We start from the raw sequence: 57,357 nt of genomic DNA on the forward strand, positions 1-57,357 counted from the left end.
GAATGAACTCGACGACGATCCTGCCTATGAGTAGAAGCCAGAAGATGAACAGCAACAGGTAGATCACCGAGAACAAGGCCACACCCACACTCTGCCCGACATCTCCGTCGCTATCAAAGGAAGGGACGGCGCCACGTCGAGCATGGCGCTACCACCTGAGCTAACGCTCACCCTGCTCCTCTGTTCGTCATTTGACCGATCGCACCGTACCCAGCACTACTTCTGGCTGTAGAAACCGGTCTCCGCGATGCGGCGACGCTCTTCCGCCGACACGTCGATATCGGCAGGAGACAGCAGGAACACCTTGGTGGCCACCTTGTCGAAAGATCCACGAAGCGCAAAGGCAAGGCCGGCGGCGAAATCGACGAGACGCTTCGCGTCCGCGTTGCTCATCTCCACAAGATCCATGATCACCGGCGTGCCGTCACGGAATCGCTCACCGATCGTTCGGGCCTCACCGTAATCGCGCGGACGCAAAGTGGTGATCTTCGACAAGGGTCCGCCCTCGTCGAACAGCGGACCGCGCCGAGATTCGACACGCTCGGGGCGAGAGTCCACCGCGAGCGCACCACGAGTACCGCCGGCGCGCACCGCAGACCCCGGACCCGGCCGAACCGAGCGAACCGCCTCGGCGCGTGCGGCGTGACGGGGAACCGTTTCGTACCGGTCGAACTCGTCGTCGAGGTCGTCGTGCCGCGACGGCGCGTATCCACCCTTCGCGAATCCGGGCTCCGCGAAGTCACGATCGTCACGATCGAGGTACGGGTCGCGGCCACCACGGGAGGGGCGGCGAGTGTCGGGCTCGTCGAGGTAGTCGTCCTCGTAGTCGTCGAGGGGGACCATGCCGAAGTAAGCCTTGAACTTGTGCAGGTTGCTCATTGATCGACCTTCCTTGGCGCGACGGACTTCTTCCGACTACGACCGGTCGCAGTGTGGACGGGTTGGGCGATCACCTCGGCGATCACCTCGAGGTTATAGGGCGGGCTCCCAACAGCGCGGTTCCGACACGCACGCAGGTCGATCCATGTCGCACAGCATGTTCGAGATCATTCGTCATACCGGATGAGAGATTCGTCGCATGCGGGTGATCCACGAGGAAGTCCCGGCGAACGGATGCGAGACGTTCGAACTCCTGCTCGGCGTCCGATCCGAGTGGCGGAACCGCCATCAGTCCGGACAGTCTCAACGCCGGACGCGACTCCACCTGCGCGGCAAGTTCTTCCAACTCCGCGACCGGCACTCCCCCGCGATGCGGGTCCCCATCGAGACTCACCTGTACCAGAACTTCGAGTGGTGCGGTTCGCTGACCTTCGTCGAGGGCGATCGACACCGCCTTGTCGAGCGAAGTCACCAGACGCGGGCTGTCGACGGAATGAATCGCGTACGCCCACCGAGCAATCGCCTTGGCCTTGTTTCGCTGGAGGTGGCCGATCATGTGCCAACGAACGTCCGAATCGGCACGGAACTTTGCGAACTCGTCGACTTTCGCGGTCGCCTCCTGCTCACGCGACTCACCGAACTCACGGCATCCGAGGTCGTAGAGGATCCGAACATCCGACTCGGGGAAGAACTTGGTGACCGGAAGGAGTTGCACCTCTGCGGGGTCACGACCTGCCGAAGTACATGCGGCGGTGAGGCGTTCGCGGACCGACGTGAGTGCTGCCGCGATCTCCTCCGACCGATCCGCATCCTGTGCCGTGTTCACGACACGGACCCGCGATCCATCCAGATCACGGCCGCCAAGCGCCCGGTCAGGGCTTCGCGACGGTGACTGAACAGTGTTTCGTCCTCGATGGTGCATCGCGGATCTTCCGCGACACCGGAGATCCCCGCGTCGAGAAGTTGCTGGCGTAGGCCCGCACGCAGATCGAGTCCGGGAGTGCCCTTGGCGGTGCGCGTTGCACTGCCCGGCAGATGACGTTCGACGTCCGCCTGCATGTCTGCCGGCACTTCGTACTGGCGCCCACTGGCCGCCGGGCCGATGAAGGCGCCGATACGTTCGCGACGTGCGCCCTGCTCCACCATCACGTCGAGCACCCGCGGAACAATTCCGATTCGAGCGCCGATTCGCCCCGCGTGCACCGCGGCGATCACGCCCGCTTCGTCGTCCGACAGCAGGACCGGCACACAGTCCGCACTCAACGTCGCGAGCGCCAGACCGGGGACCGTCGTCACCAGTGCATCGGTTGCTTCGATCGGACTATCGGACGGACCGGACACAACCGTGACGTTTCGGCTGTGAATCTGCTCCATCCAGATCAGATGGTCGAACGGGACGCCGATCTCCCGCGCGAGCCGACGACGGTTGGCCTCCACTGCCACTGGGTCGTCACCTACGTGGTCCCCCAGGTTGAACGAGCCGTACGGCTCCGCCGAGACGCCACCCGAACGAGAGGTGACGACTCGACGAACCCGAAAATTCGGCGTGTCGGTCGGTACGGGCTTCACAGACGATTCGCTCACGTCCACCGAGCCTACCGATTCGACACTCAACGACGCATGAAGGAAGGTACGTCTACCTCGTCCTCGCCGTCTTCTTCCACAACGGGAGCGGCGCGCTGCTCGCCGCGGCCGGTTACCGGAGGCAGGTTGCTCGAACCGTGGTTCGAACCATGACTCGGGCCTGCGTGTGAACCGGAGGGCGATGCGATCGTCTCCCGAGTGACCGAGACCGGCTCTGCCGGACGTTCACGCTCGCGGTCCGCCGTCTGGCCGACCTCGCCTGCACGGCCTGCACCGATTGCGTTGCGCCCCACGGCACCGGCCTCGACCGGGTTGCGAGTCGGGGTACCACCGTCGAAGCCGGCGGCGATAACCGTGACGCGAACTTCGTCGCCCAGCGAATCGTCGATGACGGTTCCGAAGATGATGTTCGCGTCGATGTGAGCAGCTTCCTGCACCAACGAAGCGGCCTCGTTGATCTCGAACAGTCCGAGGTCGCTACCGCCGGCGATGGACAGGAGGCAACCACGTGCACCTTCCATCGATGCCTCGAGCAGCGGCGAGTTGATCGCTGCTTCAGCCGCCTTGATGGCCCTGCCCTCGCCTCGCGAGGAACCGATGCCCATGAGGGCACTGCCGGCGCCGGACATGACGCCCTTGACGTCGGCGAAGTCGACGTTGATCAAGCCGGGGGTGGTGATGAGATCGGTGATGCCCTGGACACCGTTGAGGAGGACCTCGTCGGCGCTACGGAACGCATCCATCAAGCTCACCGCGGCATCACCGAGCTGCAGCAAACGGTCGTTGGGGATGACGATCAAGGTGTCGCACGACTCGCGGAGGGACTGAATTCCCGTGTCGGCCTGGCCACCACGTCGCTTGCCCTCGAAAGAGAACGGGCGCGTGACCACACCGACGGTGAGTGCGCCGAGTTTGCGGGCAATGCTGGCGACCACGGGGGCACCACCGGTTCCGGTGCCACCACCTTCACCGGCAGTGACGAAGACCATGTCGGCGCCCTTGAGCACCTCTTCGATCTCGTCCTTGTGGTCTTCGGCTGCCTTACGTCCCACTTCGGGATCCGCGCCGGCACCGAGTCCGCGAGTGAGCTCACGTCCGACGTCCAGTTTGACGTCGGCATCGCTCATCAGCAGCGCTTGGGCATCTGTGTTGACGGCAATGAACTCGACTCCCTTGAGTCCCTGCTCGATCATTCGGTTGACTGCGTTCACGCCGCCGCCGCCGATGCCGACGACCTTTATTACGGCGAGGTAGTTGTGCGGGGGCGTCATCGGCTCTCGCCTTCCGTGAGTGTGTATCGCGCTCTCGTACAAAATAGTTCGTGTCCGATTCGACAAACCCTAAACCTCAACCACAGGGTTAGCATTATGTCAAGTAGGCCACTGGAGCGAAACGCTATGGGTACTCATCCGCTTGCGCCACTAGGCGCGCCGATGACACGTCGGTTATTTGACGAATTCGCACCCGGTTTCGCGGATCAGGTGGTCAGCGAACCGTGGGCAGATCGGGACTCGACACGTCGTAGGTCTGCCCCGGCTGGGTCAACAACGGCAAGGTAACCGCGCCTTTGCGCTCGGACTTCTCGGTCCCTCCCCAGACGACGACGCGTCCGTCGTGCAGGGTGGCCGAGATGTGCGAGATCGAATCCGCGGAAACCTCACCGACCTGCTCCCGAAGTTGCGCGGGCATCGACGACAACACTTCGAGAGCGGCTTCGGTGTTCGGATCGCCGAATCCCGGCGACTGCGTGACCAATCTCGGGACCCCCGGTGGCGGCGGCGCGACCTCGTAGTCGACCGCGTCCTTGTCAAGCAGGTGCGTACCGTCCGGGGCATCCACGAACACCACCGGCTTTCGCTCGGTGACCGTGACCCGAATCGTCGACGGATACATCCTCTGGACGCGAACCGACTCCACCTTCGGAATCTGGGCGACGCGGGCCGCCGCACCACCGGTGTCGACACGGAGCAACGGTTGCCCCCGCGGGACGTCGAGTACCGCGAGAACCTCGTCGGAAGAAACGGTTTCGACTCCGTCGACCTCCACGTCGCGGACCGACATCACCGGCGTGAACCAGGCGACCGCGGCAAGCGCAACGACACACACGAGCACGAGCGGAACCATCAACCTCGGACGGCGATACCACGGTGCGCGAGGCCCCTGCGATTCCCCCTCCTCGTTCTTGGCGCTGTTCCCGCGGCGGCCACTGGGGCGAACTTTCGCCTCCGCTTCCAGCGCCGCCCGGCGGACCGCGTCCCTGCGCTGGTTCTGTGCGCGCGTGCGCGAGCGTGCGCTGTCGGGCCGACGCCCGCGACTCGACCTCTCCGGCCGCTGACGGGCGCTCACGTGGACGAGGATTGCGGGACTGCCCGCAGCGCATCGAGAATCTGGCCACCCAACATCGTCACGTCACCCGCTCCCATCGTGATCACCACGTCGCCCGCGCTCGCAAGCCCCGCAACCTGCCTCGGGGCCAGGGACAGATCCGGTTGATAGTGAACGGGTTTCGACACGGACCGAGCCACGAGTGCACCACTGACTCCGGGCAACGGCTCCTCACGTGCGCCGTACACGTCGAGGACGACCACCTCGTCGGCCAAGGACAAGGCCTCACCGAACTCTTCGGCGAACGTGGCGGTCCGCGAATACAGGTGCGGCTGGAACACGACGACCACTCGGCCCGTCGTATCGCCCTGACGGACCAGATCCGCCGCCGCGCTCAGCACGGCACGCACCTCCGTCGGATGGTGCGCATAGTCGTCGAACACTCGCACCCCGCGCTCACGACCGGTGAACTGAAATCGGCGATGCACTCCCCCGAATCCGCCGATACCCTCGACTATTTCGTCGACGTCCACGCCGATGTCACGGGCGCACAGCAGCGCAGCCAATGCGTTGAGCGCCATGTGCCGGCCCGGCACGCCCATGCGGACGGTTCGCGGCGAACCCTCGTCCGCCAGCTGGAACTGCATGACGCCACCGACGTCTCGGGCCTCGAATCCGAGCAGACGCACGCCGACCTCCACGCCCTCGACCGGTTCGAATGCCCGATCGCGGTCCGCGTCCTCTGCGGATCCGTAGCCGAGCACCCGAATGCCGGAATCGGTGCGAGCCGCCACCCGTTTCGCCAATGCGGCCGCGCCCGGATCGTCGAGACACGCGACCAGCAACCCACCTGCGGGCAGTCGCGACCCGAAATCGTCGAACACCTGCACGTAGGCCTCGGGTGTACCGAAGAAGTCGAGATGATCGGCCTCGATGTTGGTGACCACGACGACGTTCGGGTTGTACTGCAGCAACGAACCGTCGCTCTCGTCCGCCTCTGCGACGAATACGTCCCCGGTCCCGTGGTGCGCGTTGGTGCCGGCCTCGTTCAATTCGCCGCCGACCGCGAACGAAGGATCGACCCCACAATGCTGCAGCGCGACGACGAGCATCGACGTCGTGGACGTCTTGCCGTGGGTGCCCGAAACCAGAAGAGTTCTGTTGCCCTCCATGAGAGCCGTGAGAACCGCCGGTCGCAGAATGATCGGGATCCCACGCCGTTCTGCTTCGACGAGTTCCGGATTGTTCTTCGGGATCGCAGCGTGGGTGGTCACAACGGCCGTCGGACCGCCAGGCAGCAGATCGAGTGCGCTCGCATCGTGTCCGATACGCACCTCGGCGCCACGGGCGCGCAGCGCGAGAACCCCTCGGCTCTCCTTGGCGTCCGAACCCGACACCTGTCCGCCCCGCGCGAGCAGGATGCGGGCGATCCCGGACATCCCGGCTCCCCCGATACCCACCATGTGGACTCGTTCCAGATGTGCGGGCAAGTCGATCATCGGGTTCCCCTGTTCGGATCGTGCGTGTTCGAATCACGCGCGGCCACTTCGAGTGCGATGCGCGCGACGTCGTCGGCCGCACTCTTGTGTCCCACGCTCGACGCGGCGCGGCCCATCTCCTCGAGACGGGTCTCGTCCTGCATCAACGGAACGATGTTCGCGATGACGTACTCCGAGGTCAGTTCCGCATCTGCCACGATCATCCCACCCCCTGCCACTGCAACCGGTCGCGCATTGAGTTCCTGTTCACCGTTACCGTGCGGCAACGGCACGTACACCGCCGGAAGTCCGACTGCCGACACCTCGGCCACCGTCATGGCGCCCGAACGGCACACCACGGCATCCGCGGCCGAATATGCGAGATCCATGCGCGACAAGTAGGGAACTGCAACGTAGGGCGCCGACCCACCACCGGTGTCGACGTCGACCGAGTTCTTCGGTCCGTGGGCGTGCAGAACAGCGATTCCGGCACGTGAGAATGCCTCCGCGGCGCCCGACACCGCGACATTGAGCGAACGGGCGCCCTGGGACCCACCGAAGACGAGCAGAACCGGGCCATCGGCGGGCAATCCGAAGTATTCGCGAGCTTGCGCGCGTAGGGCTCCCCGATCCAGGTCGGTGATCGACGAACGTACCGGGATCCCGAGGATCTCCGCATCGGAGGACCCGCGCGCCGCCACCCCGGAACCTGAGACAGCCGCCAATACCCGCGCAGCGCGCCGCGCGCCGATCTTGTTCGCGATGCCGGCACTCGCGTTCGCCTCGTGAACGACTATCGGGATCTTCCTGCGACGCCGGAGCGGTCCGCGGCCCGCTGCCAGATACGCAGGCAGTGCCACGTATCCGCCGAACCCGATCACGACATCGGCATTCGTCTCGTCCATCACAGCACGGGTTCGCCGTACCGACTTCACGATTCGCGCGGGTAGTTTCAGCAGATCCATCGTCGGCTTCCGCGGAAGCGGAACCGGCGGGACGAGCTCCAACGGATACCCACGCGCCGGTACGAGAGTCGTCTCGAGGCCACGCTCGGTACCGAGAGCCGTCACGACCACGTTCGGATCGATTGCCTTGATCGCGTCCGCTACCGCGAGCGCCGGTTCGATGTGGCCGGCGGTACCGCCGCCGGCCACGATCACCGACAAAGCCGACTTGTCGCCGCTCACCTACGAAATCCTCGCTCTCCTGCTCGGCCGTCCGAGCTCCACTGCCCGCGGCCACCCTCATGCGGGCGCCGCGGCCTTCCTCTCTCCCCGCGGTCGGCGCGCCTGGGGTCGACTACGCCCGCCGTCCTCCGGCCCGATCCTCGTACCCGCGGGTCCGAACCTCGGGTTCCGCTGCCGGCACCTCGGGGATCTGCCGACGATCTTCCTTTCGGGAGCGAGCGTCCACGATTCGGGTTGCGGCCGGGTGCACCCCGCCCACCGGCACGGCCCCGGTCCGCATTCCGCCGATCCTCGGCTCTTCGCACGGCGGCGGCGCGCACCGCGGCAGGCCTGACCGGCGAATATGCCTCGGGTACGGGCAAGCGCAACAGTCGACCGAAACGACCGTCCTGACCGGATTTCAGTGCGGCCGCGGCTTCCGGTTCGTGCCGCGCAGCGTTCGCGATGATGCCGAACATGAACAGAGTCGTTGCGGTCGAGGTGCCACCCGCCGACACGAGCGGCAACTGCAGACCGGTGACCGGGAGCAGTCCCACGACATAGCCGATGTTGATGAGCGCCTGGCTGGTCACCCACACCGTCGCGGTGGCCACGAGAAGTTGGAGAAACGGGTCGATCGATCGTGCCGCGATCCGCAAACCGGTGTACACGAACAGCGCGAACAGACCGATCACCGCCGCGCCGCCGAGAAAGCCGAGTTCCTCGCCGATGATCGCGAAGATGAAGTCGTTGTGCGCGTTGGGCAGATAACTCCACTTCGCACGACTCTGACCGAGCCCGCGCCCGAAGATCCCGCCGTCCGCAAGCGAGAACATCGCCTGCCGGGACTGGTAGCCGATACCCTGCGGATCATTGCCCGGGTTGAAGAAGGCCTGCACACGCGCCGAGCGATATCCCGCAGTCAGCGCCAGAATCAACGCGCCGACAGCGGCGGTGCCGACCACACCGAAGAACATCTTCAGCGGGAGGCCCCCGAACCACAGAAGTGCCAACAGAATGACGCCGAGCGAGACGGTCGTGCCGAAGTCGGGCTGCAGAATGATGAGGAAGAAGGCGAGCAGTGCCGCCGGCACCAAGGGCACGAGAAGCTCTTTGATCCCGGTTCGCTCGCGTCGCAACGACGCCAGCAGGTGCGCACCCCACAGTGCCAACGCGATCTTGGTCAACTCGGCGGGTTGCAGTGACACCGGCCCCAGCACGAACCAACCTCGGGTGCCCTGCTGAATGGTGCCGATACCCGGAATCAGAACGAGAACCAGCAGCACGATAGTGGCCGCGAACGCAGGAAACGACAGCGCTCGCATCCGGCGAACCGGTATTCGGAGGGCTACGTAGAAGAGGACCAGCCCGAGCGCTGCGAACAACGACTGGCGCACGAACGGCGAGTACGCGGAGCCCTCACGCGCATAAGCCTCGACACTCGAGGACGACAACACCATGACGAGCCCGAGCACCGTCAGAAGAAAAGCGATCGTGACGACGAGGTGAAACGACGCGAGCGGGCGCGCAAGCCATGCACTGATCCGCGTCCGGGGCGCACTCTGCGCACTCGCCCTCTTCTTTCGGGGCGTCTGTTGACGTGTCGTCCGCGTACTCATGGTCACGCCCCACCGACGTCGGATTCGTCCGGAATCTCGGTCGCAAGGGTTTCGGCCGCGAGGGCGGCAGCAGCGGCCGCAAAGCTGTCGCCTCGATGCCCGTAACTGGTGAACATGTCGAGCGAGGCCGCTGCGGGTGCGAGAACCACCGCATCGCCCGCCGAAGCCATCGTGGCGGCTTCACGCACCACGGTATTCATAACCGAATCGCTTGGCGTGTCGGCGGGCAGCCGGACTCGGCGCACTCCGCTCAGCCCTGCCTCTCCGTTTCCGATCACACCTGCATCGTCTCCCGAGTCGACGTGGACAACGGGCACATCCGGCGCGTGTCGTGCCAGGGCATCTGCGATCTGCGTCGCATCGCGCCCCAACAGCACGACACCGACCAGACGGTTTGCCACTTCCCGTACCAACTCGTCGACGCTTGCCCCCTTGAGGAGCCCACCCGCAACCCAGACGACCCGGTCGTGCGCGAGAACCGACGGTTTCGCCGCGTGCGGATTGGTGGCCTTCGAGTCGTCTACGTAGGTGACCCCTTCGAACACCCCGACCGTGGCACCTCGATGCGGGCCCACCACGTGATCGGCCAGTCCTCGAGCTACGGCCTCGGGCTCGACTCCCACCGCCCGGGCAAGTGCTGCCGCCGCCAACGCGTCCGCCACACCTGCCGGGCCGGGCGGCCGAATCCCGTTCTCCGGCGCGAGCTGCACCGAGTCCGCGAAGGCGCGATCGACCAGGTGTTCGTTCTCCACACCGAGTTCACCGGGCCCCGGCCGGCCGGTCCGGAATCCCACGGTGCGCTCCGCGGGCGAAGTGCTCAGCAAGGACGACGCAACCGCATCGTCGAGCCCCACGACCCCGACAGCTCCGGTGAGGGCACGGGCTTTGGCCGCCACGTAACCGGCCATTCCCCCGTGCCAGTCGAGGTGATCTTCCGCGATGTTGAGGACCACGCCGGCCTCGGGCCGCACGGACGGCGCCCAGTAGAGCTGAAAAGACGAGAGCTCCACAGCGAGAATCTCGGCGCGCGGAGACTCGGCCCGCAGGGCGTCCAGTACCGGCAATCCGATGTTGCCGCAGGCTGCGCTGGATACTCCGGCGGCACCGAGGATCGAGTTCAGCATCGACGTGGTTGTCGTCTTACCGTTCGTTCCGGTGACCACCAGCCACCGCCGTGGCGGTCCGTACAGTGCCGCTCGATCGACGTGCCAGGAGAACTCGATGTCGCCCCACACCGGAACTCCTGCACCTGCCGCGGCGGCGAGGAGCGGAGAGTCCGGCCGGAATCCGGGACTGGTGACGACGAGAGCGAACTCGCCGACGCGTTCCACGTCACCGATCAGGTGATCGAGCGGAACCGTCTCTGCTCCGAGTTCGGCACTTCGGGCCAACGCGTCGGCCGACGTGTCCGTGACGGTGACCTGGGCTCCCAGGTCACCGAGGGGCGTGATGACCGCTCGTCCGGAAATCCCGGCACCCGCAACCAGAACGGGTCGTCCCCGAAGAAAACCCAGGCCCGCCACGGTCGACTTGTGGACCACGCGCTCAGCCTCCGATCGCGGCCAGGTACTCGCTGTAGAACAGCGCGAGGCCGATCGCCGATGCGATGGCCGCGAGCAGCCAGAACCTGATGATCACCGTGGTTTCTGCCCACCCGGCCAGTTCGAAGTGGTGATGGAAGGGCGCCATTCGGAACACACGACGGCGGCTCGACCGGAAAACAGCGACCTGAATGACGACGGATGCCGCCTCGGCGACGAACAGAGCGCCGATCACGACCATCAGCAGTTCGGTGCGAGTCGTGATGGACAGACCGGCGAGCATGCCGCCGAGGGCCAACGAACCGGTGTCACCCATGAAGATCTTCGCGGGTGCCGCGTTCCACCAGAGAAAGCCGATACACGCGCCGGCACCGGCGCCGCAGATCAGGGCCAGATCCAACGGGTCCCGGACGTCGTAACAACCGATGGCCTGCGTGGTTTCACACGAATTTCGGTACTGCCAGAAGGTGATGATGACGTACGCGCCGAGCACCAGACTCATGGAGCCCGCCGCCAGACCATCCAGACCGTCGGTCAGATTCACTGCGTTGGACCATGCACTGACCAGCAGATAACAGAAGGCGACGAACACGAGCGAACCGAGAGTCACGGTGGTGATGTCGCGGACGTACGACAGGTTCGTGCTACCCGGGGTGAGGGAATTCGCGCCGCCACCACGGAACTGAAGAGCCAGGATGCCGAAGATCACCGCTGCGACGAGCTGACCCACGAGCTTGGCAGTCTTGTTCAGCCCCAAGTTTCGCTGCTTGCGAATCTTGATGAAGTCGTCGAGGAATCCCACGCCGCCGAGCGCCGTGGTCAATCCGAGCACGAGAAGCCCCGACGCGGAGGGGCCGTCCGCGTCGTACCCGATACCGATCAGGTGTGATCCCCAATAGCCCGCCCACAGGCCGGCAAGGATGGCGACGCCACCCATCGTCGGCGTACCGCGCTTGGACTGGTGGGTCTTGGGCCCCTCGACCCGGATCTCCTGACCGAATCCCTGCCGCGAGAACGCTTTGATCAACACTGGCGTCAGCAGAATCGACACGGCAAGCGCAATACCTGCCGCAAAGAGGATCTGTCTCACCGTGCTTCCTCCGAACCGGTTTCCGTCTGTTTCGTGCGCTGATCGTCGTCGGCCAGCACTGCCTCTGCAACTTCCCACAGTCCAATCGACTGTGACGCCTTCACCAACACCAGATCACCGGGTGCCAACTCGGCCTCGAGCGCGGCGATCGCAGCGGGGATGTCCGGCACGATCATCGATTCGTCACCCCAGGAGCCTTCCATGATGGCTCCCTGGTGCAGCGCTCGCGCCGGGCGATCGGTTCCCACGACGATCAGCCGACTGACGTCGAGCCGAACGGCCAAACGCCCGATCGCATCGTGCTCGACCACCGATTCCGGGCCCAACTCCGCCATTTCACCGAGCACCGCCCAACTTCGGCGTTTTCCATGCCGACTCGACCGAGCCATCGACACGAGCGCCTTGAGAGCCGCGCGCATCGAGTCCGGGTTGGCGTTGTAGGAATCGTTGACGACGGTGACCCCGTCTGCGCGATCTCGCACATCCATCCGTCGTTCCGACGCCGCGGAGGCACCGGACAGCGCGGCGGCCACCTGCTCCACGGTCGCGCCGCATTCGAGGGCGACCGCAGCCGCCGACAACGCGTTGCCGATCTGATGTTCACCGTGCACCGACAAGTCCACCGGCGAGCTACCCGACGGTGCCACGAGGGTGAAACTCGCCCGTGCCTGCTCGTCGAGGCGGACGTTCGTCGCCCTGATCTGTGCGGCGTCCGAACGGCCTACGAGTACCACTCGTGCGGAGGTTCGCTCGGCCATCTCCGCCACGAGCGGGTCGTCTGCATTGAGGACTGCCACTCCACCGTGCTCGGCGGACGGCAAGGATTCCGGAAGCTCCCCCTTCGCGGACGCGATCGCCTCACGAGACCCGAACTCACCCAGATGCGCGGTGCCCACATTGAGGACGACACCCAGCTTGAGTGGGGCGGTCCGGGCCAACGCGGCGATGTGCCCGGTTCCACGAGCCGACAGCTCGAGTACGAGGAACTTCGTGTCTGCATCCGCACGCAGCGCTGTCCACGGGTGCCCCAGTTCGTTGTTGAAGGACCCGGGCGGAGCCACCACCGAGCCCAGCGGACTCAGCACCGACGCCATCAGATCCTTCGTCGAAGTCTTACCTGCCGACCCTGTGACACCCACCACGGTCAGCCCGCGAGAGGTCAATTCCTCGACCACGGTGTGCGCCAACGCAGCAAGTGCTTCGAGGACAGCAGCGCCGGATCCGTCGCTGTCGTGCTCGAGCGCCATCGCGCGGCTGGCATCGGCCGATCGAAGCGGCGGCACCACGATTGCGGGCACCCCGACATCGCGCGCGGCCAGCACCGCCACGGCGCCCGCCGCCACTGCCGCAGCAGCGTGATCGTGGCCGTCGACGCGAGCCCCCGGAAGAGCAAGGAACAGTCCACCGGGGCCGATCTTCCTCGAATCGAACTCGACGCTCCCAGTCACCACCTGCGACGGATCGACGACGTTCGACAGACGCCCGCCGACCGTCTCGGCAATGCGTGCGAGGGTCATCGGGATCATTTCCCGCCTCCGATTCTTCGGTCGATAGCGTCGGCGAGAACCTCACGATCGTCGAACGGGTGCTTCACGCCGTCCACCTCCTGCCCCGTTTCGTGGCCCTTGCCGGCCACGAGGACGACGTCACCAGGGTGTGCCCACTCGACGGCGGCCGCGATTGCGGCCGCACGGTCCGCCACCTCACGAATCTCACCGCGTTCCTCCACCGGAACGTCTTCCGCTCCACCACGGACGGCATCGCGAATCGTGACCGGGTCCTCGGTCCTCGGGTTGTCGTCGGTGACGATCAACAACTCGCTGCCGCGAGCGGATACTGCCCCCATCAGCTCGCGTTTGGCCTTGTCCCGGTCGCCGCCTGCACCGACGACCACCGCCAGTCGGCCGGAAGACTGTCCACGAAGGGTTCCGATGACGGCACCGAGCGCCGCGGGCTTGTGGGCGTAGTCGACGACCGCCAGAAAGTCCTGACCGCGGTCCACCCGTTGGACGCGGCCGGGCACGTCGACGGAAGCCAACGCGCCGATGGCGTCTGCCTCCGGAACCCCGGCCGCCTCCGCCACCGCGACCGCAAGGCTGGCGTTGGCCACGTTGTAGTCACCTGGCAGACGCAACTTCACGACGCTCGAGCAGCCGGCCGGATCCACGAGGTCGAAGCTCTGCATACCAGTCGTGTCGAGGCTGCCGCCCTTCGCGCGCCAGTCCGCCGGCTGCGCTGGCTGCGACGGTTCGACCGGGGTCGTGGCGACGGTGACGACCTCGGCGCCCGCGTCCCGTGCGATGCCGGCCATGCGGCGACCCCATTCGTCGTCGACGCATACGACGGCCTTGCGCGCTCGAACGGGAGAATCTCCGTCGAACAGACGCGCCTTCGCGGCGAAGTAGTCCTCGAAGTCGCGGTGAAAGTCCAGGTGATCCTGCGACAGGTTGGTGAAGGCGCCGATGGCGAACCGGACCCCGTCCACGCGCCCCAGAGCCAGAGCATGACTCGACACCTCCATGACGGCCGTGTCGATGCCCTGTTCGAGCATCACCGCGAACAGGGCATGCAGTTGGGGTGCTTCGGGCGTGGTCAGGGCACTCGGCACCCGGTTTCCCTTGATGCGTGTCTCGATCGTTCCGACCAGCCCCGGCGTGTGTCCACCCGCAGCGATCGCCGCCTCCACCAGATAGGAAGTGGTCGTCTTCCCCGATGTCCCGGTGATCCCGATGACCGTCATCTTCTCGGTCGGATGTCCATAAATGGTGGCGGAAACCGCTCCCAGGAGCGCACGCGGATTTTCGTGCAGAAGGAACGGAACCTCGACGTCCACGCCGGTCTGCTTCACCAATTCGAATCCAGCGTCGTCCGTCAGTACTGCCCGCGCGCCCTGCGAAACGGCCTCTGACACGAACCGTGCGCCATGGACACGCGCTCCCGGCAGGGCTGCGAAGAGGTCACCAGCGAGAATCGCCTGCGCCCGCAAATCGATTCCGGTGACCGTGACGGAGCCCTCGCCGGTTTCCGGCTTCGCTCCGACCCACTCGATCCGCGTACCGGTCAGGGCAGCGAGATCGACGATGGCGGTGTTCACCGGGCGTTCGGGGCGAAGATTCGTGACGGCACCTACCGAACTCGGCGACGACTGAGAACGGGTCGGCTCGGGCACCTGGCTCCTCTCGGACATCCGAGGTCTCGGACGTCGTTCATCGGTCGGTCGGCGAACAAATGCAGGTCGACCCACTCGGTGGGCACCCGACGCTATGTCGACGTGTCAGATTACCGCGCCTGCCGAAGAACCTGGAGTCGGCAAGCGGTACCTGCACGCCGACTACCGTCAGTCGGCCTGCAACACGAGCTCACGGCCCGGATCGGGTGACATCGGCACACTGTCGCGCTGAAGCATCCACGAGGCAATGTTGTGGAACAGCGGCGCCGCCGACGCTCCACCCGAGCCGTCGGTGCCACGCTGCGGCGCATCGAGCATGATCCCGACCACGTACCGGGGATCGTCTGCCGGTGCGATGCCGGCGAAGGTGATCCAGTAATCGGAGTTCGAGTAACAGCCGCAGGCGGGATCGACCTGTTGCGCGGTGCCCGTCTTGCCGGTTATCTGATATCCGTCGACCGCCGCACCGGCACCCGTCCCCTGCTGCACACCGGTGGGGTCCTGCTGCGTGACCGAGCGGAACATGTCGCGCACCGTGCGCGCCGTTTCCGGACTCACGACCTCGACGCCTTCGGGGCGCTCCGTCTCGGTGCGGTCACCGTCGGCGTCCGTCGTGGCCTTGACGATTCGTGGGGGCACCCGCACACCGTCGTTGGCGATGGCCTGGTACATCCCCGTCATCTGCAGCAATGTCATCGAGAGGCCCTGCCCGATCGGCAGATTGGCGAACGTACCGCCGGACCACTGGTCTCGAGGTGGGACGCTGCCACCGCTCTCGCCGGGCAGGCCGACGTCGGTGCGCTGACCGAGTCCGAACTTCTTCAACATGTCGGCGAAGCGGTCCTCACCGACTCGCTGGGCGAGCATGAGCGTTCCGACGTTCGACGATTTACCGAAGATTCCCGTCGTGGTGTAGGGCACCACACCGTGCTCCCACGCATCCTTCACCGTCACACCCGACATCTGAATACTGCCGGGAACCTGCAAGACCTCGTCCGGCTTGGTGAGGCCGTACTCGATCGCGGCGGCTCCGGTGATGATCTTGTTCACCGATCCGGGCTCGAACGGTGTGCTCACAGGCAGATTGCCCATCTCGGCGGTGCGCGGGTTGTTGCCCACCCCGATCGCGGGGTTGAATGTACCGTCGTTCGACATCGACAGCACCTCGCCCGTCTTGGCATCCAGCACTACCGCCGAAGCGTTCTTGGCCCCGGATTTGTCCTTGGCCAACTGCACCTGTTGCTGAACGTAGTACTGCAGGTCGGAGTCGATGGTCAGCTCGACGCTCGAACCGTCGACTGCCGGTTGCTTGTCTCGCCAGCTTCCGGGAATGACCGCGTTGTCCGATCCTCGGTCGTAGGTTTCCGAACCATCGGTGCCTGCCAGGGTCGAGTCCATCGCGTCCTCGAGGCCGAGAAGGCCGTGACCGTCCCACCCGGTGGCGCCCACCAGGTTCGCGGCGAGCGAGCCGCCGGGGTACTCACGGATGTCCTGCCGTTCGAGACCCACCTCGCTGTACTTGTCGCTGATCTCGGCGGCAATTGCCGGATCGACGCTGCGAGCCAGATACACGAAGGTCTCGTCGCTGTGCAGCTTCTCGAGGACGTCCTTCTCCGGTGCGGCGTCGCCGAGCTTGTCGTGGATCTCCTTGGCGATCGCTTCGAGTCGCTCGTCGACCTCCGGTGCTTCCGGACTCTTCTTGCGAGCCTCGTCCAGTTCCTTCTCGACACGCTTCGGCTGAAACGTCAGCGCCTTCGCTTCCATGGTGAAAGCAATTGGATTGCCGTTGCGATCGTCGATGGAGCCACGCAATGCCGGGTCGACCTTCGTCGTGGTGCGCTGGTTCGCCGCTTCCGCGGACAGTCGGGGTGCGTCGACACCCTGAACCCAGAGCAGCTGCGCGGCCGCGAGGCCGAGCGCACCGAACATGGCAAGACGCCCCATCCGCCGGCGGAATCGAAAGGAATTCGTTCCTCCGGCGTTGGGGCGCCTTGGCCTACCTCGTGGAGCGCTTCGGGTCACCCGCGACCACCAGCGGATGGAGAAGTAGAAGGAATCACGGGAACCAATTGTTCACCCTCGGCCTGGATCCCCGTGTCATTGCGGGGAGTCGGCGTGGCGGAGCGGCCCGGTGTGGCCGGCCGCTGACGCTGCGATCCGTCGTCGGTCCGGGTGGTGACCGTGTTCCGCGTCTGATTCGTCGGTGCCGGAGCGTTGAGGGGAGCAACCGGCGCACCGGATGCGGGTGCAGGCTCACCGACGACCTCGACCGCTCCGTCGGGGTGCACGACCAGACGTGCCGGGTCCACGGCGGGGACCATTCCCAGCTTGGCAGCTTCCTCGGCCAGCTTCGGTGCCGAGTTGGCGGTCTCGACGTCACGCTCGAGAGCCGCCTTCTGCTCGACGAGGCTTTGGTTGTAGTCACGCGCCTCGCTGAGCCCGTACGAATCCTCCGCCGCACGAGTCGTGAGAAGCAGGGTCAAGGCCAGACCGAGGGCCAGCATTCCGATGATGGTGGCCACGAACGGAATGCGTGCGGCCATCGATCCGGCGCGAATCCGCCCCGCCTGCATGGAAACTCCGGAATCACTGTGCACACCGGCCCGCTGTGTCCGTCGCTCGTACGCTCGCTGTGCTGCGCTCGAACGGCGACCGCCACGCGTACGTGGGGAACTCACCTGAACAGTCATGCCGCCGCCCTCCTGGCAATTCTCTCCGCGGCACGCAAACGCACCGGGGCTGATCGTGGGTTCTCTTCTATTTCCTGTTCCGAGGCGCGCTCCGCACCTCGGGTGACGATTCGAAACTCCGGCCCCATTCCTGGGAGCTCGACCGGAAGCCCTTCCGGGCTCTTCGATTTCGCTCGCGGCGTGATCTCCTGCTTGACCACACGATCCTCGAGCGACTGGTACGACATGAATACGGCACGACCGCCGACGGCGAGAGCATCGAGTGCGGCCGGCACCGCGGCCCGCAGCGAGTCCAGTTCGCTGTTCACCTCGATCCGGAGCGCCTGAAAGGTGCGCTTGGCCGGATGCCCGCCCGTACGACGCGTGGCCGCAGGAATGGTTCGGTACAACAATTCCACGAGTGCCGCGCTCGTCGTGAACGGCTCCTTCTCGCGCTGCCGCAGTACTTCGGACGCGATCTTCCCGGCGAAGCGCTCCTCCCCGTAGGTGCTGAGGATGCGGGCCAGATCGCCGTGCGAGTACGTGTTGAGAACCTCGGCCGCCGTGATTCCGATGGTCGGGTCCATGCGCATGTCGAGCGGTGCATCGATCGAATACGCGAAACCGCGATCGGCCTCGTCGAGTTGCATCGACGACACGCCGAGGTCGAAGAGAATCGCGTGCACCGACTCGTACGGAGCCAGGCCGGCCTCTTCCAGCGCGGCGACGATCCCGTCGTATCGGGTGTGAACGAACGTCACGCGAGCGGCGTGATCGGACAGCCTCTCGGCGGCTATACGCAGTGCATTCGGATCGCGATCGAGCGCCACCAGCCGCATCTTCGGGTATGTCCTGAGGAAATGCTCCGAATGACCGCCGAGACCCAACGTCGCATCGATCATCACCGAGCCGGTTCCGTCTGCGTCGACACCGGTTAGTGCCGGAGAGAGGAGCTCGTCCGCTCGGTTCAGGAGAACCGGGATGTGCCCGAAGGCACCGGCCGACGAGGAGTCGGTTGCTGCCTCGTCATCCACCATGCTGTCCTCCGGCCTGCTTCCTCGCTGCTGCTCTCTGTTACCTGCTCTGCCCGTCGACTCGAAGGCCGTCGGTGGGATGAATGCTTCGGGGTCCCTGTCCGAAGTGGGAACCTGGCGCTGGGGAAGTGCGTCAGGGTCCCGTCGGACAGAGGCCTCGCGGCACTCACCGCGAGACTGCGGTCAAACGATCCCGCCGAGGGATACGCCCGTCGCTTGCGAGTAGTTTTCCTCGTTCGCGTCCACGTAGTTCTGCCATGCCTGCGCATCCCAGATCTCGAGGAAGTCGACCGAGCCGATGACCACGCATTCCTTGGAAAGTCCTGCGTATCGCCGGTGATCTGCCGAGAGGGTGATGCGCCCCTGAGCATCTGCATACTGCTCGTCGGTTCCGGCAGCCAGGCCACGAACGAAGGCCCGAGCCTCGGGATCGTTTCTCGAAGCCGCTGCCGCACGTCGCGCGAGTGCCGTGAACTCTTCCCGGGGGTACACGGCGAGGCTGTGATCTTGACCTTTGGTGATCATCAACCCTCCTGCCAGCGCTTCCCGGAACTTGGCGGGCAACGTCAGTCGCCCTTTGTCGTCGAGCTTGGGCGTGTAGGTACCGAGAAACACTCGACACCTCCCACTGCGTTCACAGTCGAACGTCCTGCACTCGAGCGGATCACCTCTGCTCTCCGCTGTTCACCACAGTACCCCACTTTCCCCCACACTCAAGGCAGATTCTCGTGCGTTTTCTGAGAATTTGCCAAGTACATACTGGTCACACCCCATTAATGGCAGTGGGGGAAATTTCGGTCGTGATGATCGTCGCATCGACAAGCAACCGTAACTACCGCCCGACAGAACCCCCGCAGGCAATAAGTGCAGGTGGGATGTCCACTACACACCCAAGTTCACGCTGAAGTTCCCAAGGGTCTGCCGAATGTGGGCGAAAGTGGGGGCTCCGGGGTGGGACGTGGTGGGGCCACTACGCGAAACGATTCGCTGACAGTCCGATGGTCGAGGCGGCGGTCGCCCCTCAGCACTGGCCGATCACACGACTGCGGCGTCACACCAGAAGGTGTGACGCCGCAGTCGTGCAGAGAAAGGGTGTCTACTCTTGTTCGAACCGCTTACGGAATCGGTCTTCCATTCGAGACGAGAAACCGCCGCCGGCGTTCTTGTTCGGACCACGCGACTTCGGATGCCCACGTCCTGCACCCTTGGGTGTCGCGGTCTGATCCGAGTCCTCGCTGTGTCCCTGCTCGGCCTTCTTGCCGCCGCCCCACAACATGAGGACGCCGGCACCGAACATGACAATGAATCCGATCAGGCTGATGACCGGGAATCCGCCCGGCTTGATCGGAAGCGCAACGCCCGCGACGAGCAGAACGAGACCCAGGACGAACAATGCAATCGCCTGGATTCTTCGTCGACTCGAAGCCGCACGCATGCGACCGCCTCGCACTGTGGAGGCAAATTTGGGGTCCTCGGCATAGAGAGCGCTCTCGATCTGATCGAGCATGCGCTGCTCGTGCTCGGAGAGTGGCACGGTACCTCCCCCGGCACTGGATGGTGGCAACCTTCACGCGGTGCGAGAAGGTGGGTAACCGACTTTCCCGGCTACCTGCTATCAATAATACGAGTACATCGTGCCACGTACCACCTACTCCGAGAACCAGTTCGATTCAGGTGATTCGGACACCCGGGTCGAGCAGCGCCGACGCGGCAGAAAACCCCAGGAGACGCAGTCGCACCACGCGACACGAATGCATCAGGACGCACGCGAGTCGATCCGGCCCGCAAGCCCGATGAAGTCCTCCACCCGATGAAGGAACTCACCGACTTCACGGTGGAACGAATTCGCATCCGATTCGTCCACCGAACCGGACAGCCCCATCTCGATTGCGGCACGAGTCGGCGACCAGGCAGCAAAGTAGTCCGCCCAACCCTCGAATTCCGGCGTCACCCTGGACAACAGCACCCAGGCGTTACGGGAACCACCGCGCCGACCAGCACCGCCACTTACCCCTTCCGTCGCAGCCAGGACCGCGCCCGCCCCACGCAGCGCGGCAAGATACGCGCAGTGAAATCGATCGGCCGGCGGGCCTGCACCGACGGATTCGGACAACAGCGCGTCCGCACGATTCAACAGTGTCGACGCCCGACGAGAGACCGGATGCCTGTGCGGGTATTCCGTCACTTCCAACACCTCCACCTCGAACCCGGCGCACCCTTCGATGGATGTATCGGGACGACTGCTCGGAATCCGGTGATGCTCGCTTCCCTCGAGCATCACCGGATCACCGATATCGAACAGTTGTTCGACCTATTCAATGTAACTGCACCCACCGACAGACCGTCAAGAGATGAGGTGAGACCGGTCGACACGTACGAAGCCCGAACGCCTCTCGTCGTCGAACTGGACGAGGACGACTTCCGAACGCGCATGCACGAAGCGCTGTCGATCTACGTCGCCGCGATGAACTATCCGGTCGGCACCGAGTACCACCGTGCGCCGATGTGGACCGAGCACCTGCGCCGGCCGGGCTGGCAGGCCGTCGGAGCCTTCGCCGCCGGCCCCGGGCACACCCGCACGACACCGTCTTCCGGGGCCCCGCTCGTCGCCGTGGCCTACGGCTATCGCGGCTCCCCGGACCAATGGTGGTATCAGCAGGTCAAGTCGGGGATGCAACGGTCGGGCTGGGACGAGGCCACCATCGACGCGACACTCGGCAGTTATTTCGAGCTCACCGAACTGCATGTCGCACCGGCCGCTCAGGGCCACCGCACCGGTGAACGTCTCCTCCGCAAGCTTCTCGCCGAAAGACCCGAACGGGGTGTTCTCCTGTCCACCCCGGAAGTCGCAGACGAGGACAACCGCGCGTGGCGTCTCTACCGCAGACTCGGGTTTTCCGATGTCCTTCGCCATTACCACTTCGCAGGTGACCGACGCTCGTTCGCGGTCCTGGGGCGTGGGCTTCCATTCGCCGAATCCGGGCCGTCGTCGTGAAAGCACCTGTCGATGTCGTCGTCGTAGGATCGGGCCATAACGCACTGGTCGCCGCCTGTTACCTAGCTAGTGCAGGCCGATCGGTCGAAGTTCTCGAACGCGACACCGTCGTCGGTGGCGCCGTCTCCACCGTGGACCGCTTTCCCGGCCATCGGGTCGATCGCGGATCGTCCGCGCACATCATGATCCGACACACGGGGATCGTCGAAGAACTCGACCTCGCCGCCCACGGACTCCGGTATCTCGACTGTGACCCTTGGGCATTCGCGCCACCACCGCCGGGCTCGGACCGCCCGGGCATCGTGTTTCGGCGCAGCCTCGACGCGACCTGCCGGTCGATCGAAGCCGCCTGTGGCGCGCGGGAAGCCGAGTCGTACCGGCGATTCGTAGAGGTCTGGGGCCCGCGTAGCGCACGCGTGATGCGCGCGTTCTCCGGACCCCCGAACGGGCCGTCACTGGTGACTTCGTTCTGGGGCCTCGATGCGGAGGGCGGCGGAAGCGACCTGTCCCGTCAATTCCTGAGTTCCGGCGACGCAATCTTGGACGAATACTTCGACGACGAACCGCTACGTGCGGCACTCGCCTGGTTCGGTGCCCAGTCGGGTCCGCCGATGTCCGAACCCGGAACCGCTCCGATGGTCGGGTTCGCCGCACTCATGCACACGACTCCCCCGGGTCGCGCAGTCGGTGGCAGTGGTGCGCTGACCGCAGCGCTCGCCAGGCGACTCGAGTCCGACGGAGGCCGCTTGTCCACCGGCGATGCCGTGGTCTCGATACGCCGTTCGGGCGGGCACTGGCTTTCCAGAACGGAGACGGGACGCGAGATCACTTCCCGCGCCGTCGTCGCCGGCTGTCACGTTCTCACCACACTCGATCTGCTCGAGCGCGGCGGATTCGACGCCGGAGTCCTGACGAAGTGGCGCCGACGCATTCGGGTCGGTCCGGGCATCGGGATGGTCGTTCGGCTCGCGACGACACGGCTCCCCCAGTATCCGTCGGCCGACCCCGCCGCGACCAACGGGTTGCAACTGTTGGTGTCGGATCGCTCGCAGCTGCGGCGCGCGCACGGTGCTGCACTGGCGGGGGAACTGCCGCCCAGGCCGGCAGTCCTGGGGATGAGTTTCAGTGGACTCGACCCGACCATCAGTCCTCCCGGCGAACACCAGGTCACGCTGTGGTCGCAGTGGCATCCGTATCGGCTCGGCGGCGATCGGTCCTGGGCCGACGTCGCCGAAAGCGAAGCAGATCGGATCGTCGGCGAAATGGAGACCTTCGCTCCGGGGTTCACCGAGACGATCACCGCACGTCACGTGCAGTCGCCTCGGGATCTCGAAGAAGAGATGGGCCTCATCGGCGGCAACGTCATGCACGTGGAGATGTCACTGGACCAGATGATGATGTGGCGACCGCTGCCTGAACTGTCCGGCTACCGGGTACCCGGCGCCGACGGCCTCTATCTCACCGGCGCGTCGACGCACCCCGGCGGCGGCGTCTCGGGCTCGAGTGGACGGACAGCCGCCCGAATTGCGATGGGTGATCTACGCACTGACAGCGTGCGCAACCTACTGAAACGCGGTAAGCGATCGCCGCGGTGACCCAATTGTCGGAACGGGTTCGCGCCTACCTCCCTGCCGTGTTGGCCGGCGGCGCGATCGCAGCCCAGATCACCTACCCGCTGGCCCAGGACGACGCACGCGACGTCATGACGATTGTCGTGGTCCTGCTCTCGGCGGCAGCGTGTCTCGTTCACGCGGCAGTGAACCGGGGCGCCGCCTGGACGGCGGGACTGTTGATCACGACCGCCGGCATCGGGCTCGCCTCGGAAGTAGTCGGTACGGCGACCGGTATCCCCTACGGCTGTTATTCGTACGCGACCGACCGTCTCGGCCCCGACATCGCAGGAGTACCGTTCGTCGTGCCGCTGGCGTGGACGGCGGGCTTCTACCCGGTCTGGTGCGTCTCGGTGTACATCACCCGCAGGCACTGGAAGCGCGCAGTACTCACTGTCGTCGGCGTGGTTGGCTGGGATCTGTACCTCGACGCCCAGATGGTCGCGGACGGCCAGTGGCGCTGGTGCGTCACCGATTCCGGGCTGCCAGGCCTGGAGCACATTCCGCTCACCAACTATGCCGGGTGGCTCCTGGTCGCGGTCCTGATGGTCACGGTCATGAGCGCGATCGATTCCCGACTCCGCGTTTCCGATTGCCCACCCCGAGTTTCCGATTCCCGACGCGACACCGTTCCGTTGGTGCTGTTCGCATGGACGTGGCTCGGATCCGCCCTGGCCCACAGCGTCTTCCTGTCGGCGCCGGAGCTACGCTTCTCGGCCGTCTACGGTCTTCTCGTGATGGGCGTCCTCGGCATGCCGCTGGCTCGAAAGCTACTGGCCGAGCGAGCCCCTCGACGGTGAGATACGTGTCGCCCAGTGCCGCACAGAACCGCAACACACCCCCCATCCTCCGACACGTACACCCCTGTGCTGGCACGATAGCCTTGTGCAACTGCCCTCGCTTACGGCCAAGACCCGTCGTTCCGGGCGTCGTGCCATGTCCATCGTCCTCCTCGCAGTCCTTCTCGTTCCCGCACTGACCGCCTGCCTGCGGGTGCAGGTCTCGATGGGTGTGTCCGCCAACGACAGGGTGTCGGGACAGATCGTCGCGGCGACCGTTCCGGTCGACGAACAAGACAAAGGCCCCCAACTCGTGCCCCCGGACTCGCTTGCCGACAAGATTCGGATCCAGGAGTACAAGAGGGATGGTTACGTCGGATCCCAGGCCTTCTTCAGCGATCTCACCTTCGGTGATGTGGCCCAGCTCGGTTCGATGCACGAGCAGGCAGGCGGCGCCCTCCAGATCGCCCTCCGCCGCTCGGGAGACTTCGTGACCCTCGAAGGCAAGGCCGATCTCGAATCGGTGCCGGCCACCGGGTCCGATGTTCAGTTCACCATCGCCTTTCCCGCGCGCGTGGCCACCACCAACGGCACCCGCGAGGGTGATTCGATCGTGTCGTGGAAGCTCCCGGCGGGCGAGAAGAGCACGATCAGAGCCGAGGTTCGTTACGCCGACCCCAACACCCGCAGCTTCGCAGGATGGGCCGGAATCGTCGGTGGTGTGACCATCGGAGTCGCGGTCATCGTCGGTGCACTCGCCTGGATCGGCCGAAACAAGGAACCCGCCATCGGCAGCGGCCGCAGCACGTCGACTTCGGGATCCGACGTGTGAGTTCGGCCCGCCTGCCGGTCGCGGCCGGCTTCGCCGCGGCTGCCGTCTCCGGTCTCGGCTTCGCGACGGCAGCATTCAACGCCTGCACCGTCCCGCGCCTGCCGCGTCCGACGACCACCGAGCGAAGGTTCGACGAACCCGTCACCGTCGTCGTTCCCGCCCGCAACGAAAGCAGGACGCTGCCTGCACTGGTCGGTGATCTGAAGGCGCAAACCGGGGTCCCGGCACTTCGTGTCGTCGTATACGACGACAACTCGTCGGACGGGACGGCCGAAGCCGCGGAGCGGGTTTGCGGTCGAGACGATCGATTCGTGGTGATTCGTGGAGACACCGAGCCCCCAGCCGGGTGGGTCGGCAAACCCGCGGCGTGCGTCGCAGCAGTCGAACGTACAGGTCCACCCTCCCCTGCCGCCGGGATCGTTGTCTTTCTCGACGCAGACGTGCGACTGCACCCCAATGCCCTCGCCACCGCGTGTCTCGAAGCACGCCGTCTCGGATGCGCGATGCTCTCGCCCTGGCCTTTTCAGGTCGCACCATCGTGGCCCGAGCGTCTCGTCCAGCCGTTGCTCGCCTGGTCGTGGTCGTCGACGCTTCCCGTGGCCACCGCCAACCGTGATTTCCGAAGTTCCACCGTGGTCGCCTGCGGGCAGTTTCTGGTGTTCGACGCCGCGACCTATTTCGCCGTGGGTGGTCATCGAACCGTCGCGTCGAGTGTGACCGAGGACCTCGACATCGCCCGCGTCCTGAGACGATCCGGCCATCGCACCGCGGTCGCGATCGCCGGACGGTACGCGACATGCCGCATGTACAAGGACGGGCGATCGCTTCGCGCCGGGTACGGACGCTGGTTGTGGTCGTCGTTCGGGGGCGCCGCCACGGCAACCACGCTGTCTGCGACTCTCTGGTGTGCGTACGTGCTGCCGCCCGTCGTGGCGATCGCCGCGCGCGGCGCCGTCAGACGTTGGGCGATGGGCGCCTATGCGGCAGCGCTCGGCTCCCGAGTGATCACGAGATGGGTCGAGAGGGGCTCCGCTCCGACGAAGGGCGACCTGGTCGATGCTGCCGCGCACCCCGTAGCGGTCGCTGCCGCGACCTGGCTTCTCGCCGCCTCCCACCGCGACCACGCACGAGGACTGACCAGGTGGAAGGGAAGGCCGCTCAGCTGACCGAGGCGGAATCCGCCGCGGTACCGACCTTATCTCCCAGTCGGGCCAGCACTTCGCTGGTGGCCCGTGCGTAGTTGAGGGTGATGAAGTGCAGCCCAGGTGCGCCTTCGGCGATCAATCGCTCACTCATCTCGGTTGCGAGATCGATGCCTATCTCGCGCACCGCTGCGCGATTCTCCTCCGGGCCGTCTCCCGCCGCGAGATCGAACTTCCGCTCGAGGTGTGCAGGCAGCGAAGAACCCGACAGTTCCAGCATGCGGCGCACCGAACGCAGGGACGTGACCGGCATGATCTCCGGGATGATCGGCTTGCGCCCCTGCTCGGCGTCGTAAGCAACCACGCGGTCGCGAAGCCGCAGGTAATCGTCCACATCGAAGAACATCTGCGTGATCGAGTACTCGGCACCGGCACGCAACTTCGAGACCAGGTAGCGGGTGTCGTGCGCCAGATCCGAAGCCCGGTAGTGCCCTTCCGGGAAGGACGCAACTCCGACGTGGAAGTCCCCGAGATCCCGGACGAGCCGAACCAGTTCCTCGGCGTACTCGACTCCCTCCGGGTGCTTTTGCCACTCACCGAGCGGATCGCCCGGCGGGTCGCCTCTGAGTACGAGAATGTTGCTGATTCCCCGGTCCGCGTACGCGCCGACCATCGAACGCAGTTCGTCGACGCTGTGCGACACGGCAGTCAGGTGCGCAACCGGCAGCAAGGTCGTCTCTTCGGCGAGCTGACCCGTCACGCGAACAGTTCGGTCCCGGGTGGAGCCGCCGGCGCCGTAGGTCATCGACACGAAGGCCGGTCCCAGCCGTTCGAACACACGAACGGCACGCCACAGTCTCGCCTCGGCCATTTCGTCGCGGGGCGGAGAGAACTCGACCGAGAACGGAACCCGGCCCTGCGGCGCCGCGGCGATTCGGTCGACGATGGACGGAGTACGAGTCACCCAACCTTCGCTGGCCCGCCCCCTGACGGAATCGAATGTCACCCGTCAAGCATATGTTCGATCAACGGTGGACCGGTCACTGCATCCACTGCTCGGAGCATATCCCCAGCGTGCAGCCGACTTCTGCGTTCACTATGGTGGTCGTTGATCATCTTGGACCGCTAGCTTGGAGGCCACCCTGTCTGCTGGACCGCGACCGACCGCACTGGCGACACAGGTCGAGACCGCCCTTCGTGAATTCTTCGCTTCCAGGGCAGCCGTGGTGAACGAACTCGGTACCGGTTACCGCGAGGCCGTGGATGCACTCGAAAGTTTCGTCCTCCGCGGCGGTAAGCGAGTCCGGCCTTCGTTCGCCTGGACCGGATGGGTCGGTGCCGGTGGGAACCCCGACACGGCCGGCGACGGCGCGGTCATGCGGGCATGTTCCGCTCTCGAGCTGGTTCAGGCATGCGCGCTGGTACACGACGACATCATCGACGCCTCCACGACGCGACGTGGTTACCCCACGATCCATGTCGAGTTCGCCGAGGCCCACAGGGGCAAGCAGTGGAACGGCGACTCCGCCCACTTCGGTGAGGGCGTCGCCATCCTTCTCGGCGATCTTGCTCTCGCCTGGGCCGACGATATGCTGCGGGAGTCCGGGATCGACGCCGCCGCCGCGGCGCGCGTCTCGCCGGTCTGGGCAGCCATGCGGACCGAGGTGCTCGGCGGCCAGTTCCTCGACATTTCCGGCGAAGCCGGTGGCGACGAATCCGTCGAAGCCGCGTTGCGGGTCAACCGGTACAAGACGGCCGCTTACACGATCGAACGGCCGTTGCACCTCGGCGCCGCCCTCGCCGACGCGGACGATGCACTCGTCGCCGACTACCGCGCGTTCGGGCGTGACATCGGAATCGCCTTCCAACTCCGCGACGACGTCCTCGGCGTCTTCGGCGACCCGGCCGTGACCGGCAAGCCCTCCGGCGACGATCTTCGCGCCGGAAAGCGCACCGTCCTCTTCGCCACAGCGCTACAGCGGGCGGACGCGGACGACCCGATCGCGGCAGGTCGACTTCGCGACGGCATCGGAACCGATCTCACCGATACGGAAGTGGACGGCCTCCGGGACATCATCACCCGCGTCGGCGCAGTCGACGATGTGGAGCAGCGGATCGCCACCCTCACCGCCCGTTCTCTCGAGGTGCTCGATTCGAGTTCCGCCACGCCCGAAGCGAAGGCGGCTCTCACCGAGATGGCACGAGCTGCCACTCGCCGCGCGTCGTAGGCCGAGATGGGTGGTAGCCGCACGGTCGAGGGCAGGACGGACCACGTCGTGGTGGTCGGCGCAGGTCTCGCCGGCTTGTCGTGCGCGCTGCATATCCTCGGTTCGGGACGACGCGTGACGATGCTCGAGCGGGAGTCCGCTCCGGGCGGGCGGGTCGGCACCTATCGTCTTCCCGGTTACGAGATCGACAACGGCGCGACGGTGCTGACCATGCCCGAGCTCGTCGACGACGCACTTGCCGCCGTCGGCGCCGACCCGGGCTCCATACGGCCCGCGCTGAGAATTCACCGACTGGAACCGGCCTATCACGCACGCTTTGCCGACGGCACATCCCTGGACGTGCATTCCGATCCCGATCTCATGTCGGCCGCGGTGTCGGAACTGTGCGGCCCAGCGGAAGCACGGAGGTACTCCAGGCTACGCAGGTGGCTGGCCGACATCTTCGAAGCCGAGTTCGACCGCTTCATGAATTCGAACTTCGATTCGCCACTCGACCTGATGTCGTCTCCGGCCGCGGCGAAGGACCTGGCCCGACTCGTCCGGCTCGGCGGCTTCGGTCGGCTCGGCGCCCGCGTCGAGCACTTCCTCACCGATCCCCGCTTGCAACGAATCTTCACGTTCCAGGCGCTGTACGCAGGTGTTCCTCCTGCTCGCGCGCTCGCCGTCTACGGTGCGATCGCCCACATGGACACATCGCTCGGCGTCTATTTCCCCGAAGGCGGCATGCGTGCGATTCCCCAAGCCATGGCCGACGCCTTCGCCCAGGCAGGTGGTGACTTACGCACGAGCACTTCGGTCGATGCCCTCGACGTCTCCGGCAGCCGAGTGAATGCCGTCGTCCTCGACGACGGCGAGCGAATCGAATGCGACACCGTCGTGCTGACTCCCGACATCGCCGTGGTCGATCGTCTGCTGCGATCGGCATCGCGTCCGGCCCCGCGAGCAGCTCGAATCTCGCCGTCAGCGGTCGTCCTCCACGGAACGGTCGACACCACCGTCGCCGATCGGTGGCCGACGCATCGACATCACACCATCGATTTCGGACATGCGTGGGATGCCACGTTCGCGCAGATCACCGCACGTCCCGGTCGCGGACGGTTGATGACCGACCCGTCACTGCTCGTCACTCGTGCCGCCGTGAGCGACCCCGGCCTCCGTCTTCCCGACGGGCACCGCGAGCCGCTCTCCGTTCTCGCTCCGTGTCCCAACCTCGACAGCGCACCGTTGCATTGGAGATCGATCACCGAGCCGTACACGGCCGAGCTGCTGGACGTACTCGAGGGACGAGGCTATTCAGGGATCGGCGAACACTTCACCGTCGATCACGTCGACACGCCCGAAACCTGGTCGTTCAAGGGCATGTCCGCCGGTAGCCCGTTCGCTGCGGCACATATCTTCCGGCAGACCGGACCATTCCGGCGCGGCAACCTGGTGGACGGCCTCGAGAATGCCGTTCTCGCTGGTTCCGGTACCGTTCCCGGCGTCGGAGTGCCCACCGTTCTGATCTCCGGAAGACTCGCCGCGGAGCGAATTACCGGCGCGTCGGTGAGCCGTGGTCGGAGTCGGTCCGATCACCCTCTAAACTGGTCTCTCGACCACGCATGATCGGGCGCGACCTGTCATGCGCCGACGACAGCCGAAGACCCCGGGGGGAGGAATCCGCCGAACATGACGTCCTCTACCCGTGGAGCCGCTACACCGGCGCACACCATCACTTCGAACACCACCGAGACCCCGGCCCCTGTACAGGCGCCGACCAGGTCCTGGATGCGCACCACAGGTGACTTTCTCCGAAGCCCAGAGGGCCACGCATCCCTCCTCGGTTTCGTCGGTGCCGTGTTCATCACCTTCGGTGGGTTCGGCGCAGGCAGTGTGCGCCGCGAGGATCCCCTGCTCGAATCCATGTACCTGTCGTGGCTTCGCTTCGGCCACGGACAGATCCTGTCCACCGCGATCGTGTGGCTCGGGGTGGTCTCGATGATCGCAGCGTGGGTGAGGCTCGGTCGCGGCACTCTGGCACACCAGGTGAGCCTGTCCCATCTGCGCAACATCGTGATCGTCTGGACGGCTCCGCTTCTCCTCGCAGTGCCCATGTTCAGCCGCGACGCCTACTCCTACCTCGCGCAGGGCGCCCTTCTGCGGGACGGATTCGATCCGTACGCCGTCGGCCCGGTGATCAATCCCGGCATCCTTCTCGACAACGTCAGCAACGTCTGGACGACCACCACGGCGCCCTACGGTCCACTGTTCCTGCTGCTCGGGCAGGGCATCACTGCACTGACCGGTGACAACGTCATCGCGGGCACCATGCTCCTGCGTCTCACCATGCTTCCCGGCCTGGCACTCATGGTGTGGGCCGTTCCACGCCTCGCCCGACACTTCGGCGGCAGTCCCACCATTGCCGTGTGGTTGGCGGTTCTGAACCCACTGGTCCTCGTCCACCTCATCGGCGGCGTTCACAACGAACTGCTCATGGTGGGCCTGATGACCGCGGGCATCGTGCTCGTACTCGAACGCAAGCACCTCGGCGGCATCGCACTCGTTGCGGTCGCCGTGGCCATCAAGGCGACGGCAGGCGCTGCGCTTCCGTTCATGGTGTGGATCTGGATGATTCACGAGAAGCAACGCGCCGAAGCAGAGGGACGCACGCCACCCAATCCGTTCGCACTGTTCGCGAAGACGGCGAGCGCTGGTTTCGCGGTGTTCGTGGCCATCTTCGCGGGAGCCTCCGCAGTCGCCGGTGTCGGCCTCGGCTGGATGACCGCCCTCTCCGGGTCGGCAAAGATCATCAATTGGCTGTCTTTGCCGACCATCATGGCGCACATCGTCACGGTCGGAACGTCCTGGTTCGCCGATCTGCGACTCGGCGGCGTACTCGAAATCACCCGCATGATCTGCGCAGTCGCCCTCGTCGCGATCATCCTCGCTGCATGGTGGCGATTCCGGAAGACCGAACGCGACGCCGTACTCGGCATCCTCATCGTGCTTGTCGCGATCGTCGTGCTCTCCCCCGCCGCGCTCCCGTGGTACTACTCCTGGCCGCTCGCGGTCGCCGCAGGTTTCGCCCTGTCACACCGAACTCTGATGATCCTGGTCGGACTCTCCACGTGGCTCATGCTCGTGTTCCAGCCGGACGGGTCCATCGGCCTCTACACGCTGCCGCACGTCATGTTGGCCACCTTCGCCGCCGTCGTTGCCGCGATGTCCCTTCGCACCGTCGACCCGCTTCGGCTTCGGTCACCTCGACCTGTGAGTCCGTCCGAGAGCATCGTCGCACCCGATGCCGCTGCAACGGTTCCGGTGTCCGGCACGCAGTGAATTCGAGCCTGCCTCCGCATGCTGTGAATCCGGGCCTGCCTCCGCACGTTGCCGAGTCGTACCGGCACTGCGCACGGATCACCGCCGAGCATGGCAGGACGTACTTCCTCGCGGCCAGGCTTCTCCCCCGCGCCCGCCGATCCGCGGTTCACGCACTGTACGGCTTTGCCCGAGTCGTCGACGACCTGGTGGACCAGAACCGGCAGGCAGACGTTCGCGTGCTCGACACGATCGAGAACCGCCTCTGTGAGCGGTCGACACCGTCCGCGTCCGTTCCTGCACTGGATCCGGTGCTGCCGGCCTTCCACGATGCAGTGACCCGGTTCGACATCCCGGTCGAATACTTTCGCGCCTTTCTGGAGTCCATGCGCATGGATGTTCCGGGATCACCTTCGTACCGATCCGAATACGCCTCCATGCCGCAACTGCGCGAGTACATGTACGGCTCCGCGGTCGTGATCGGTCTGCAGATGCTGCCCGTTCTCGGCACCAAGGTGCCACGCAACGAAGCCGAACCGCACGCCACCGCACTCGGCGAAGCGTTTCAACTCACAAATTTCGTTCGTGACGTCGGCGAAGACCTCGATCGCGGACGGCTCTACCTTCCGCTCGACGAACTCGCGGCATTCGGGGTCGACAGAGACGTGCTGATCGCCGCCCGCGCATCCGGTGTGACCCCACCACCCGTACGACGCTGCCTTGCCCACATCATCGCGACGACACGGGCCACCTACCGCAGCGCGGAGCCCGGCGTCACCATGCTGGACGATCGGGTGCAACCGGGGATCCGTACAGCCTTCACGCTGTACTCACGCATCCTCGACGAGATAGAGCGCAACGACTTTCGGGTGCTCGACCGTCGTGCTGTCGTACCGGTACGTGGTCGTCTCACGGTCGCTCTGCCACAGCTGGTGCGACTCGCCTCCCGACCGATTCTCACGCCTCGTCGACGTGGCTCACGATATTGACGACAGTCCCGTCGGGAGCACGAACGAAGAACCGCCGGACACCCCACGACTCCGTCGTCAGCGGGTACACGACCTCGTACCCGCGCTGCTGGGCGTCTTCGTATGCTTCCTCGATCTGATCACCGACGTGCACCGATATCGCCGAATCCGCCGGGGACGTCGCATCCCCACCGACCAACTGAACGGACGCACGACCGTCGGCAGACTGCAGGTTCACGACCCATCCGAGGTCGAATGCCACGTCGGAGAGGCCGAGATAATCGGAGTAGAAACGCTTCGCCTCGTCGATGTCGGTGACGTTGATGTTCGCCACCACTCCTGTCGGCTTCATGGCGGTACTCCTCGTCGAGATCTAGAAACCCATCCCTATCTAGAAACCCATCGCCTGGGCGCGTCTGATGACCTCACGGGCGAGGTCGCCGCGCATCGCAGCGATCGGGGTCCCCGGAAGCGAGTCGTCCTCACGAAACAGCCATTCGAGGATCTCCTCGTCACGAAAACCGCCGTCGTGCAACACGGAGAGGAGGCCGGGAAGTCGCTGCAGAATCTCGCCGTCGTCCGCGAAGAATGCCTCCGGAACACCCAGAACCCCGTCGCGTCGAACCGCGACGAGGGTGTGATCGCGCAGCATCTGCTGCACACGTGTCACGACCAATCCGAGATTCTTCGCCACATCGGGTAACTGCAGCAGCGGGACGGATCGATCCAGAACATCGGAACTGTAAGGAATGGCACTCACGGGGCCAACATTATCGGGTCGATTCCCGCTTCGTGCTACCGGTTGGTGCAGCTGGCTACGATTGACGGGCCGGGCACATCAGACTCGGCATCCAATATTTGGGAGGAATCGGCTTGATCGGCGAACTGCTCGAACGGCGCTATCGGGTGGATGCGACGATCGCGCGCGGTGGAATGTCCACCGTGTACCGCGGCCTCGACACTCGTCTGGACCGTCCTGTTGCCATCAAGGTCATGGATCCCCAATTCGCGGCCGACCCGGCGTTCGTGTCGCGATTCGAGTTCGAAGCACGATCGGTCGCACGCCTCAAGCATCCTTCGCTCGTCGCCGTGTACGACCAGGGTCACGACGGAGATCGTGCCTTCCTCGTCATGGAACTGGTCGAGGGTGGCACATTGCGCGAGCTTCTCCGTGAACGCGGTCCGATGCCCCCACATGCGGTGGCCGCGGTGGCAGGGCCGGTTCTCGACGCGCTGGCAGTCGCGCATCGCGGTGGGCTCGTCCACCGCGACATCAAACCCGAGAACATTCTGATCTCCGATTCGGGCGAGGTGAAGATCGCCGACTTCGGCCTCGTACGAGCGGCCGCAGCGGCGAACACCACGTCCAACAGCGTAATTCTCGGCACCGCTGCGTATCTTTCGCCGGAGCAGGTGACCACGGGAATCTCCGATACGCGCAGCGATGTCTACTCGACCGGAATCCTGTTGTTCGAGCTTCTCACCGGCAGAACTCCGTTCACCGGGGATACCTCGCTGTCGGTCGCCTACCAGCGAATCAACCAGGATGTTCCGCGCCCCAGCTCCTTCATCTCCGGGGTGCCCGCCGAATTCGACGATCTGGTTGCCGAGGCGACCCACCGTGAACCCGACCACCGTTTCACCAATGCCGGCGACCTCGCCACAGCATTGCGCCGGGCGGCCACCACTCTCGATCTCCCCGACTACCGAGTGCCGGCACCACGGCGATCGGCTCAGCACGCCAGTGCGGAACGCTTCGCGACGCAGGCGGCCGACGTACCACCTACGACGGCCGTTCCCGCGGTCGGCAATCGCCCGATGGACGGCGCCACCGCAGCGGTTCCTGCTGGAGCAGCACCCCCTCCCGCACCGATACACGGCGGAGTGCAGCACACCCGAATGGTCACCGGGCTGACTCCACGTCGCGACATGCTCGACGAGGCTGGCGCCGAGTTCGATGACGACCGAGAGCACGAGGACGAATTCGAGGATGCGGGCGGTTACGACGGTTCGAGTTTCGACGCCGAACGCCGCCGGTCCCGCCGCACCACGATGGTCTGGCTTCTCGTGGTGATCGCGTTGGCTCTCGCAGTCGGATTCGGCGGCTGGTGGATGGGGTCGGGCCGCTACACCGCCGTCCCGCCGATCGACGGGCTCGACCGCGATGCCGCGGTGAGCGCTCTCGAGGGTGCCGGATTGGACACCGAGATTCAGGGGCGGTATTCCGATTCCGACGCCGAGGACGCTGTTCTCGGCACCGATCCGGTCGCCGGCTCACGGATCACCAGGGACGGCACCGTTGCGCTACTGGTCTCGCTGGGACGTCCCGCAGTGCCGACCCTCGCGAGTGGCGGCGATCGCGCACTCACCGAGCAGAGCTTGCGTGATCACACCTTCACTCCCGTGGACGGCGGCGACGCGTTCAGTGCTTCGGTCCCCGAGGGTGGGGTGGCTGCTCTCGACCCTGCGCCGGGAACTGTGCTCCCGGTCGGCGCAACGGTATCGATGATCACGAGCAAGGGCAGCCCGCCGGTCACCGTTCCGGACGTGCAGGGCATGACCGAGGACGAAGCCCGCAAGGCACTGGACTCGGTGGGGATCACGGTTCGCTCCGTGACCGAGAGCTACTCCCCCGACGTCGAGTCGGGCCGCACCATCGGCACCGACCCACGAGTCGGTGACACCGTTCGTGCCGGTAGCAGCGCCACCCTCACGGTATCCAATGCGGTGAAGATACCCAGCCTGCTGGGCAGGTCGGTCAGTTCCGCACGCGACGAACTGACTCGGCTCGGCCTCGACGTCGCGGTGAAGCAGGTTGCCGAGACCGACATGTCGCTCGTCATCACTCAATCGCCCGGCGGCGGGTCGTTGGTCGAGCCTGGCAGCAGCGTCGGCCTGGTTTCCTTTCCCTGACCCGCCTGTCCCGGCAATCTAGCCGCGCAGCATCTCGGCCACGAGGAAGGCCAGCTCGAGCGATTGCTGGGTGTTCAGACGCGGGTCGCACGCGGTCTCGTATCGACCCGAGAGGTCGAGGTCGGAGATGTCCTGTGCACCGCCGAGGCACTCGGTGACATCCTCGCCGGTGAGTTCCACGTGGATGCCGCCCGGGTGGGTCCCCAGTCCGTTGTGGACCTCGAAGAAGCCCTGCACCTCGTCCACGATGCGGTCGAAGTGACGGGTCTTGTAGCCGGTCGACGCCTCGTGGGTGTTTCCGTGCATCGGGTCGCACTGCCAGATCACCTGGCGACCCGTACCCTGCACCTTCTCGATGATGGGCGGTAGCAGGTCACGAACCTTGTTGTTACCCATCCGAGAGATCAGGGTGAGGCGGCCGGGCTTGTTGGTGGGGTCGAGACGCTCCACGTACTCGACTGCCATCTCCGGCGTCGTGCTGGGACCGATCTTCAGTCCGATGGGGTTGGCCAGCAACTCGGCCAATGCGATGTGCGCACCGTCGAGTTGCCTGGTCCGGTCACCGATCCACAGGAAGTGTGCCGACAGGTCGTAGAGCTTGGGGTGGTCCCCCTGATCGTCGAGGCGCAACATTGCGCGCTCGTAGTCGAGGACGAGTGCCTCGTGACTCGCGAAAATCTGGGCCTGGTGCAGGCTCGGATCGGTGACACCACATGCGTTCATGAACTGGAGTCCGCGGTCGATCTCCTCTGCGAGGGCCTCGTAGCGGGCACCTGCAGGAGATGACGTCACGAACTCGCGGTTCCAGTCGTGCACCTTGTGGAGGTCGGCCATGCCGGCCCCGGTGAGTGCGCGGACCAGGTTCATCGCCGCGCTGGCGTTCGCGTATGCGCGCACCAGCCGGGACGGGTCGTGGGCGCGCACGGCATCGTCCGCGACGATCGAGTTGACCATGTCGCCTCGGTACGACGGCAGGCCGAGCGCATCCAGGTTGGACGAGCGCGGCTTCGCGTATTGGCCGGCGATACGTGCGACCTTCACGACGGGCAGACTCGCACCGTAGGTGAGCACGACGGCCATTTGCAGGAGTGTGCGGATGTTGCCCTTGATATGCGGTTCTGTGTTGTCCGCGAAGGTCTCCGCACAGTCGCCACCCTGCAGGAGAAAGGCTTCTCCGCGAGCAACCTGGGCAAGCTTCTCCTGAAGCGCCTCGACCTCGCTGGCAACCGTGATGGGCGGCACGCTCTCGAGAACCGTCCGCATGGCAGACGCTTGCTCCTCGGGCCACTGCGGCTGCTGAGCGGCCGACTTGGCGAGGGCCGCATCGAGCTTGTCGCGAAGCTCGGCCGGCAGCGGCGGAAGTTCGGGAAGGCGATCGATGGGCACGTCCACAGTCCAGTTCACCACTACAGGATATTCGTTCGGATTCCGGCGGGCGACTTCAGGTCACCTCAGCACGGGCGGTTCAGCGCAACGAGCGTGCTGCGAGCACCGCCTCGAACTTGGCCAGATTGTGCCGGGCGTCTGCAAGTGCATCGTGTGCGTCGTCGGGCACGGGCGGCAGTGTGGGGCTGCCGTTGTCTTCCCAGAATTGCTTCAACTCGCGGGTGAATCTCGGCATCGACTGTGGCAGGGCAGTCATGGGCCCCCACAGCTGGCACAGGGCGACGTGGTCGTACGCGGCCACCCATGCCCACATTTCCGGTACGACACCGGGCCTGGGAATCAGGAACGTCAGCAAGTCCTCGCGAATACGCGCCCTGCTCTTCCACAGTGGCGAGGACGGCTGCGGCAACTTCGGGATGACGTTCTTGCGCACCCACTTACCTGCTCTGGCCGGATCGAACTCGGTCGACACGGCGTAGAACTCGCGACCGTCCTCGGCCACCACGCCGATCGAGACCAGCTCGATGGTGTGGCCGTCCTCGATGAACTCGCAATCGTAGAAGTAGCGCACGACCGCAGACTCTATGCCCGGTCGATACGGGCCCGGACCCGGAGCCCTCTTCAGCCGACCTGGCTGTCCGGGATTCGGGTGGCGTCCGTCGCGTCTCGATCGTCGGAGGCGGGCTGCTCCTTGGGAGCGTTCTTGAGGCTGGCCGCGTAGATGTCGACGTACTCCTGACCGGAGAGCTTCATGAGCTTGTACATCACTTCGTCGGTGACGGCGCGCTCGACGAACCGATTGCCGCCCATACCGTCGAACCGCGAGAAGTCGATGGGCTCACCAACCTTGATGGTGACTTTCGCCGGACGCCACACACGCGACCCGATGGGGTTCACCTTGTCGGTACCGATCATGGCAACAGGTATCACCTTGACACCGGATTCGAGAGCCAGCCGCGCCATTCCCGTCTTGCCCTTGTAGAGGCGGCCATCGGGAGACCGTGTGCCTTCCGGGTAGATGCCGAGCAACTTGCCCTGATCTATGACGCGCAGACCGGCGTTCAGTGCGTCCTGCGCTGCGTCGGCGCCGGTGCGATCGATCGGGACCTGCCCGACGACGGTGAAGAACCAGCGCTGGAATGCACCCTTGAGCCCTTTGCCCGTGAAGTATTCGCTCTTCGCGAGGAAGGTGATCTGCCGCTTCACGACGAGGGAAAGGAAGAAGGAGTCGAGCACTGCTTGGTGGTTACTGACGATGATCGCGCCGCCCTCGTTCGGGATGTGCTCGATCCCTTTCACCGACGGGCGTCCGAGTGCCCACAGCAAAGGCCCCAGCAATGCGTACTTGAAGAGCCGATACCACATGGCATTCCTCCCGATGACGTGCGACGTTCGTTCCGCCCGACTCTACTTTGGGCCGATGGAGGTCGCTACACAAGGGATACCCGGTTCGAGTGAACCCAGGACGAATCACCGAAAGCGGACACCTCAGATCGCGATCGCCGCACGTGCAAGTTCTGCCGCACCGATCAACCCGGCCGATTCGCCCAGTTGTGTGCCTCTGATACGGGCGAGGGGGCGATGCCCGGAACCGGTCGCGAGTACGCCATAGTGCTCACGGGCATCGTCGAGATACAGGGCGGCAGAGCCGGCCACTCCCCCTGCGATGACAACGAGATCGGGGTCGTACACGTCACCGACGAGCGCAAGTCCGACCCCGAGCCAGCGTGCGAACTCGGCGAACGTTCGCAACGCGATGGGGTCACCGTCCTGTGCCGCTCCGGCGACGCGGCGACCTGTCAGCGAACCCGGGTCGACGGAGACCTCTCGCGCGAGGATCGTGGAACTCGCAGGATCGGCCGCCAGCTGCTCGATGGCGGTGTCCACGAGAGCCGTTCCGCTGCAATACCGTTCCCAACAGCCACGCTTGCCACAGGCACAGTGCCGTCCGCCCGGCACCACCTGAATGTGACCGAGCTCCGGCGCGACGCCGTGGCTGCCTCGGTACAGAACACCGTCCTGCAACAACGCGGCGCCGATTCCCGTTCCGATCGCGACCATCACCACGTTCTGGCCGCCCGCCGCGGCACCGAACCGATGCTCCGCGAGCGCTGCCGCATTCGCGTCGTGTTCGAGGACCACCGGAAGATTCAGGCGGTTACCGAGGTCCCGCCCGACGGGAGCTTCCACCCACGGCAGATGCGGAGCGAACCTGACGGTGGTCCGATCGGGGGTGATGAACCCAGCGACCGCGAGACCTACCGCGGCGATCTCGTGCCTGGACGCGAGTTCTTGCACAGTTCGATCCAGGGCGCTGTCGAGCGCCTTCGCCGACGACGGTGTGGGCGCCTGAATCGAGTCGAGGATTTCGCCGCCGCCATCGACCACGGACGCCCGAATGCTCGTACCTCCGACGTCGATCCCCACGGTGAGCGCCTGGACGGCGGTCGCACTGTTCATGCCTCGATTGTCACCGGAGCGAGGGCTCTCCACACAGGAGACCGTGCGATCAGGGCTTGATCTGCACCGAAATGGGGACGAAACGAGCTGCCTGACCGTTCGATTCGTCGGATTCCGGCTCTGCCGGTCCCGGACCGTCCGGTTCCGGTTCGTTTCGTGGCCAGTATTCGTCCAGCAGCTGACGGAGTAATGCGATGAGCGCCGAGAGTTGGCTCGCCACGAGCGTCACGAGGTCGTGCTGTTCGCCCCGAACCAGTGCGGCGACCGCGCACACCGGGCACCACGAGCAACCGGAGCCCGAGTCCGGTGCTTCGCCGGCGGCAGAACCGACACGTTCGTCGGAAGGATCGTGCCCTTCGGGTCGCGACGGGTCCGCCGCCTTGCGCAGCAGCGGCTCCACGCGATCGAGAACCGTCTCGGTCAGGGCACGCAATTCGGCCACCAGCTGTGCGTGTTCGTCAGTCATGCCGGCCACACCTGAGGGTCCGGAACGAAGCGAACGACGAGATCTCGAGCGTCCAGCTCGGCACCCGACACGATGCACCGCCGCAGGACCGATGCCAGTCGTACTCGACGTCGAACTCCTTCGGCTCCCACCACCAAGTCATCCTCCACTCGCCCCAAGGTCAGCGTCGATGCGTCCACCAGGGGCAGGTACACCCGCATGACGTACACCGACTCCAGACCTGCCCCGGATTCCAGACCCACCCGTATCGGTGGGACGTTCGCATCGAGCAGTGCTGCCGCGTCCTCGTCACGGCCGTACATCTGCTGCGCGAGCGCACCGAGATCGGCCAACCCTACCGGCTCGTCGGAGCAGAGGGTGACCGAGCGGGTCCTCACGAGGGCTGCCGAAGCCTCGAACTCCTTCACCGCCGCATCCTGCGAGGCTCTACGCTGGGTGGACCAGTCCTGCGCCGGCCCCACACTTTCCGTCGAATCGAATTGCGGGAAAAGGTTGTTCACGAAAACTGCGTCGACGTTCGTCTGTGACAGCGCCAACGCCGCGAGGGCCCGCCTCGTTTCGATCAGGGCGACCGATTCCGCTGTGGTCACCAGGCGAATCGACGTAACTTCCCGATCGGACAGCAGGTCCCGGACACGGCCGAGACTCGACACGATCCTCTCGACGAGCGACACGAACACGAGGAGCCGCGGGTCTGTGCCGGCCACCGCAATCATGCGCTGTTGCTGCGGCCAGACACTTTCGATGTAGTCCAGCACCATCGCAGGAGTACCGAGAAGCCGCAGCGAAGACGCTGTGGACGGGCAGTCGACCACGATCAGGTCGTAGTGCTGCGTGTGCACCCGGTCGGTGATCTCGAGCAGGCCGAGCAGCCCCTCGACGCCGGGGACACCGAGCAATTCTTCCGGCTCGAGCGAAGCGAACTGCGCGCCATGCACGTGAGTACCACCAAGCGCCAGAAGCGAACTCAGGTCTCGAAACCGGTCCTCGGCAAGCGAGAGAGTGTCCAACTCCAACACTTCCAAGTTCTCCGGAAGCGGCTTCCCGTCGGACCCGAGCACATCCACCGTGGAGTGAGCTTGGTCGAGCGATACGAGCAGGACCCGACGATCCGACGCAGCGACCACTGCTGTTGCGGCCGCGAGCGTGGACTTTCCGGCTCCACCCTTGCCGACGAAGAACTGAAGCCGAGTGCCGACAGCGCACTCGGTACCGCCCGAATGCTTGCCGCTCAGCCTTCGACCCGCTTCTTCAGTTCCTTCAGAGCCGTGTCTGTGATCGCCTTCTCTGCCTTGCGCTTGAAGAGGCCGATCACGGGAATGGTGAGGTCGACGGTGAGTTCGTAGGTCACCGTCGTGCTGCCTCCCGGCTCTTCCACCAAGGTGTAAGCACCGTATTGGGCCTTCTGGATCTCACCCGACACGAGATTCCACGAGACCGAGTTCCCGTCTTCCGCCCAGTCGTATTCGAGCTCGAACGTGTCCTTGACCATTCCGGCATCGAGGACGAATCGAACGCGATCGGCACGACCGTTGCTGCCGGTCTCGAGTACTTCGACGGACTTCGCCGCGGCAACCCAGGTGGGGTAGGCGTCGAAATCGGCGATCACGTTCATCACGTCGGCTGCGGGAGCCTCGATGCTGATCGACCTCTTGGTCTTCTCGGGCATGCGACGAACGCTTCCTTTCCCTGGTTCCAGCCACTTTCGGGTATGCATTTCGGCCGGTCGATCGGTACGTGTGCCTGCCTATCACACACGATCGGACATGTCCGACACAACAGGAGTGTGCGGGAGGAGAACGAACGGTCAGCGCGGAGCTTCACCTGCGGGGCGGCCGTGTTCGAGTTCCTTCTTCACTTCGAACGACATGCCCTTGCCCTGTACACGGCGTTCGCGGTTGAGCGCAGCGAGATCGAGATTCGCCCGCGACTGCTCCGACGCCGGTTCGGCATGGAGGAAGTAGTGGATGATCACGCCGTCGAGCGCGGGCTCGAGCCACACCTCCATGGTCCCGACGAGAGGCCCGTCGACGGTCCAGCGAATCCCCTTTTCACCGCGATCCTCACCTACCTTCACCTGCAGGTCGGGCCACCAACGGCGCCAGCGCGAAGGAGAACCGAGGGCACGTGCGACCCGCTCCGGCGGCGCGGCGACGAACGTCTGATCTGCGACCTGAATGCTGCTCACGACCGACAGCTTCACACATGGGGCGCCACGCCATACGAACAGACCTCCCGGCGGCGCACGCGGGTGGGCACGAAACAGTCGCAAGAACACGGTGAAACGGACGGTCTAGAGTGTCCCGAAGCAACACCTACTTGTCAGTACGTCAGTGTCGGAGGTCTCAAGTGCCCGAGTTCAGCGCACCACAGTCGTTCACGATCGCGGAGGACGAATCCGCCGTGAACTCGGTGTTCGCCCACGCCACTTCGAGGCCCGATCTCGTGGTCTACCGGCGGAAGGTCGGTTCCTCCTGGACCGACGTGACGGCTGCGGACTTCGCCTCGCAGGTACGGTCAACCGCCAAGGGCTTGATCGCACTCGGCGTAAAGCAGGGCGATCGGGTGGCATTGATGTCGGCCACCCGATACGAATGGCCCCTCGTCGACTACGCGATCTGGGCTGCTGGCGCGGTCACCGTTCCGATCTACGAGACCTCGTCCGCCGAGCAGGTTCGCTGGATTCTCGAGGATTCGGAAGCGATTGACCTGATCGTCGAGAACGGCAGCCACGCAGACCTCGTGAAGGACGTCGCGGACGCCGCTCCTGCCTTGCGCACCGTCTACCGCATCGAGGGCGACGAAGGTTCCCGCGGCGTGGTCGACGAGCTCGCCGCAGGTGGTGCGGAAGTTTCCGACGAGGAGGTCGACTCCCGAGTGTCGGCGCTGAAGGCGACCGATCCTGCGACGTTGATCTACACCTCCGGCACCACCGGCCGACCCAAGGGGTGCCAGCTCACCCACTCGAACCTCATCGCGGAGTCCCGCGGGATCATGGCTTCGAACTTCGGAGAACTGCTCTCACGCCCCGACACGACCACGTTGATGTTCTTGCCGATGGCGCACGTGTTCGCCCGCGCATTGAGCATCGCGTCCTTCGACGCGGGCGCCGCACTCGGCCACACCAGTGACATCCCCAACCTCGTCCCCACGTTCGGGGAATTCGCGCCGTCGTTCATTCTCTCGGTGCCCCGTGTGTTCGAGAAGGTCTACAACACCGCGCGGGCCAAGGCGCACGGAGAGGGCAAGGGCAAGATCTTCGACGCCGCGGACCAGGTCGCCATCGCGTGGAGCGAGGCACAGGACAACGGCGGTCCCGGGCTGGTCCTCAAGGCCAAGCACGCCCTCTTCGACAAACTCGTGTACTCGAAGCTGCGTGCCGCACTCGGCGGTAAGTGCGAACTCGCCATCTCCGGTGGCGCTCCACTCGGCGCACGCCTCGGACACTTCTTCCGCGGAATCGGCATCACGATCTACGAGGGCTACGGTCTCACCGAGACGACGGCGGCATTCGCGGTGAACACGATCGGTGATCAGAAGATCGGTACCGTCGGTAAGCCGTTGGACGGCAACACGATTCGGATCGCGGAAGACGGCGAAATCCTCCTTTCCGGACCGGTGGTGTTCGGCGGGTACTGGCGCAACGAGGACGCGACGGCGCAGGCTCTCGAGGGCGGCTGGTTCCACACCGGCGACTTGGGCTCACTCGACGCCGGCGGTTTCATCTCCATCACGGGCCGTAAGAAGGAAATCATCGTCACTGCGGGCGGCAAGAACGTCTCGCCGGGTCAACTCGAAGACAGCCTCCGCTCGCATCCGTTGATCAGCCAAGCGATTCTGGTCGGCGACCAGAAGCCGTTCATCGGTGCACTCATCACGATCGATGCCGAGGCGCTTCCGGCCTGGAACGAACGCAATGGAAAGCCGGCCGACACCACGGCTTCCGATCTGCTCACCGATGCCGATCTCACCGCAGAGATCGACGAGGCCGTCGCGGAAGCCAACAAGCTCGTGTCGCACGCGGAGGCCATCAAGAAGTACCGGGTACTTCCGGTGGACTTCAGTGAAGAGACCGGTGAGCTGACGCCGACCATGAAGCTCAAGCGCAACGTCGTGCACGACACGTACGCGTCGGAGATCGCCGCGATCTACGCGAAATAGCAGGACCTGACCCGCAATCGAAACCGCCCGGTGAACCACCGGGCGGTTCGTGCATTCTACGGATCGGTCAGTCGGCAAGGAGGGATCGCAGTTTGCCGCCCAGCACATCCCAACGCCACTGCGACTTCACCCACTCTCGGCCGGCGTTACCCATCGCCGCCGCGCGATCGGGGTCGGACAGTACCGACACGACCGACTCTGCAACTGCTGCGACGGATGTGCCGTCCACGACCAGACCGGTCTCGTTCTGGCGCACGGTTTCCGGAGCCCCACCCGATCGCCCAGCGATGACGGGGACCCCTGTCGCGGAAGCTTCGAGATACACGATTCCGAGGCCCTCGACATCGAGGCCCGCTCCCCTGGTGCGACACGGCATCGCGAAGACGTCGGCGATCGTGTGGTGCGCAGCCAACTCCGCCGACGGGACCGTGCCGGTGAACACCACGTGGTCCGTCACGCCGACCGAGCGTGCCAACGCCCGTAGACGGTCTTCGTACGGGCCGCCGCCGACGATTACCAACACAGCGCCGTCGACACTCTCCCGAATCCGTGGAAGCGCCTCGATCAGCTTGTCCTGACCTTTGCGTGGAACGAGACGGGACAGACAGAGAATCGTAGGACGGTCACCGAGTCCGTACCGCCGACGTAGTTCCTCACGCGCCGAGGCGTCCGGTTCGAACGTGTCGGTGTCGACTCCGGAAGGCAAGTGCTCGAGCGCAGCGTTGCTGCCGAATGCGGCGGCGAACCGTCCGCGCGTGTACTTGCTGACGTACGTGACCGTATCGGTGTTCTCACCGATGTGACGCAGAACCGATCGAGCCCCTGGAAGCATCGACCAACCGACCTCGTGCCCATGCGTACTCGCGACTATGCGCTCCGCGCCGGCTCTGCGCATGGCCGGCGCCAGCACCGCCAGCGGTGCCGCGGCACCGAACCAGACACTGTCACACCGATGTTCCCGCACCAGTTCCGCCGCCCTCGATGCCACGAACGGCGTCGGCACCATCAGAGTCGTCGGATGGCGTACCACTTCGAAAGGCTGGCGGGCATCGAACTTGGTGTGGGAATCCCCCCGCCACCGGGGCGCGTAGACCACCAACTCGTCTACCGGCAACTGTTTCGTGAAGGTGTGCAGATATGACTGGATCCCACCGGGCCGCGGCGGAAAGTCGTTCGTCACCAGCAGGGTTCGACGCATCTGCTCACCGTATTCGCTCGCCTGGCCTTCACGCGAACTGCTCGTCCAACCACGCCGACCAACGTTCGACGAAAGATTCGGTACCGACTCCGAGCTGCTCCTCGAGAGTTCGGTCGACGTCCTCGTCGCGCGAACTACCCTTTGCCAGAGCCACGTAGAGGTCGGTGAGTTCCTCGTCACCGAACTCGTCCGCCGCGAAGGCATTGATCGACCAGGCCGTCTCGTAAGCGAGTGAGCCGTGGTCGCCACGCTGGGTGAAGTTCTCGTTGGAGGGCAACATGTCCGGCGCTTTGCCTGCATCGATCTGCGCAGCGAGTGTCGGCGCCACCTCTCTGGCCGAAGCACCGGTGCCGCGATGCGCAACGTACTCGGAGTACCCCTCGAGAAGCCACATCGGTGAACCGTCGACCGTGACGGCACGCGCCGCGACGTGAGTCAGCTCGTGGCGCAGGATCGAACGACGGGCTTCGTCGTCCAACCGAAGTGTAGAGGCCGGACTGAACACTATTCGCTGACCACCCACGACGGGGTCACCCGGCGTCGGCGCATCCGACACCGCGACCGCGGCTATCCCTTCACCGTCGTGATCCGCACCGACGAGGGAGGTGAACTCCGCGTCGGAAGAAGCCACCATCACGAGAGCTCCACGCGACCATTCCGGCCCCCAGACCTCGGAGACATCGTCCACCGCCGAGTCGATGTCCTCCGCCAGCCGATCGACCATGGCCTCGTTGTCCGGATGGCCGAGGATCATCGACATCCGATCGCCGCCCGTCTCGACCTCACGAGTAACCAGGGGGGCGTAGTCCCACGGACCCCGCCAGGTGGTGGCCGGTCGCGTCGACTCGCCCCCGTCGAGCAAGGCCCAGGTATCACCCCGCCGCACAAAAGTGGGAGACACGACCTTGCGGGTGGGTACCGCATCCACGCTGTCGATGGCATACCTCAACCGAACGGTCGGAGCCCACACCTCGGACACGCCGAGCCGCGCGGCGAGACCGGCGTCCACGTCGTGGTCCTCCCCCGCGACCAATTCGTATCCCCAGTCCGAGAACTCGAGCTGGGACACGTTCGCGGCGCGGGCCGCCTCGGACGCTACGAAGGACGCCTCTGCCTCCGGATCGAGAAGTCCGGTCAGGGCCCCGGTATCGCCGACTCTGATCGCTCGGCCCCACGAGTCGAGCAACTGCTGCACTGCAGCCGCTCGCTCGGTCGACACCGTGGACCCGGCATCGGCCTCACCGCCTGCCACAGCCGTGAACACCAGCACAGAGCCCACCGCAGCGACGAGTCCGACCAGAGCGACCTTCTCCCACGGCCGTACCCGGCGTATTCCCCCGGCGCGTCTCGGCAACTCACGTGATTCGTTCACGACGGAGAGTGTATGAGCAGTCCCCGACCACCTCGTCGGCAGTGACCGCGGGCTCGGCCGGAACGAACGCGTGTCAGTACCGCCGGGCGGCGTAGAAGGGCATCGACGCCATCGACTCGACCTTCACCGGGACGCCGAATGTGGACGCGTGCAAGATGTTTCCGTTGCCTGCGTAAAGGCCGACGTGAGACGCGTCGTTGTAGAACAGCACGACGTCACCCGGTTGCAGCTGATCCCGCGGGACCGCTACGCCACCGCTGGCCTGGGCTTGGCTCGAACGCGGCAGCGTCTTGCCGATCTGTTTGTACGCCCAGACGACCAGGCCCGAACAGTCGAACTCGCTCGGACCCGTGGCCCCCCACACGTACGGACTGCCGACGCGGGTCAGTCCGGCCTGAAGTGCGCTGGCTCCGTTGCCCGGAACAAGCCCGGACAACAGAGCCTCGGCGTCGAAACCAGGAGGGAACGGGCGGCCCGCGAGTTGCGCCTTCTCCGAACTCGTCAGGTCACCGAAAGCAGCGGTCACATCCGCGATCTGCGACTTCAGCTCACTCTGCTTCTTCTGTAGGTCGTCGCTCAGGCCCCTCGCCTGTTCTGCGGCGAGCCTCGCAGCATCGGCAGACTTGCGGGAAGCTTCGGCAGCGGCAGTGGCCTCGGCGGTGGCTTCGGTGAACTGCGACACCTGCTTGGCAGTGTCGTTGGAAATGGCGTCGAGGGCGGACATCTGGTCGAGTAGCTGCTGGGGCGAATCGCTCACCATGACTGCGAAAAGCCTATTGGTGCGCGCGCCTTGGTAGTTCGCGGCCGCGAGCTTGTCCACCGTCGGCTTGAACTTCGCCACTCGGGCATTCGCCTCGTCGACGACGCCCTGGTCCCGTACGGCTGCCGCATCGGCATCGGCCTGTGCAGCTTCCTTCGCGTCGAGATCGATCTTTGCGTTGTGAAGCGCCTCGTTGGTCTGCTCGGACTCTCGCGCCAGGTCGGTCAGCTTGGTGAGCGCGTCGGTCGGATTCGCGACGACCGGATCCGCACCCGCGGGAAGGGCAGGCATCGCAACGAGAGACAAGGACAACGTGCCCGCAATCAGCGCGCCGCGCAGGGATACGCTCCCGCGCTTCATCTTCTGTGAGGCCACGTGACGCGATTCTCCGATCATCTATCAGCACCCGATCCTCGCGCTGTCGCTCTGGGTAACGACAGAACTTTTCGCAAGGTCTCGAACAGGTTACGGAACGGCATACGTTTGTGTCTACCCGGGAGTAGATACACCGAGGGCGGGTTCGAATGCGTCATTCGAACCCGCCCTCGGAGGTCTGACTTTCACGAACTCGAGCTACCCCTTGCATACCTGTCGTGCGACGACGTCGGTACTACGCACGACGATGCGGTGGCCGTTCGGTACGAGAATCAGTAACGGCGAGCGCCGTCGAACGGCATCGAGGAGATCGGCGCCAGCTTGACCGGCTGTCCCGAAGTCGATGCGTGGATCACGTTGCCGTTGCCGGCGTAGATGCCCGAGTGCGATCCGCCGTAGAACGAGACCACGTCACCGGGACGCAGATCGGACTGCGACACCGCGCTTCCCGCCGACGCCTGGTCGTAGCTCGTGCGCGGAATATTGAGGCCGGCCTGCTTGTAGGCCCACTGGATCAGACCGGAGCAGTCGAAGGAGTCAGGGCCGGAAGCGCCGTAGACGTAGGGTGCGCCGAGCTTGGATTCTGCTGCGCTGACCGCACGATCACCCGGGGTCTGCACCGGAGCGGGGGGCGCGATGCCGGGGGGCTGAGGAAGCTCGGGCAGCGGCGGAATCGCGACGCCCGGGATCTCGAAGGTACCGACGCCGGGGATGGTGATCGGGTCGGCTGCTGCGGGTGCAGCGGTAGCGGTGAGCGCTCCGACTGCCAGAGCGCTGGCGACGACTGCTCGCCGCACGTTCCGCTTGGAAACTTGTGACGCCACGAAGGGGGTACTCCATTTCTTCCGTTCGTCCGCCGACCGAGTTAGCTGACGGGTTCGGGCCGGGAAGATTCGGCCCTACCCACCGGTGCACCCATGTGCCCCGGCAGGATTCACCCCAGTGAAAACTTGGGTCCCCGGTACGGCCCTCTCACGAGAGGCCGATTAGGCGGTGACTAGCGATGCCGCTCCTGTGTGGATCGGCAAGACTCCGCTAGGTCTCAGGAAGGTTACGAAACGACATACGTCGATGTCGACCGGAACACGCGGAGATTGCCCTCTTTGCCCGATTCGGCTGTCACACCCGCGCGATACGACAGGTAGATAACGGACGGATAACAACCGGTCTGTTCAATGGACGGCCTCCCCGCCCATGAGCCCGAGCGCAGGTCGCTGTTCGGAATATCCGAAGTATGCGTAACTGCAGTTCGAAACGCATTTTTGGAGCCACGATCGCCAGCTCGAAAGTTCACCGGACCAACCCCTTACCGTTATCGAAACGTGGCTTTTGCTCGTCCACGCGGCCCTATGCGCCGCCGACGACACACAGCACGAAATCCGCGCCTGTGATCCTCGTCTCCAAAGCCCGTACACACCGCCGGTTCGTTCCCGCGGTCATGTCGGTACCTGCCCATAAGGTCTAGATTCGTGAGCGTCCCCGCAGTTCCGCAGCACCCGCCCGAGCAACTGACTTTCGACGAGCTCGACACCCCGCTGCGCGAAACCACGTTCGTCGTGGTCGACCTCGAAACCACCGGCGGCAGGCCGGGAGTGGACGCCATCACGGAAATCGGCGCCGTCAAGGTCAGAGGCGGCGAGGTCCTCGGTGAACTGGCCACGCTCATCGACCCAGGTCGATCGATCCCACCCCACATCGTCGAGATCACCGGCATCACCACAGCGATGGTGATCGACGCCCCTCCCATCGAGAGAGTCCTACCCAGCTTCTTGGAATTCGCCGAGGGCGCCGTGTTGGTCGCCCACAACGCGCCCTTCGACACGGGTTTCCTCCAAGCAGCGGCCACGGCCACCGGCACGGCCTGGCCACGCTTTCGAGTGGTGTGCACGGTCAAGCTCGCGCGCCGCATCCTCACCCGGGACGAAGCGCCGTCGGTGAAGTTGTCCAACCTCGCGCGCCTCTTCGACGTCGGGACAACTCCCACCCACCGCGCGCTCGACGACGCGCGGGCTACTGTGGACGTGTTGCACGCACTCATCGAACGGGTCGGCAATCTCGGGGTGCACAGCCTCACCGAACTCTCCGAATATCTACCGAACGTCACGTCCCATCAACGCGCGAAACGCAACCTCGCACACTCCCTTCCACGGGCTCCGGGGGTATATCTGTTTCGCGGTCCGTCCGACGAGGTGCTCTACGTGGGCACCGCCACCGACCTTCGTCGCCGAGTACGCACCTATTTCACCGGGTCCGAGACCCGGGGCAGGATGAAGGAGATGGTTGCCCTCGCCACACGGGTCGATCATGTCGAGTGCGCCCACGCCCTCGAAGCGGGTGTTCGTGAGCTCACGCTGATCAGCGCACACGCTCCCCCGTACAACCGCCGCTCGAAATACCCCCGCAAGGGCTGGTGGATCACTCTTACGTCCGAGGCATTCCCGAGACTCTCCGTGGTGCGCGCACCAACCGTCGATGCACTCGGCCCGTTCCGGGTGCGCACAGATGCCACGGAGGTTGCGGAGACCATCGCGGAATACTCCGGAATCCGGACCTGCACCACCCGACTGCGCGCCGACGAAGTTCACGGACCCCGCTGTCCGCCGAAGGAACTGGCCCCGTGTCCGGCCACTCTGAGCGGACAACCATCGGCCGACGAGTACGCCGACGTCGTCGATCAGGTTCGCAGATTGTTCGTCGGTACCGACGACGAACCGCTGCGCCGCATGCGTACACGCATCGACGAGCTTGCAACGAACGAACTGTTCGAGAACGCTGCACGTCTACGCGATCGCACCGTCTCCGTGGCAGTCGCACTTCGCCGAATGCAGCGCCTTGCCGCGCTGTGCGCCGTCGACGAACTGGTCCTCGCCCGGCCTGCTGCCGACGGCGGATGGGACTTCGCGGTGATCCGTGCCGGACGGCTCGCATCCGCGGGCACGGCAAGACGCGGAGTCCGGCCCATGCCCGTCGTCGACGGCTTGGTTCGTGCCGCGACCACGGTGTGCCCAGAGGAGACTCCGCTTCGAGGCGCCTCACCGGAGGAAGTCGCTCTTCTGGGCCGCTGGGCCGACTCCGCCGGGGTCCGCATCGTGCACGCGTCGAGCGGGTACTCCGAACCTGCCCGAGGTGGCGCATCCTGGGACCGGTGGTGTGAGCTCGCCACCACCGAAGCACGCATCCACACCGAGCGCACGCTGTACGAGACATCCACATAAGCTCCGTGGCAGGCTTTCGGTCACATCCGAATTCGATACGAGAACGAGGAACGGCATGATCAACGCGATAGTCCTGATCCACGCGGACGCCCACCGGATTCCCGAGACAGCGCAGGCCGTAGCCGATGTCTCCGGGGTCAAGGAGGTCTACTCCTGCGCTGGCGACATCGATCTGATCGCAATCGTGCGAGTCCGGGACCACGGTGAGATAGCCCAGGTTGTCACCGCGCACATCAACAAGGTCGACGGTGTCGTACGCACCGCCACCCACATCGCCTTTCAGTCGTATTCGAGCGCCGACGTCGAGGCAGGGTTCTCCCTGGGCGAATGAGCGGGTGAGTTCCTCGCTCGGCTAGTCGAGCGAGGACGTGAGCGCGGCCCAGTCGGACAGAACCTCGGCCGCTCTGCCGCTGTCGACGGCCTCCGCCGCCGTCTCGATCGCAGGACTCAACGCATCCTCGAGAGTTGCCGATCCCAATCCACGGAACGCCACGATCGCGCCCGCGGCGTTCAGTAGTACCGCGTCACGCACGGGGCCCTTTTCACCACCGAACAGCCGACGAGCCACCGCCGCATTGAGTTCTGCGTCCCCACCACGCAATTCGTCGAGCGACACTCGTTCGATTCCGAGGTCACGCGGGTCGAGCGTGCGCTCCGTCACCTGCCCGTCCGCGACGATTCGCACCGTCGACGTCGTCGACGTCGTCAATTCGTCGAGTCCGTCGTCCCCTCGAACCACGAGTGCAGAGTTGCCACGCCGTGCCAGCACACCCGCCACGACTGGGCCCAGTTCTTCGAAGGCGCACCCGATCAGCCCGGCCCGCGGGGAGGCCGGGTTGGTGAGTGGACCCAGGACGTTGAACACGGTGGGGATACCGATTTCCTTGCGCGGAACCGCAGCGAAACGGAGCGCCGGATGAAATACCGGAGCGAAGCAGAAACCGATCCCGACTTCGTTCACGCACCGAGCGACCTCGTCGGGACCCAGCGCGATGCGAACACCGAGAGCTTCCAGCACATCCGCTCCACCGCTCTTCGACGACGCCGCGCGGTTGCCGTGCTTGACGACCCGAATACCGGTCGCCGCGACCACCACGGAAGCCATCGTCGAGATGTTCACGGTATTGGAACGATCACCGCCGGTGCCCACGATGTCCACGACATCCCCCGCGACCGTCACCGACCGCGAGTGCGCCAGCATCGACGCCGCGAGACCTTCGAGTTCCGCCGGCGTTTCGCCCTTCATCTTCAGGGCCACACCGAATGCGGCGATCTGAGCGGCCGTCGCGTTGTCGGACATGATCTCGTCCATCGCCCATCGGGCATCCTCGCCGGACAGGTCACGGCCGGAGGTCAACGTTCCCAGGACGGAGGGCCATGCCCGAAGCGACTTCGCGTCGGTCGAACTGCCGGTCGGGCTCTGCATGTGTACCGCCCCTCTGGTTCACGGAAAGCTCATGTGTCAGCGATCGTTCGCCTGCAGCCTATCCAGCGGCGATGCCGCGCTCGTCACGGGCCGGGCGCGACCCCGTCGCGGGCAGCCGGTTGCATCGCATCCCACCCGTCCACAGTTCCGTCCAGGCGTTGGGCCAGGCCTGCCATTCGCGATCGCTCCTGAGAACAGTGCAGGGGGTCGAGCACCTGCACTCGCTGCAACACCACGCGCACGGCTTCGCCGCCGCCGGAAGCCGAGTCCGAATCCACGGCCTCGTACCCGTCCTGAGCCGCGATTCGGACAGCTTCGCCGCGCCCCTCGGCCGGCAACCTCAGGTGGTGACGCAACACCGCTTCCGCTTCCGGAACCCACTGCGGGTCCGTGGCTGCTGCTCGATCGAGTGCCGTCGAGCATGCTTCCGCGTCGTCGAAACCGGAGACCACCACGACGAGGTCGTCACGCGTAGGGTCGAGCGGAGACGCGGTGGATCGACCGAACAATCGACGAAACCAACCCTTGCGTTCGTTGAGTGAGCCCATGGCACAACTTTCTCATGGTTCACGACCTGGCGATTCGGCACCGGATCCGGGCAAACTGCGCCTCCCGACGCGCCGATGTCGGACCCGAGTGGCCGGGTCTTACGACGAAGCGTCATACTTCCTCATGTGACGAGCGCAGTAGGGACTTCAGGATCAGCAATCACCCAACGCGTGCACTCGCTGAACCGACCAAACATGGTCAGCGTTGGCACCATCGTGTGGTTGTCAAGCGAGCTCATGTTCTTCGCAGGGCTCTTCGCCATGTACTTCGTTGCACGGGCGCAGGCGAACGGAAACTGGCCTCCGGAGCCGACAGAATTGAATCTGTGGCTCGCAGTGCCGGTGACCTTGGTCCTGATCGCATCGTCCTTCACGTGCCAGCTCGGCGTCTTCGCCGCCGAACGCGGTGACGTCTTCGGGCTCCGTCGCTGGTACGTCATCACCCTCGCCATGGGCACGTTCTTCGTCTGTGGCCAGGCCTACGAGTACATCCACCTCGTCGAGCACGGAACCTCGATCTCGAGCAGCGTCTACGGATCCGTGTTCTACATGACCACCGGCTTCCACGGTCTGCACGTCATCGGTGGTCTCATCGCGTTCGTATTCCTCATTTTCCGCACCAAGGTCGGCAAGTTCACACCGGCGCAGGCGACCGCAGCCATCGTCGTCTCGTACTACTGGCACTTCGTCGACATCGTGTGGATCGCACTGTTCGCCACCATCTATTTCATCCGTTGATCAGCTGAACGCCCCAGGCAGCCCCTGATCGTCCAGTCCGTCCCGACATACCAAAGGGATACAGATGAGTTCATCCCCACCTCCCGCATCCGAATCCACAGCGTCCGCGCGGAAAGCGCGGCGTCAGCGGAAGCTCCGCCGACGCGTCACCGGCGCTCTGGTCCTGATGATGGGACTGGTCAGCGCCGGTTTCCTCGCGTCGGCTCTCACGCCGGCACCACAGGTCGCCACGGCGACCGACGATCAGGCGGCCCTGATTCGTGAAGGCAAGCAGCTGTACGACACCTCGTGCGTGACGTGTCACGGCGCCAACCTTCAGGGCGTGCAGGATCGCGGCCCCAGCCTGATCGGCGTCGGCGAGGCTGCCGTCTACTTCCAGGTCTCGTCGGGTCGCATGCCCGCCGCCCGTAACGAAGCCCAGGCGGAACGCAAGCCCACGAAGTTCAACGCCGAGCAGACCGACGCGATCGGCGCGTACGTTCAGGCCAACGGTGGTGGCGCCACTGTCGTCCGTGACGAGAACGGTGAGATCGCACAGTCCTCCCTCCGTGGCGGCGACATCGGGCGAGGCAGCGAGCTGTTCCGCCTCAACTGCGCGTCCTGCCACAACTTCACCGGCCGAGGTGGCGCACTGTCGTCCGGTAAGTACGCGCCGGTCCTCGACCCCGCCAACGAGCAGCAGATCTACGCGGCGATGGTCACGGGACCGCAGAACATGCCCAAGTTCTCCGATCGTCAGCTGACGATGGAGGAGAAGAAGGACATCATCGCCTACATCAAGTCCTCCGGTGAGAGCAACGATCCCGGTGGTTACGGGCTCGGTGGCCTCGGACCCGCATCCGAGGGGCTGACCATGTGGGTCGTCGGAATCGTCGCTGTCGTCGGTGCAGCATTGTGGATCGGAGCAAGGTCATGAGCGACGCTGGCCATTCGGGTGGCGCGACGCCGAAGAAGTACACGGACGAGGAGCTCGAGAACCTCAGTCGTGATGAATTGGTCGAGCTGGGCACCAACCTCGACGGAGTCGACGTTGCATATCGTCGCGACCGTTGGGCGGTCGAGGGAACCAAGGCGGAGAAGCGTGCAGAACGCGCTGTGGCCTTCTGGTTCGGCCTCGCCGGTGTATCCGCACTGGCCTTCATCGGGATCTACCTCTTCTGGCCCTGGGAGTACGCCGGCCAGGGCGAGGAGACCTATGGCGCTTACAGCCTCTACACCCCGCTGATCGGTCTGACCCTCGGTCTCGCCATCCTCGGTGTCGGTGTCGGTGCGGTGCTCTTCACCAAGAAGTTCATCCCCGAAGAGGTCTCGATCCAGGACCGTCACGACGGCGGCTCCTCCGAGACCGACCGCAAGACGATCGTCGCCGAGCTCGGCGACTCGTTGGAAACTTCGACCCTCGGCCGTCGCAAGATCATCAAGCGCGGCTTGATCTTCGGTGGCGGCGCCTTGGGCATCGGCATGATCATGCCGCTCGGTGGTCTGATCAAGAACCCGTGGTCGAAGGGCGACGACTCGCCTCTGTGGGTATCCGGTTGGACCCCCCGCTACGAGGGCGAGACCATCTACCTTCGCCGCGACACCGGCCGCCCCAACGACGTCGTGCTGGTTCGTCCGGAAGATCTCGACGCCGGAGCCATGGAGACCGTGTTCCCGTTCCGCGAGTCCGACCGTGGCGACGAGCACGCACTTCTCGACTCGCTCCGCGGTATCCGCAACGCAGTCATGCTGATCCGTTTGCGCAGCGAGGACACAGCCAAGGTCGTCAAGCGCAAGGGCCAGGAGAGCTTCAACTACGGCGACTACTTCGCCTACTCGAAGATCTGCACCCACCTCGGTTGCCCGACCTCGCTGTACGAACAGCAGACCAACCGAATCCTGTGCCCGTGCCACCAGTCGCAGTTCGATGCATTGACGTACGGAAAGCCGATTTTCGGTCCTGCGGCGCGTGCACTTCCGCAGTTGCCTATTACAGTGAATGAAGAGGGCTTCCTGGTCACCACCGGTGACTTCATCGAAGCACTCGGCCCGGCATTTTGGGAGCGTCGACCGTGAGTACAGCAACGCAGTCAAAAGCAGCGACCATTGCCGCCGGCCAGGCCGAAGCGATGGACTCGCGCTATCACCTCGCCGCAGGTATGCGCCGTCAGATCAACAAGGTCTTCCCGACGCACTGGTCGTTCCTCCTTGGCGAGATCGCGCTATACAGCTTCGTCATCCTGCTCATCTCAGGTGTGTACCTGACGCTGTTCTTCGACCCTTCGGTCGCCCACGTGGTGTACGACGGTGCGTACGAACCGCTTCGCGGTGTCACCATGTCTCGCGCATACGAGACGACGCTGAACATCTCGTTCGAGGTGCGCGGCGGTCTGTTCGTCCGCCAGATTCACCACTGGGCAGCGCTGATGTTCGCGGCGTCGATCATCGTCCACCTGCTTCGCATCTTCTTCACCGGCGCATTCCGTCGACCGCGTGAGGCCAACTGGGTCATCGGCTGCCTGCTGCTGATCCTGGCGATGTTCGAGGGCTTCTTCGGCTACACGATCCCGGACGACCTGCTCTCCGGCACCGGCCTCCGCGCCGCGTTCTCGGGCATCACACTGAGTATCCCGATCGTCGGCACCTGGATGCACTGGTTGATCTTCGACGGCGACTTCCCTGGTCAGCTCATCATCCCGCGCCTCTACGTGGCTCACGTCCTGCTGTTCCCGGGCATCATCCTCGCCCTCATCGCGGGTCACCTGGCGCTTGTCTGGTACCAGAAGCACACCCAGTTCCCCGGCCCCGGCCGTACCGAGAACAACGTCGTCGGCGTTCGAATCCTCCCGGTGTTCGCCGTCAAGTCCGGTGCCTTCTTCGCCGTGACGTTCGGTGTTCTCGCCATCATGGGTGGCGTTCTGCAGATCAACCCGGTCTGGAACATCGGTCCGTACAACCCGGCGCAGGTGTCGGCAGGCTCGCAGCCCGACATCTATATGATGTGGACGGACGGCATGGCACGACTGTGGCCGGCGTGGGAGATCTACCTGTTCGACCGATACACGATCCCCGCTGTGTTCGCCGTCGCGTTGATCATGGGTCTCGTGTTCACGGTCCTGATCGCCTACCCGTGGATCGAGAAGCGTCTCACCAAGGACGATGCTCACCACAATCTGCTGCAGCGTCCGCGTGACGTCCCGGTCCGTACGGCGATCGGCGCGATGGCCATCGCGTTCTACGTGGTCCTCACGCTGTCCTGCATCAACGACATCATCGCGTACCACTTCGACATTTCGTTGAACGCGATGACGTGGATCGGCCGCATCGGCATGGTTGTCCTGCCTCCTGTCGCCTACTTCGTGACCTACCGCTTCTGCCTGGGCCTCCAGCGCAGCGACCGGGCAGTTCTCGAGCACGGCATCGAGACGGGTGTCATCAAGCGCATGTCGAACGGCCAGTACATCGAGATCCACCAGCCGCTCGGCGAGGTCGACGACCACGGTCACGCGATCCCGCTCGCCTACCAGGGCGCGGCTGTGCCGAAGAAGATGAACAAGCTCGGTTCTGCCGGCAAGCCCGGTTCAGGAAGCCTGATCAAGGCGGACCCGCCGGAGGAGAGTGCAGCACTCGAGGCTGCCCTCCACGAGGGAGAACACGAGCAGCTGAAGATGCTGACCGAGTACCAGGACCGTGCACACGGAAACGACTCGAACGGCAACGGCGACAGCTCGAACGGACAGTCGCACTAAGTCCGAATCACGTCACGAGGAGGGTCCCGAACCATTCCGGTTCGGGACCCTCCTCGTTCGTCTTGCAGTCGTTCACCGCCCTCCCCGACCAATGTCACACACGTTCAACCCAGGCGGTTTCAAGTGGCGGATGCAACGAGCTCGTTGAACGCTTGCGTTGGTGTGCGCCAGCCTAGCGTTTGACGGGGTCGCCCGTTGAGTGAGTC

53 protein-coding genes and 1 riboswitch (1 of these 54 cut by a window edge) are annotated in these 57,357 nt (G+C 65.0%); of the genes, 17 read left to right on the plus strand and 36 right to left on the minus strand.

Annotated elements, in window-relative coordinates:
* The 19 genes from ACFWO3_RS15405 to ACFWO3_RS15495 form a co-directional block, all read right to left on the minus strand.
* Positions 1-82, minus strand: partial view of a YggT family protein gene (locus ACFWO3_RS15405; RefSeq protein ID WP_378579141.1) — the 5' end (the start) only. It extends 221 nt beyond the left edge of the window; 82 of the gene's 303 nt are visible here — the first part of the coding sequence; the start codon lies at positions 80-82; its stop codon lies beyond the left edge, outside the window.
* A 134-nt stretch (positions 83-216) separates the two neighbouring features.
* Positions 217-879, minus strand: coding sequence for a cell division protein SepF (locus tag ACFWO3_RS15410; RefSeq protein WP_378579143.1), 663 nt, complete (start codon positions 877-879; stop codon positions 217-219).
* Between the two features lie 82 nt (positions 880-961).
* Entirely contained in the window at positions 962-1,705 is a 744-nt protein-coding gene (locus ACFWO3_RS15415; protein WP_378579147.1) for a YggS family pyridoxal phosphate-dependent enzyme, read from the minus strand.
* On the minus strand, positions 1,702-2,463 hold the full coding sequence (pgeF, locus tag ACFWO3_RS15420; RefSeq protein ID WP_378579149.1) for a peptidoglycan editing factor PgeF: 762 nt from the start codon (positions 2,461-2,463) through the stop codon (positions 1,702-1,704). The genes ACFWO3_RS15415 and pgeF overlap by 4 nt, the downstream gene beginning before the upstream one ends.
* 26 nt (positions 2,464-2,489) lie before the next feature.
* The gene (gene ftsZ, locus ACFWO3_RS15425; RefSeq protein WP_378579151.1) at positions 2,490-3,734 is read right to left on the minus strand and encodes a cell division protein FtsZ; all 1,245 of its coding nucleotides are present in this window, start codon (positions 3,732-3,734) and stop codon (positions 2,490-2,492) included.
* 214 nt (positions 3,735-3,948) lie between these two features.
* Entirely contained in the window at positions 3,949-4,587 is a 639-nt protein-coding gene (locus ACFWO3_RS15430) for a cell division protein FtsQ/DivIB (protein ID WP_378579259.1), read from the minus strand.
* Positions 4,588-4,805: 218 nt separating this feature from the next.
* Positions 4,806-6,287, minus strand: a complete 1,482-nt coding sequence (gene murC / locus ACFWO3_RS15435; protein WP_378579153.1) for a UDP-N-acetylmuramate--L-alanine ligase — start codon at positions 6,285-6,287, stop codon at positions 4,806-4,808.
* Positions 6,284-7,453 (minus strand): undecaprenyldiphospho-muramoylpentapeptide beta-N-acetylglucosaminyltransferase, encoded by a 1,170-nt coding sequence (gene murG / locus ACFWO3_RS15440; RefSeq protein WP_378579155.1) that lies wholly within the window; start codon positions 7,451-7,453, stop codon positions 6,284-6,286. The genes murC and murG overlap by 4 nt, the downstream gene beginning before the upstream one ends.
* Positions 7,450-9,051 (minus strand): putative lipid II flippase FtsW, encoded by a 1,602-nt coding sequence (gene ftsW / locus ACFWO3_RS15445; protein WP_378579157.1) that lies wholly within the window; start codon positions 9,049-9,051, stop codon positions 7,450-7,452. The genes murG and ftsW overlap by 4 nt, the downstream gene beginning before the upstream one ends.
* A gap of 2 nt (positions 9,052-9,053) precedes the next feature.
* On the minus strand, positions 9,054-10,592 hold the full coding sequence (gene murD / locus ACFWO3_RS15450) for a UDP-N-acetylmuramoyl-L-alanine--D-glutamate ligase (RefSeq protein WP_378579159.1): 1,539 nt from the start codon (positions 10,590-10,592) through the stop codon (positions 9,054-9,056).
* A gap of 4 nt (positions 10,593-10,596) precedes the next feature.
* Positions 10,597-11,682 (minus strand): phospho-N-acetylmuramoyl-pentapeptide-transferase, encoded by a 1,086-nt coding sequence (gene mraY / locus ACFWO3_RS15455; RefSeq protein ID WP_378579161.1) that lies wholly within the window; start codon positions 11,680-11,682, stop codon positions 10,597-10,599.
* Positions 11,679-13,208: a UDP-N-acetylmuramoyl-tripeptide--D-alanyl-D-alanine ligase gene (gene murF / locus ACFWO3_RS15460; protein WP_378579162.1), complete on the minus strand. Its 1,530-nt coding sequence runs from the start codon at positions 13,206-13,208 to the stop codon at positions 11,679-11,681. The genes mraY and murF overlap by 4 nt, the downstream gene beginning before the upstream one ends.
* Positions 13,205-14,869, minus strand: coding sequence for a UDP-N-acetylmuramoyl-L-alanyl-D-glutamate--2,6-diaminopimelate ligase (locus tag ACFWO3_RS15465; RefSeq protein ID WP_378579164.1), 1,665 nt, complete (start codon positions 14,867-14,869; stop codon positions 13,205-13,207). Before ACFWO3_RS15465 ends, murF begins: the two co-directional genes overlap by 4 nt.
* Before the next feature lie 150 nt (positions 14,870-15,019).
* A complete protein-coding gene (locus tag ACFWO3_RS15470) occupies positions 15,020-16,873 on the minus strand; it encodes a peptidoglycan D,D-transpeptidase FtsI family protein (protein WP_378579166.1) in 1,854 nt (617 codons plus the stop codon).
* Positions 16,870-17,541, minus strand: a complete 672-nt coding sequence (locus ACFWO3_RS15475; RefSeq protein WP_378579168.1) for a hypothetical protein — start codon at positions 17,539-17,541, stop codon at positions 16,870-16,872. Before ACFWO3_RS15475 ends, ACFWO3_RS15470 begins: the two co-directional genes overlap by 4 nt.
* Positions 17,538-18,557: a 16S rRNA (cytosine(1402)-N(4))-methyltransferase RsmH gene (gene rsmH / locus ACFWO3_RS15480; protein WP_378579169.1), complete on the minus strand. Its 1,020-nt coding sequence runs from the start codon at positions 18,555-18,557 to the stop codon at positions 17,538-17,540. Before rsmH ends, ACFWO3_RS15475 begins: the two co-directional genes overlap by 4 nt.
* 180 nt (positions 18,558-18,737) lie before the next feature.
* Positions 18,738-19,169: a division/cell wall cluster transcriptional repressor MraZ gene (gene mraZ, locus ACFWO3_RS15485; RefSeq protein ID WP_378579172.1), complete on the minus strand. Its 432-nt coding sequence runs from the start codon at positions 19,167-19,169 to the stop codon at positions 18,738-18,740.
* Positions 19,170-19,650: 481 nt separating this feature from the next.
* A complete protein-coding gene (locus ACFWO3_RS15490) occupies positions 19,651-20,088 on the minus strand; it encodes a DUF3040 domain-containing protein (protein WP_378579174.1) in 438 nt (145 codons plus the stop codon).
* A gap of 222 nt (positions 20,089-20,310) precedes the next feature.
* Positions 20,311-20,832, minus strand: a complete 522-nt coding sequence (locus ACFWO3_RS15495) for an SAV_6107 family HEPN domain-containing protein (RefSeq protein ID WP_378579176.1) — start codon at positions 20,830-20,832, stop codon at positions 20,311-20,313.
* A gap of 78 nt (positions 20,833-20,910) precedes the next feature.
* Here ACFWO3_RS15495 and ACFWO3_RS15500 point away from each other — a divergent pair, with 78 nt between their 5' ends.
* The 5 genes from ACFWO3_RS15500 (at position 20,911) to ACFWO3_RS15520 (ending at position 25,936) form a co-directional block, all read left to right on the plus strand.
* Positions 20,911-21,549: a GNAT family N-acetyltransferase gene (locus ACFWO3_RS15500; protein WP_378579177.1), complete on the plus strand. Its 639-nt coding sequence runs from the start codon at positions 20,911-20,913 to the stop codon at positions 21,547-21,549.
* Complete coding sequence (locus tag ACFWO3_RS15505; RefSeq protein ID WP_378579179.1) at positions 21,546-23,144, plus strand: phytoene desaturase family protein; 1,599 nt, start codon at positions 21,546-21,548, stop codon at positions 23,142-23,144. The genes ACFWO3_RS15500 and ACFWO3_RS15505 overlap by 4 nt, the downstream gene beginning before the upstream one ends.
* Positions 23,141-23,959, plus strand: coding sequence for a carotenoid biosynthesis protein (locus ACFWO3_RS15510; RefSeq protein WP_378579182.1), 819 nt, complete (start codon positions 23,141-23,143; stop codon positions 23,957-23,959). The genes ACFWO3_RS15505 and ACFWO3_RS15510 overlap by 4 nt, the downstream gene beginning before the upstream one ends.
* Before the next feature lie 136 nt (positions 23,960-24,095).
* Entirely contained in the window at positions 24,096-24,770 is a 675-nt protein-coding gene (locus ACFWO3_RS15515; RefSeq protein ID WP_378579184.1) for an LppM family (lipo)protein, read from the plus strand.
* The gene (locus ACFWO3_RS15520; protein WP_378579186.1) at positions 24,767-25,936 is read left to right on the plus strand and encodes a glycosyltransferase; all 1,170 of its coding nucleotides are present in this window, start codon (positions 24,767-24,769) and stop codon (positions 25,934-25,936) included. The genes ACFWO3_RS15515 and ACFWO3_RS15520 overlap by 4 nt, the downstream gene beginning before the upstream one ends.
* Here ACFWO3_RS15520 and ACFWO3_RS15525 read toward each other — a convergent pair.
* A complete protein-coding gene (locus tag ACFWO3_RS15525; RefSeq protein WP_378579188.1) occupies positions 25,929-26,918 on the minus strand; it encodes a methylenetetrahydrofolate reductase in 990 nt (329 codons plus the stop codon). The genes ACFWO3_RS15520 and ACFWO3_RS15525 overlap by 8 nt on opposite strands.
* Before the next feature lie 124 nt (positions 26,919-27,042).
* Here ACFWO3_RS15525 and ACFWO3_RS15530 point away from each other — a divergent pair, with 124 nt between their 5' ends.
* The 4 genes from ACFWO3_RS15530 to ACFWO3_RS15545 all read left to right on the plus strand — a co-directional run bounded on the left by ACFWO3_RS15530 (position 27,043) and on the right by ACFWO3_RS15545 (position 32,426).
* Complete coding sequence (locus tag ACFWO3_RS15530) at positions 27,043-28,140, plus strand: polyprenyl synthetase family protein (RefSeq protein WP_378579191.1); 1,098 nt, start codon at positions 27,043-27,045, stop codon at positions 28,138-28,140.
* A 6-nt stretch (positions 28,141-28,146) separates the two neighbouring features.
* Positions 28,147-29,745 carry a phytoene desaturase family protein gene (gene crtI / locus ACFWO3_RS15535; protein ID WP_378579193.1) on the plus strand — a complete coding sequence of 533 codons (1,599 nt, stop codon included), beginning with the start codon at positions 28,147-28,149 and terminating at the stop codon, positions 29,743-29,745.
* A gap of 63 nt (positions 29,746-29,808) precedes the next feature.
* Positions 29,809-31,458 carry an alpha-(1->6)-mannopyranosyltransferase A gene (locus tag ACFWO3_RS15540; RefSeq protein ID WP_378579195.1) on the plus strand — a complete coding sequence of 550 codons (1,650 nt, stop codon included), beginning with the start codon at positions 29,809-29,811 and terminating at the stop codon, positions 31,456-31,458.
* A gap of 35 nt (positions 31,459-31,493) precedes the next feature.
* Positions 31,494-32,426 carry a phytoene/squalene synthase family protein gene (locus ACFWO3_RS15545; RefSeq protein WP_378579261.1) on the plus strand — a complete coding sequence of 311 codons (933 nt, stop codon included), beginning with the start codon at positions 31,494-31,496 and terminating at the stop codon, positions 32,424-32,426.
* On the opposite strand, the gene ACFWO3_RS15550 is transcribed toward ACFWO3_RS15545, so the two are convergent.
* Both ACFWO3_RS15550 and ACFWO3_RS15555 read right to left on the minus strand, forming a co-directional pair.
* A complete protein-coding gene (locus ACFWO3_RS15550; protein ID WP_378579197.1) occupies positions 32,395-32,757 on the minus strand; it encodes a VOC family protein in 363 nt (120 codons plus the stop codon). The genes ACFWO3_RS15545 and ACFWO3_RS15550 overlap by 32 nt on opposite strands.
* A gap of 39 nt (positions 32,758-32,796) precedes the next feature.
* On the minus strand, positions 32,797-33,165 hold the full coding sequence (locus ACFWO3_RS15555; protein ID WP_378579199.1) for an Rv2175c family DNA-binding protein: 369 nt from the start codon (positions 33,163-33,165) through the stop codon (positions 32,797-32,799).
* 113 nt (positions 33,166-33,278) lie between these two features.
* Here ACFWO3_RS15555 and pknB point away from each other — a divergent pair, with 113 nt between their 5' ends.
* Positions 33,279-35,318: a Stk1 family PASTA domain-containing Ser/Thr kinase gene (gene pknB, locus ACFWO3_RS15560; RefSeq protein ID WP_378579201.1), complete on the plus strand. Its 2,040-nt coding sequence runs from the start codon at positions 33,279-33,281 to the stop codon at positions 35,316-35,318.
* Positions 35,319-35,336: 18 nt separating this feature from the next.
* Here the strand turns inward: pknB and ACFWO3_RS15565 are convergent, their stop codons facing one another.
* The 8 genes from ACFWO3_RS15565 to ACFWO3_RS15600 form a co-directional block, all read right to left on the minus strand.
* Positions 35,337-36,722 carry a class II 3-deoxy-7-phosphoheptulonate synthase gene (locus ACFWO3_RS15565; RefSeq protein WP_378579203.1) on the minus strand — a complete coding sequence of 462 codons (1,386 nt, stop codon included), beginning with the start codon at positions 36,720-36,722 and terminating at the stop codon, positions 35,337-35,339.
* Between the two features lie 61 nt (positions 36,723-36,783).
* Positions 36,784-37,275 carry a polyadenylate-specific 3'-exoribonuclease AS gene (locus ACFWO3_RS15570; protein WP_378579205.1) on the minus strand — a complete coding sequence of 164 codons (492 nt, stop codon included), beginning with the start codon at positions 37,273-37,275 and terminating at the stop codon, positions 36,784-36,786.
* Between the two features lie 50 nt (positions 37,276-37,325).
* Entirely contained in the window at positions 37,326-38,069 is a 744-nt protein-coding gene (locus ACFWO3_RS15575; protein ID WP_378579207.1) for a lysophospholipid acyltransferase family protein, read from the minus strand.
* 123 nt (positions 38,070-38,192) lie between these two features.
* Entirely contained in the window at positions 38,193-39,164 is a 972-nt protein-coding gene (locus ACFWO3_RS15580) for an ROK family protein (RefSeq protein ID WP_378579210.1), read from the minus strand.
* Between the two features lie 49 nt (positions 39,165-39,213).
* On the minus strand, positions 39,214-39,630 hold the full coding sequence (locus ACFWO3_RS15585) for a hypothetical protein (RefSeq protein WP_378579212.1): 417 nt from the start codon (positions 39,628-39,630) through the stop codon (positions 39,214-39,216).
* Positions 39,627-40,865 (minus strand): ArsA family ATPase, encoded by a 1,239-nt coding sequence (locus ACFWO3_RS15590; protein WP_378579262.1) that lies wholly within the window; start codon positions 40,863-40,865, stop codon positions 39,627-39,629. The genes ACFWO3_RS15585 and ACFWO3_RS15590 overlap by 4 nt, the downstream gene beginning before the upstream one ends.
* The gene (locus tag ACFWO3_RS15595; RefSeq protein ID WP_378579214.1) at positions 40,862-41,299 is read right to left on the minus strand and encodes an SRPBCC family protein; all 438 of its coding nucleotides are present in this window, start codon (positions 41,297-41,299) and stop codon (positions 40,862-40,864) included. The genes ACFWO3_RS15590 and ACFWO3_RS15595 overlap by 4 nt, the downstream gene beginning before the upstream one ends.
* A gap of 138 nt (positions 41,300-41,437) precedes the next feature.
* Positions 41,438-41,818 (minus strand): SRPBCC family protein, encoded by a 381-nt coding sequence (locus ACFWO3_RS15600; protein ID WP_378579216.1) that lies wholly within the window; start codon positions 41,816-41,818, stop codon positions 41,438-41,440.
* A 161-nt stretch (positions 41,819-41,979) separates the two neighbouring features.
* On the opposite strand from ACFWO3_RS15600, the gene ACFWO3_RS15605 reads away from it, so the two are divergent.
* Positions 41,980-43,791 carry an AMP-dependent synthetase/ligase gene (locus ACFWO3_RS15605; RefSeq protein WP_378579218.1) on the plus strand — a complete coding sequence of 604 codons (1,812 nt, stop codon included), beginning with the start codon at positions 41,980-41,982 and terminating at the stop codon, positions 43,789-43,791.
* A gap of 67 nt (positions 43,792-43,858) precedes the next feature.
* Here the strand turns inward: ACFWO3_RS15605 and ACFWO3_RS15610 are convergent, their stop codons facing one another.
* The 4 genes from ACFWO3_RS15610 to ACFWO3_RS15625 all read right to left on the minus strand — a co-directional run bounded on the left by ACFWO3_RS15610 (position 43,859) and on the right by ACFWO3_RS15625 (position 48,320).
* Positions 43,859-44,989 (minus strand): glycosyltransferase family 4 protein, encoded by a 1,131-nt coding sequence (locus ACFWO3_RS15610; protein ID WP_378579221.1) that lies wholly within the window; start codon positions 44,987-44,989, stop codon positions 43,859-43,861.
* A gap of 28 nt (positions 44,990-45,017) precedes the next feature.
* Positions 45,018-46,361 carry a hypothetical protein gene (locus tag ACFWO3_RS15615; protein WP_378579223.1) on the minus strand — a complete coding sequence of 448 codons (1,344 nt, stop codon included), beginning with the start codon at positions 46,359-46,361 and terminating at the stop codon, positions 45,018-45,020.
* Between the two features lie 73 nt (positions 46,362-46,434).
* A complete protein-coding gene (locus ACFWO3_RS15620; protein ID WP_378579225.1) occupies positions 46,435-47,496 on the minus strand; it encodes a C40 family peptidase in 1,062 nt (353 codons plus the stop codon).
* A gap of 272 nt (positions 47,497-47,768) precedes the next feature.
* A complete protein-coding gene (locus tag ACFWO3_RS15625) occupies positions 47,769-48,320 on the minus strand; it encodes a C40 family peptidase (protein ID WP_378579228.1) in 552 nt (183 codons plus the stop codon).
* Between the two features lie 14 nt (positions 48,321-48,334).
* Positions 48,335-48,499, minus strand: a riboswitch (cyclic di-AMP (ydaO/yuaA leader).
* A gap of 466 nt (positions 48,500-48,965) precedes the next feature.
* On the opposite strand from ACFWO3_RS15625, the gene ACFWO3_RS15630 reads away from it, so the two are divergent.
* Both ACFWO3_RS15630 and ACFWO3_RS15635 read left to right on the plus strand, forming a co-directional pair.
* Positions 48,966-50,711, plus strand: a complete 1,746-nt coding sequence (locus tag ACFWO3_RS15630) for a DEDD exonuclease domain-containing protein (protein WP_378579230.1) — start codon at positions 48,966-48,968, stop codon at positions 50,709-50,711.
* 55 nt (positions 50,712-50,766) lie between these two features.
* Complete coding sequence (locus tag ACFWO3_RS15635) at positions 50,767-51,042, plus strand: Lrp/AsnC family transcriptional regulator (protein WP_378579233.1); 276 nt, start codon at positions 50,767-50,769, stop codon at positions 51,040-51,042.
* Positions 51,043-51,063: 21 nt separating this feature from the next.
* Here ACFWO3_RS15635 and trpD read toward each other — a convergent pair whose 3' ends face one another.
* Together trpD and ACFWO3_RS15645 are read right to left on the minus strand one after the other, a co-directional pair.
* Complete coding sequence (gene trpD / locus ACFWO3_RS15640; RefSeq protein WP_378579236.1) at positions 51,064-52,137, minus strand: anthranilate phosphoribosyltransferase; 1,074 nt, start codon at positions 52,135-52,137, stop codon at positions 51,064-51,066.
* Between the two features lie 83 nt (positions 52,138-52,220).
* Positions 52,221-52,685: a ribonuclease E inhibitor RraB gene (locus ACFWO3_RS15645; protein ID WP_378579238.1), complete on the minus strand. Its 465-nt coding sequence runs from the start codon at positions 52,683-52,685 to the stop codon at positions 52,221-52,223.
* A 126-nt stretch (positions 52,686-52,811) separates the two neighbouring features.
* Here ACFWO3_RS15645 and ACFWO3_RS15650 point away from each other — a divergent pair, with 126 nt between their 5' ends.
* The 4 genes from ACFWO3_RS15650 to ACFWO3_RS15665 all read left to right on the plus strand — a co-directional run bounded on the left by ACFWO3_RS15650 (position 52,812) and on the right by ACFWO3_RS15665 (position 57,151).
* Positions 52,812-53,423, plus strand: coding sequence for a heme-copper oxidase subunit III (locus ACFWO3_RS15650; protein WP_378579240.1), 612 nt, complete (start codon positions 52,812-52,814; stop codon positions 53,421-53,423).
* A gap of 64 nt (positions 53,424-53,487) precedes the next feature.
* Positions 53,488-54,339, plus strand: coding sequence for a c-type cytochrome (locus ACFWO3_RS15655; RefSeq protein WP_378579242.1), 852 nt, complete (start codon positions 53,488-53,490; stop codon positions 54,337-54,339).
* A complete protein-coding gene (locus ACFWO3_RS15660) occupies positions 54,336-55,478 on the plus strand; it encodes a ubiquinol-cytochrome c reductase iron-sulfur subunit (RefSeq protein ID WP_378579244.1) in 1,143 nt (380 codons plus the stop codon). The genes ACFWO3_RS15655 and ACFWO3_RS15660 overlap by 4 nt, the downstream gene beginning before the upstream one ends.
* Before the next feature lie 53 nt (positions 55,479-55,531).
* The gene (locus tag ACFWO3_RS15665) at positions 55,532-57,151 is read left to right on the plus strand and encodes a cytochrome bc complex cytochrome b subunit (protein ID WP_378579264.1); all 1,620 of its coding nucleotides are present in this window, start codon (positions 55,532-55,534) and stop codon (positions 57,149-57,151) included.
* Positions 57,152-57,357: the final 206 nt, after the last annotated feature.

Origin of the sequence: Rhodococcus sp. NPDC058521, from assembly GCF_042719695.1 — a bacterium.
GTDB lineage: Bacteria > Actinomycetota > Actinomycetes > Mycobacteriales > Mycobacteriaceae > Rhodococcus_F.

Excerpts from the sequence above, each read along its gene's own strand:
- ACFWO3_RS15410 (WP_378579143.1), bottom strand. The coding sequence starts at position 879 with ATGAGCAACCTGCACAAGTTCAAGGCTTACTTCGGCATGGTCCCCCTC.
- ftsZ (WP_378579151.1), bottom strand. The coding sequence starts at position 3,734 with ATGACGCCCCCGCACAACTACCTCGCCGTAATAAAGGTCGTCGGCATC.
- ACFWO3_RS15430 (WP_378579259.1), bottom strand. The coding sequence starts at position 4,587 with ATGGTTCCGCTCGTGCTCGTGTGTGTCGTTGCGCTTGCCGCGGTCGCC.
- murC (WP_378579153.1), bottom strand. The coding sequence starts at position 6,287 with ATGATCGACTTGCCCGCACATCTGGAACGAGTCCACATGGTGGGTATC.
- ftsW (WP_378579157.1), bottom strand. The coding sequence starts at position 9,051 with ATGAGTACGCGGACGACACGTCAACAGACGCCCCGAAAGAAGAGGGCG.
- murF (WP_378579162.1), bottom strand. The coding sequence starts at position 13,208 with ATGATCCCGATGACCCTCGCACGCATTGCCGAGACGGTCGGCGGGCGT.
- ACFWO3_RS15465 (WP_378579164.1), bottom strand. The coding sequence starts at position 14,869 with ATGTCCGAGAGGAGCCAGGTGCCCGAGCCGACCCGTTCTCAGTCGTCG.
- ACFWO3_RS15475 (WP_378579168.1), bottom strand. The coding sequence starts at position 17,541 with ATGACTGTTCAGGTGAGTTCCCCACGTACGCGTGGCGGTCGCCGTTCG.
- rsmH (WP_378579169.1), bottom strand. The coding sequence starts at position 18,557 with ATGGTGGATGACGAGGCAGCAACCGACTCCTCGTCGGCCGGTGCCTTC.
- ACFWO3_RS15495 (WP_378579176.1), bottom strand. The coding sequence starts at position 20,832 with ATGCTCGAGGGAAGCGAGCATCACCGGATTCCGAGCAGTCGTCCCGAT.
- ACFWO3_RS15515 (WP_378579184.1), top strand. The coding sequence starts at position 24,096 with ATGTCCATCGTCCTCCTCGCAGTCCTTCTCGTTCCCGCACTGACCGCC.
- crtI (WP_378579193.1), top strand. The coding sequence starts at position 28,147 with ATGGGTGGTAGCCGCACGGTCGAGGGCAGGACGGACCACGTCGTGGTG.
- ACFWO3_RS15540 (WP_378579195.1), top strand. The coding sequence starts at position 29,809 with ATGACGTCCTCTACCCGTGGAGCCGCTACACCGGCGCACACCATCACT.
- ACFWO3_RS15550 (WP_378579197.1), bottom strand. The coding sequence starts at position 32,757 with ATGAAGCCGACAGGAGTGGTGGCGAACATCAACGTCACCGACATCGAC.
- ACFWO3_RS15575 (WP_378579207.1), bottom strand. The coding sequence starts at position 38,069 with ATGTGGTATCGGCTCTTCAAGTACGCATTGCTGGGGCCTTTGCTGTGG.
- ACFWO3_RS15580 (WP_378579210.1), bottom strand. The coding sequence starts at position 39,164 with ATGAACAGTGCGACCGCCGTCCAGGCGCTCACCGTGGGGATCGACGTC.
- ACFWO3_RS15585 (WP_378579212.1), bottom strand. The coding sequence starts at position 39,630 with ATGACTGACGAACACGCACAGCTGGTGGCCGAATTGCGTGCCCTGACC.
- ACFWO3_RS15595 (WP_378579214.1), bottom strand. The coding sequence starts at position 41,299 with ATGCCCGAGAAGACCAAGAGGTCGATCAGCATCGAGGCTCCCGCAGCC.
- ACFWO3_RS15610 (WP_378579221.1), bottom strand. The coding sequence starts at position 44,989 with ATGCGTCGAACCCTGCTGGTGACGAACGACTTTCCGCCGCGGCCCGGT.
- ACFWO3_RS15635 (WP_378579233.1), top strand. The coding sequence starts at position 50,767 with ATGATCAACGCGATAGTCCTGATCCACGCGGACGCCCACCGGATTCCC.
- trpD (WP_378579236.1), bottom strand. The coding sequence starts at position 52,137 with ATGCAGAGCCCGACCGGCAGTTCGACCGACGCGAAGTCGCTTCGGGCA.
- ACFWO3_RS15645 (WP_378579238.1), bottom strand. The coding sequence starts at position 52,685 with ATGGGCTCACTCAACGAACGCAAGGGTTGGTTTCGTCGATTGTTCGGT.
- ACFWO3_RS15655 (WP_378579242.1), top strand. The coding sequence starts at position 53,488 with ATGAGTTCATCCCCACCTCCCGCATCCGAATCCACAGCGTCCGCGCGG.
- ACFWO3_RS15660 (WP_378579244.1), top strand. The coding sequence starts at position 54,336 with ATGAGCGACGCTGGCCATTCGGGTGGCGCGACGCCGAAGAAGTACACG.
- ACFWO3_RS15665 (WP_378579264.1), top strand. The coding sequence starts at position 55,532 with ATGGACTCGCGCTATCACCTCGCCGCAGGTATGCGCCGTCAGATCAAC.